Origin of the sequence: Amycolatopsis vancoresmycina, assembly GCF_000716785.1 — a bacterium.
Taxonomy (GTDB): Bacteria; Actinomycetota; Actinomycetes; order Mycobacteriales; family Pseudonocardiaceae; genus Amycolatopsis; species Amycolatopsis vancoresmycina.
In genome coordinates this window covers 115,343-173,013 of sequence record NZ_JNYY01000003.1, presented here as the reverse complement: position 1 = coordinate 173,013, position 57,671 = coordinate 115,343, and the positions used below count along the sequence as shown (strand labels likewise).

The window sequence follows — 57,671 nt, the reverse complement described above, 5'->3', positions numbered from 1 at the left end:
ACCCGGCGCCCGCGACCAGAGCCGCGTCGAACAGCGCCAGCGCTTCCGCGGTGCCGAGGGCCCCGATGCCGGACCGCGCGATCCGGGACAGGTCTTCGTCGCCGAGCGAGCCGGTCATGCCGCTCGCCTCCGCCCACTGGCCCCAGGCGAGGGAGACGCCGGGCAAGCCCTCGGCGCGGCGGCGGGTGGCGAGCGCGTCGAGGGCGGCGTTGGCGGCGGCGTAGTTGGCCTGCCCGGCGGCCCCGGCCACGCCGGCGAGCGAGGAGTACAGCGCGAACCAGGCGAGGTCCCGGTCGCGGGTCAGCTCGTGCAGGTTCAGCGCGGCGTCGACCTTGGGGCCAATGACGGCGTCGAGCCGGTCCGGGGTGAGCGAGTCGAGGACGCCGTCGTCGAGCACGCCCGCGGTGTGGACGACCCCGGTGAGGTGCACCGGACCGAGCAGCGCCGCGAGGGCGGCGCGGTCGGTGACGTCGCAGCTCTCGACGCGCACGTTCGCGCCGCCGTCGGTCAGTTCGGCGACCAGCTCGGCCGCGCCCGGGGCGTCGAGGCCGCGCCGGCTGGTCAGCAGGAGGTTCTTGACGCCGTGGGTGGTCACGAGGTGGCGGGCCAGCAGGCCGCCGAGGGTGCCGGTACCGCCGGTGACGAGGACGGTGCCGTCGGGGTCCGGGGTCGCCGGGATGGTCAGGACGTTCTTGCCGACGTGCTTGGCCTGGCTGATGAACCGGAACGCGTCGGGCGCGCGGACGATGTCCCAGGCCCGGGCCGGGAGGACCTCGATGGCGCGTTCGGCGAACAGGGTGAGCAGGTCACGCAGGATTTCCTGGATCCGGTCCGGGCCCGGGTCGCCGAGGTCGAACGGGCGGTAGGTGACGCCTGCGGGGTCGCGGAGGTCGGTCTTGCCCATCTCGAGGAACCGGCCGCCGGGCTTGAGGAGGCCGAGCGAGGCGTCGGTGAAGGGGCCGGTCAGCGAGTTCAGGACGACGTCGACGGGCTCGAACTGCGTCGCGAATTCGAGGTCCCGTGAAGAGGCGATGTGGTCGACGCCGAGCGCGCGGACGGCGTCCTGCTTCGCCGGGCTCGCGGTGGCGAACACCTCGGCGTTCTTCCAGCGGGCGAGCTGCACGGCGGCCATGCCGACACCGCCGGCGGCCGCGTGGACGAGCACGGACTGGCCGGCTTCGAGGCCGCCGAGGTCGAAGAGGGCGTAGTAGGCGGTGACGAAGGCGACGGGGACGGAGGCGGCCTGGGCGAAGGTCCAGCCGTCCGGGACCGGGGCGAGGAGGCGGGCGTCGGTCGTCGCCGTCGGGCCGAACGCGCCGGTGAAGAGGCCGAAGACGCGGTCTCCGGCCTTGAGTTCGGTGACGTCCGGCGCGACTTCGGTGACGACCCCGGCCGCCTCGGACCCGAGCACGGCGGCCGGATCGGGGTACATGCCGAGGGCGATGAGGACGTCCCGGAAGTTGACCCCGGCCGCGCGCACGGCGACCCGGACCTGGCCGGGTTCCAGGGGTTGCGGGGGCGCGGGCCGGAGGGCGAGGCCGTCGAGGGTGCCGCCGGTGGCGGTCAGCCGCCAGGGCTCTCCCGGGACGGTGAGGGCGCCGGTGTGGGCGCGGACGAGCCGCGGGGCGGTGAAGGCGCCGTCGCGGACGGCGACCTGCGGTTCGGCGGGCAGGGTGGCGAGTTCGGGCGGCGGGGTGTGGTCGAGATCGAGGAGCTGGAACCGCCCGGGGTGCTCGGACTGGGCGGACCGCACGAGCCCCCGGACGGCGGCCGCGGCGGGATCGGTGTCGGCATCCCGGGTGACGACGACGAGCCGGCCGGGCCGATCGGCGGCGAGCCAGGACTGGACGAGGACGAGGGCTTGGTGGGTGCTCGCCCGGACATCGCGGCCGTCGATGGCGGCGAAGACGGCTGTCTGAGTGTCCAAATCGGACACTTCGGGGAGGTCGAGGGCGAAGGGGTTCGGGGCGAGGACGACGGCTTCGGTTCGCGGCCCGGCGGGGATGGGGGTGTGGTCGAGGCGGAAGAGGGAGCTGTCCGGGGCGGAGGGGGTGGTGGCGGTCGAGATGGGGCGCAGGACGAGGGAATCGACCGAGGCGACGGGGCCGCCGGACTGGTCGTGGACGGTGACGGAGACGGCGCTGTCGCCGGCTGGGGAGAGGCGGACGCGGAGGGCGGTGGCGCCGGTGGCGTGGAGGGAGACGCCGCTCCAGGAGAACGGCATTCCGCCGGTGGTTGGGGTGGTGGAGGCGGCGGGGTTTGTGCCGGTCGGGTCGGCGGGGTTGGCGCCATCGGCTGCCGGAGCGGCAAAGCCCACGCCGGTCGGGTTGGCCGCAGAGGCGGTGGCCGGCGCCGAGCCGACGATGCTCGCGCTGGCTGGTTCAGCGCCATCGGCGGCCGGAGCAGCAAAGCCCGGCTCTGCCGCGCCGCCGCCGGAGCCGACCGCCGTCGCCGCGGGCGGGGCCGCCAGGCCCAGTGGGTGCAGGGCCGCGTCCAGGAGGGCCGGGTGCAGGCCGAACTTCTCCGCCTCAGCGCGGAACTCCTCCGGCAACGCCACCTCGGCGAACGTCTCCTCGCCGCGGCGCCAGACCGACTGCAACCCCTTGAACGCCGGGCCGTACGTGAAACCCAGGCCGGCCAGCTGGTCGTACAACCCGTCGAACGGCAGCCGCCGGGCGCCGGGTGGGGGCCACTGCGCCGGCTCCGGTGCCTGCGGTACGCCCGTGGCCAGCAGCCCGCTTGCGTGGCGGGTCCACGTGTCCTGGCCGGGCGCCGCGCCGTCGTCCGGGCGGGCGTGCAACGTCAGCTCCCGGCGGCCCGCTCCGTCCGCCGGGCCGACGAACACCTGGACCGCCACCCCACCCCGCTCGGGCAGGACGAGCGGCGCTTCGAGCGTCAGCTCGTCGACCACGTCGCAGCCGACCTGGTCGGCCGCCCGGATCGCCAGCTCCAGCAACGCCGTGCCCGGCACCAGGACCGCCCCGCCGAGCGCGTGCCCGGCGAGCCACGGCTGCGTTTCGAGCGACAGGCGACCGGTGAACACCACGCCGTCGTGACCCGCCAGGCTGACCGCGGCCCCGAGCAGCGGGTGATCCAGCGCGCCCAGCCCGAGCGAACCCGCGTCACCCTGGACCGCGCCGCCGCGCGGCCAGAAGCGTTCGCGCTGGAACGCATAGGGCGGCAGGTCGACGCGGCGGCCGCCGGGGAAGAAGGCCGCCCAGTCGACGTCCACGCCGTGGGCGTGAACAGTGCTCAACGCTGAGAGCAGTGCTCTCTCTTCGGAGCGGTCGCGGCGCAACGCCGGGACCGCCGTGCCGCCCGCCAGCGCGCTGAGGACGCCGTCGGGGCCCAGCTCCAGGAAAATGCGGGCTCCCTCGGCTTCGAGGGTGGCCATCCCGTCGGCGAACCGGACCGCCTCGCGCACGTGCCGCACCCAGTAGTCCGCGGTGAACGGCGCGGCGAGAGCACCGCTCACATTTGAGATCACCGGTATCGTCGCCGGGTGGTAGGTCAGTGATTCCGCCACAGCGCGGAAGCCGGCGAGCATCGGGTCCATCAGCGGCGAGTGGAACGCGTGGCTCACCGCGAGCCGCTTGGTCTTGACGCCACGCTCCGCGAACTCCGCGGCGACGGCCAGCACCGCGGCCTCGACGCCCGAGATCACCACGGACTCCGGGCCGTTCACGGCCGCGATCGAGACCCCCTCCGGCAAGTCCACACTGGACTCGGGAGCCGCGATCGACACCATCGCCCCACCGGCGGGCAGCGCCTGCATCAACGACGCCCGCGCCGACACCAGACGGCAAGCGTCCTCAAGGGACAGAACACCGGCCACATGCGCAGCCGAAATCTCCCCGATCGAATGCCCAGCCACGAAATCCGGACGAACACCGAACGACTCGACCAACCGGAACAACGCCACCTCGACCGCGAACAACGCGGGCTGGGTGAACTCGGTCCGGTCCAAAAGCTCAGCGTCGTCGAAAGCCTCGCGCAGCGAAGGCGAGAAGTGCGCGAGCACCGCATCGAAAGCCGACGCATACACCGGGAACCGCGCGTAGAGACCAGCACCCATCCCGGCCCGCTGCGCGCCCTGCCCGGTGAACAGCACCGCCAGCAACGCATCCGGATCGGCGGCGCCGGTGACGTCCTCCCCCTCGGCGAGACGCGTCAGGCCGTCCCGCAGCGAGTCGCGATCGGTGCCGAGCACCACCGCCCGGTGGCCCAGCGCCGCACGGGTGATCGCCAGGGAATACCCACCGTCGACCGGGTCCGGGTCGGCGGCCAGCAGCCGCCGGGCCTGCGCACGCACCGCCGCGGCACTAGCCCCGGAGATCACCCACGGCAGCAGCCCGGCCGCGGGCGCCGCCGGCGGCGGTGTCACGGCCGCCGGTGCCTCCTCGACGATCACGTGCACGTTCGTCCCGCTCACGCCGAACGCCGACACCCCGGCCCGGCGCGGCACGTCCCCGGCCGGCCACGGCCGCGCCGCGGTCAGCAGCTCCACCGCACCCGCCGACCAGTCCACTTCGGACGACGGCGCGTCCACGTGCAGCGTCCGGGGCAGCAGCTCGTGCCGCAGCGCCAGCACCATCTTGATGACACCCGCGATGCCGGACGCCGACTGCGTGTGCCCGATGTTCGACTTCAGCGCACCGAGCCACAACGGCCGGTCCGCGGGCCGGTCCTGGCCGTACGTGGCCAGCAGCGCCTGCGCCTCGATCGGGTCGCCCAAGGCCGTGCCGGTGCCGTGCGCCTCGACCGCGTCGACGTCCGAAGTGGACAGTCCCGCGTTGGCCAAAGCGGCGCGGATCACCCGTTGCTGCGAAGGGCCGTTCGGCGCGGTCAGGCCGTTGGACGCGCCGTCGGAGTTCACCGCGGAACCGCGGATCACGCCGAGGATCTCGTGCCCGTTGCGCCGGGCGTCCGACAACCGTTCCAGCAGGACCAGGCCGACGCCTTCGCCCCAGCCGGTGCCGTCGGCGGCGTCGGCGAAGGACTTGCAGCGGCCGTCCGCCGCCAGCCCGCGCTGACGGCTGAACTCGGCGAACGCCAGCGGGCTCACCATCACCGTCACGCCGCCGGCCAGCGCGAGGCCGCATTCGTCCTGCCGCAGCGCCTGGCACGCCCAGTGCAGCGCGACCAGCGACGACGAACAGGCCGTGTCCACCGTGATCGAAGGGCCTTCCAGCCCGAAGGTGTAGGACAGCCGCCCCGACATGACGCTGGGGGCTTCGCCGGTGAGCAGGTAGCCCTCGGAGCCCGCCGCCGCCTGCAGGGTGCTGCTGTAGCCGGACGCGTTGGCGCCGATGAACACGCCGGTCCGGCTGCCGCGCAACGAAAACGGGTCGAGCCGGCCGCGTTCCAGCAGCTCCCACGACGTCTCCAGCAGCAGCCGCTGCTGCGGATCCATCGCGAGGGCCTCCCGCGGCGAGATGCCGAACAGCCCGGGGTCGAAGCTCGCCGCGTCGTCGACGAACCCGCCCTCGACCGCCCGGGCCCCCTCCGCGCCGTACATGCGCTCGACGTCCCAGCCGCGGTCCTCCGGGAAGCCCGCCATCGCGTCGGTTCCGCCCGCGACGAGGTCCCACAGGTCCTCGGGCGAGGCCACCCCGCCCGGGTACCGGCAGGCCAGGGAGATGATGGCGATCGGCTCCTGCTCCGCCGCCTCCGCCGCCTGCAGCCGCTGCCGGGTCTGGTGCAGGTCGGCCGTCACGCGCTTGAGGTACTCGAGGAGCTTGTCCTGCTCTGACATCGCCAACCTCATCCGTTCGTCCAGTCAGGGCGTCACTGCGCCGGCGGCGGGGAAATCCCGAGCTCGTTGTCGATGAACGCGAACACCTCGGCCGCCGAAGCGCCGGCCAGTTCCGCCTGCGGAGCCGGTGCCGGTGCCGCGTCCACGCTCCAGTGGTTCAGCAGGGACTTCAGCCGCATTTCGACGCGCATCCGGACGTTCTCGTCCGGCTGCGCCAGGTCCGTGAGCGACGCCTCCAGCCGGTCGAGCGCGCCGAACGCCGACTCGGCGGGGGTGCCGCCGGGCGCGATCTCCGCCGCGAGGAACCGGGCCAGCGCGACCGGCGTCGGGTGGTCGAAGACGGCGGTGGCCGCCAGCCGCAGGCCGGTGACCGCGCGCAGCCGGTTGCGCACCTCGACCGCGGTCACCGAGTCGAACCCGAGGTCGCGGAACGGCCGGGTGCTGCCGATCGCCTCGGCCCCGCGGTGGCCGAGCACGGCCGCGGCCTCGGTGCGGACCAGGTCGAGCACGGCCCGGTCGCGCTCGGCCTCGGGCAGCCCGGCCAGCCGCTCGCGCCACCCGGCCGCGGCGCCTTCGTCGTGCCGGTCCTGCTCGGCGGCCAGCTCGTCCAGCACCTGCCGGACGGCCGGCAGGTCCTCGATCAGCGGGCGGCGCCGCGACGCGGTGAAGGCGGGCACGAACCGGGCCCAGTCGACGTCGGCGACGGCGAGGAAGGTCTCGTCGCGGTCGAGCGCGCCCTGCAGCGCGGCCACGGCCCGCTCGGGCGCCATCGGCCGCAGGCCACGGCGGCGCAGCTGCTGCTCGCCGTCGTCGGAAGCCATCCCGCCACCGGCCCACAGCCCCCACGCCACCGACGTCGCCTTCGCACCGCGGGCGCGGCGCTGTTCGGCGAGCGCGTCGAGGTAGGCGTTCGCGGCGGCGTAGGCGCCCTGGCCCGCGCTGCCCCAGACGCCGGAGTTGGAGGAGAACAGCACGAACGCTTCGAGGTCGTCGCCGAGCAGCGCGTCCAGGTGCGCGGCGCCCGCGACCTTGGCCGCGAGGACGTCTTCGAACTCGTCCAGGCCGGTCTCGGCGAGGGTGCTCGACTGCGGCAGCCCGGCCGCGTGCACGACGGCGACCGGCGGGTGGCCGAGGCCGTCCAGCAGGGCTTCGACGGCCTTGCGCTCGGCGACGTCGCAGGCGGCGATGGTCACCGCGCAGCCGTACCCCCGCAGCTCTTCGGCGAGTTCGGCGGCACCGGGCACGGCTTCGCCGCGGCGGCTGGTGAGCACGAGGTGTTCGGCGCCGGAGCGGCCGAGCCAGCGGGCGACGTGCGCGCCGAGCGCGCCGGTGCCACCGGTGACCAGCACGGTTCCCCGCGGCCGCCACGGCTCGCCCGCCGGGGCGGGACGCGCCGGGCGCAGCCGCCGGGCCACGATCCCGTGCTCCCGGATCGCGAGCTGGTCCTCGCCGGAAGGCTCGGCCAGGAGCCCGGCCAGCCGGTCCGCGGTCCGCTCGTCGAGCGTGGCGGGCAGGTCGATCAGGCCGCCCCAGAGCCCGGGGTACTCCAGGCCGATCACCCGGCCGAGGCCCCACAGCTGGGCGGGCACGCTCGACGCCGGGGCGTCCTCGGGCCCGGTCGCGACAGCGCCGCGGGTGAGCAGCCACAGTGGAGCGTCGATCCCCGCGGCGGCCAGCGCCGGGGCCAGCGCGGCCGTCGCGGCCACCCCGGCCGCGATCAGCGGGTGTCCCGGCAGCGGCGTTTCGTCTTGTCCCAGCAGGGAAACGACACCGGCGTACGCCCCGGGCAGTGGGTCTTCCGACACGACGACGTCGGCACCACGCGAAGCGAGCGCGTCCGCGATCGATCCACTGTGGCCGTTCGGGAGCAGGACCAGCCAGCGGCCGGACAGCAACGGCAGCGCGGGCTCGGCAACCGGCACCCAGCCGACCTTCAGGCACCAAGGGTCCACTGTGGACCGCTGGGTGCGCCACCGGGTCAGCGCGGGCAGCACCTCGTCGAGCGCGTTCCGGTCGACCCCGAGGACACCGGCGAGGTCTTCGGTCTCTTCGAGCGCCGTCCACAGCCCGTCGTCGGCCGGGGCGGCAGGCGCCGGGTCCAGCCAATACCGCTGGTGGTCGAAAGCGTACGTCGGAAGCGGGATCAGCCGGGCACCTTCGCCGAACGCGGGCGTCCAGTCGAGGTCGACGCCGTGCACCCAGGCCTCGGCGAACGACGTGTACAGCCGGTCGAGGCCACCTTCGCCGCGGCGCAGCGTGCCCGTGACGACGGCTTCGTCCACAGTGTCCTCGACGCTCATCGTGAGCACCGGGTGCGCGCTGCATTCGACGAAGGTGCCGTAGCCGTCCGCGGCCAGCTGCCGGGTGGCCGCGTCGAACAGCACCGGCTGGCGCAGGTTGGTGTACCAGTAGGGGCCGTCGAGCCCGGCGGTGTCGATCGGCCCGGCAGTCACCGTGGAATAGAAGGCGATTTCCGACGACCGCGGCGACACGGCGGCGAGCAGCTCACGCAGCTCGGCCTCGATCGCTTCGACCTGGGCGGAGTGCGACGCGTAGTCCACCGGGACCCGCTTCGCGCGGATGCCGTCGGCCTCGCAGGACTCGATCAGCGCGTCGAGCGCGGACGGCGAACCGGACACCACCACCGCGGCCGGGCCGTTGACCGCCGCGATCGACAGGTCTTCGGTGAGCCGTGGCTCGACGGTCGCGCGGGCGGCGGCCACCGACACCATGCCACCGCGTCCGGCCAGGGCCCGGATCGCCTTGCTGCGCAACGCGACCACACGGGCCGCGTCCTCGAGGGACAGTGCGCCGGCGACCGCGGCCGCGGCGATCTCGCCCTGGGAGTGGCCGATCACGGCGTCCGGGGAAACCCCGTGGGCGCGCCAGACTTCGGCCAGCGACACCATCACGGCGAACAGCGCGGGCTGCACGACGTCGACGCGCTGCAGCAGCTCTTCGTCGCCCAGGACTTCGGGCAGCGACCACTCGACGAACGGCGCCAGCGCGCGTCCGCAGTCCCGCATGCGGGCCGCGAACGCCGGCGACGTGTTCATCAGGTCCAAAGCCATCCCCACCCACTGCGAGCCCTGCCCGGGAAAGACGAAGGCGACCTTGCCCCCGTGGCGGGCGCTGCCCCGCACCAGGCCGGGAACGGCCCGGCCGTGGGCGAGCGCGCCCAGCGGGTCGTGGCCGCCGTCCTCGCCGGTGGTCACGAGCACCGCCCGTTGCTCGAACGTAGACCGGGAATTCGCCAGGGAGTACCCCACATCTGCGGCCCGGACCCCCTGTGCGGCCCCTACGCGCGCCTGCAGCCGCCGTGCCTGCGCGGCCAGCGAAGCGGGCGTCTTCGCGGACAGGACCCAGGGCACCGGGCCGGTCGCGACGGGCCCGGACGGCTCCGCCGCGACCGGCTCCGGTGCGGCTTCGAGGACCGCGTGCGCGTTGGTGCCGCTCATGCCGAACGACGACACCGCGGCCCGGCGCGGGCGGCCGGTTTCGGGCCACGGCCGGTTTTCCGTCAGCAGTTCGACGTTCCCGGCCGACCAGTCCACATGGGACGACGGCGTGCCCGCGTGCAGCGTGGCCGGGAGGACGCCGTGGCGCAGGGACTGGACCAGCTTGATCACGCCGGCGACGCCGGAGGCGGCCTGGCTGTGCCCGATGTTGGACTTCACCGAGCCGAGCCACAACGGGGTGGCGCGGTCGCGGCCGTAGGTGGCCAGCAGGGCCTGCGCCTCGATCGGGTCGCCGAGGGTGGTGCCGGTGCCGTGGGCCTCGACGGCGTCGACGTCGGCGAAGGTCAGCCGGGCGTTGGCCACGGCCTGGCGGATGACCTGCTGCTGCGCGGGGCCGTTGGGGGCGGTCAGGCCGTTGGACGCGCCGTCCTGGTTGACCGCCGAGCCGCGGATCACGGCGAGCACCTCGTGGCCGTTCCGCCGGGCGTCGGCGAGCCGTTCGACCAGCAGGACGCCGACGCCCTCGGCCATGCCCATGCCGTCGGCGCCGTCGGAGAACGCCTTGCAGCGGCCGTCGGCGGCGAGCGCGCGCTGGCGGCTGAAGGCGACGAACGACGCCGGCGTCGACATCAGCGCCACCCCGCCGGCCAGCGCCATCGTGCACTCGCCGGTGCGCAGCGACTGGCAGGCCAGGTGCAGCGCGACCAGGGACGACGAGCACGCCGTGTCGACCGTGACGGCCGGGCCGGTGAGTCCGAAGGTGTAGGAGATCCGGCCGGAGACGACGCTGGCCGCACCGCCGGTGAGCAGGTGCCCGGCCGAGCTGTCCGGCTGGGCCAGCCCGATGCCGTAGTCGGCGTAGTTGGTGCCGACGAACACGCCGGTGGCGCTGCCCCGCAGGCTTTCCGGGTCGACGCCGGCGCGTTCCATCGCTTCCCACGACGTCTCCAGCAGCAGGCGCTGCTGCGGGTCCATGGTCAGGGCTTCGCGCGGCGAGATGCCGAAGAAGCCCGGGTCGAAGTCGCCCGCGTCGTGCAGGAAGCCGCCGTGGCGGGTGTAGCTGGTGCCGTCGTGGTCGGGGTCGGGGTCGAACAGCGCCTCGACGTCCCAGCCGCGGTCGGCCGGGAACCCGGTGATCGCGTCGCCGCCGCTGGTGATGAGCTCCCAAAGGTCCTCGGGGCTCTTGATGCCACCCGGGTAGCGGCAGCTCATCGCCACGATGGCGATCGGCTCGTCGTCGGCGACCGCGACGACGGTCTCGGTGACCTTCGCCGGGGCGTCCAGCAGGAACTCCGTGATGCGCTCGGCCGTCGGGTGGTCGAAGGCGAGGGTCGCGGGCAGGCTCCGGCCGGTTTCGGCGGCGAGGCGGTTGCGCAGCTCGACCGCGGTGAGCGAGTCGAAGCCCAGTTCGCGCAGCGCGACGTCGGGGGCGACGGCGTCCGGGCCGTCGTGGCCGAGCACCGCCGCCGCGGTGGCGCGGACCAGCTCGAGCACGGCCCGGGGACGGTCGGCCGGGGCGACTTCGGCCAGCCAGCCCGGCTTGCCCTGCGGCTTTTCCACCGTCAGCGCGCGGCGGACCTCGGGCAGCTCGTCGAGCAGCGGCCGGGCTCGCAGGGCGGTGAACACCGGCGCGAACCGGGCCCAGTCGACGTCGGCCACGGCGAGGAACGTGTCGTCGTCGGCGAGCACCTGGCGCAGCCCGGCGAACGCGAGGTCGGGGTCGAGGAACGGCAGGCCCTGGCGCAGCAGGCGGCTCGCGTCGAAGTCCTGGTTCGCCTTGGCGGGGTTGGCGGCGTTCCAGACGCCCCAGGCCAGCGAGGTGGCCCGCAGGCCGCGGGCGCGCCGGCGCTGGGCGAGGGCGTCGAGGTGGGCGTTGGCGGCGGCGTAGGCCGCGTGGTCGCCGCTGCCCCAGACCCCGGCGATGGAGGAGAACAGGACGAACGCGTCGAGGTCGTGGGCGAAGACGGCGTCCAGGTTTTCGGCGCCGAGCACCTTGGCGCGGGCGACGGCGGCGAACTCGGCGACGTCGGTGGCGTCGACCGAGGCCAGTTCGATGAGCGCGGCGGCGTGGACGACGGCCCGGATGTCGTGCGCTTCGGCCAGGGCTTCGACGTCGGCGCGGTTGGCGACGTCGCAGGCGGCGAAGGTGATACCCGGGTCGGCCGGGACCTGGCCGCCACGGCGGCTGGCCAGGATGACGTGGTCGGCGCCGGCTTCGCGGAGCCAGGCGGCGATCCGCGGGCCGAGGGCGCCGGTGCCGCCGGTGACCAGGACGGTGCCGGTGACCGACCACGAGCCGGGCGCGGTCCGGGGCGGCGCCGCGTGGACCAGGCGGCGGACGAGGACGCCGGACGGGCGGATGGCGAACTGGTCCTCGTCGCCGGGAGCGGCCAGGATGGCGGCGAGCCGTTCCAGCGCCCGGGTGTCGGGTTCGGCGGGCAGGTCGACCAGGCCGCCCCAGCGGTCCGGGTGTTCCAGGCCGACGACCCGGCCGAGCCCCCAGATCTGGGCTTGGGCGGGCGAGGGCGAGTCCGTGTGGACGGCACCGGACGTCAGCAGCCACAGGGGTGCGTCGATCCCCGCGTCGCCGAGGGCTTGGGCGAGCAGCAGCGTTCCCGCGACGCCGGACGGCAGTTCGGGGAACTCCGGGTGCGGCCGTTCGTCGAACGCCAGCAGTGACACCACGCCCGCCACGGGCCCCACCTCGCGCAGCCGGGCGGCCAGGCTTTCGCGGTCTCCGGTCACCGTCAGGACTTCGGCGCCGAGTACGTCCACAAGAGACGGTTCCTGGCCGGGGGCGACCACGGCGAGCCAGCGTCCGGCCGGCGCACCCACCGGTTCCGGCGCCGGCCGCCAGCGGATGTCGTACCGCCAGGAGTTCGCCGGATCGGCGACCGCGGGGACGACGGGCTTCAGCCAGTAGTGCCGCTGCTGGAAGGCGTAGGTGGGCAGATCGACGCGGGAAGCGCCGGCGAAGTACGACGTCCAGTCCACCTTGACGCCGTGGACGTGCGCTTCGGCCACCGACAGCGCGAAGCGATCGAGGCCGCCTTCGTCGCGACGCAACGAGCCCAGCGCGACGACGTCGTCGCCGATCGCCATGGTCAGCACCGGGTGCGGCGACGCCTCCACGAACGTCCCGAACCCCTCGGCCTTCAGCCGCTCGACCGCGATGTCCAGCCGGACCGTGCTCCGCAAGTTCGTGTACCAGTACTCCGCGTCCAGCTCGGTGCCGTCGATCCAGTCGCCGATGACGGTCGAGAAGAACCCGGTCCCGGCCGCGCGCGGGGTGATCGGGCCCAGGACGTCCAGGAGTTCGTCACGCAGCTGCTCCACCTGCACGGAGTGGGAGGCGTAGTCCACCGGGATCCGGCGGGTGCGGACGGCACAGGCGGCCATGAACTCGTCGAGCGCGCCCGGCTCGCCGGAGACGACGGTCGCCTCGGGGCCGTTCACCGCGGCGATGCCGATCCGGTCGCCCCAGGGCGCGGCGAGCTCTTCGGTCCGGGCCCGGGACGCGGCGACGGAGACCATGCCACCGGCGCCCGCCAGCGCGAGGATCGCCTTGCTGCGCAGCGCGACCACGCGAGCACCGTCCTCCAGGGACAGTGCGCCCGACACGACCGCGGCCGCGATTTCGCCCTGGGAGTGGCCGATCACCGCGTCCGGCCGCACGCCGTGCGCAGCCCACAGCTCGGCCAGTGACACCATCATCGCGAACAGGGCGGGCTGCACGACGTCGACGCGGTCGAGTTCGGGTTCGTCGAGCAGCGAGAAGCCGGTGTACGGCTCGAGCGCCCGCGCGCACTCGGTGAACCGGGCCGCGAACACCTCCGAGGTGGCCAGGAGTTCGGTCGCCATTCCGGTCCACTGGGCACCCTGGCCGGGGAAGACCAAGGCGACCTTGCTGTTGCGGGCGACCCCCGAGACGACGTGCGGCGCGGGCGTGCCGTCCGCCAAGGCGCGGACCCCGGCCAGGAGCCGTTCCCGGTCCGCACCGACCACGACGGCACGGTGGGCGAACGCGGACCGGGTCGTCGCCAGCGAAAAGGCGACGTCGGCCGGTTCGCCGTCCACAAGAGACAGCCGGGCGGCCTGCTCGCGCAGCGCCTCGGCCGACTTGGCCGAGAGCACCCACGGGACCAGCCCGGAGGAATTCACCGGGGAAGCAGGTGGCGCCGGAGCCTCTTCCAGGATGAGGTGCGCGTTGGTGCCCGAGATGCCGAACGACGACACCGCGCCTCGCCGCGGGCGGTCGGCGGTCCAGTCCCGGCCTTCCTGGAGCAGCTCGACGGCCCCGGCGGTCCAGTCGATCTTCGCCGACGGCGTCCCGGCGTGCAGGGTCGGCGGCATCCGGCGGTTCCGAAGCGCCATGACGAGCTTGATGACGCCGCTGACGCCCGCCGCGGCCTGGGTGTGCCCGATGTTCGACTTCACCGACCCCAGCCACAGCGGCGTCGGCCGGTCCTGGCCGTAGGTCGCCAGGAGGGCCTGCGCCTCGATCGGGTCACCCAGCGCCGTGCCGGTGCCGTGCGCTTCGACCAGGTCGACGTCCACAGTGGACAAGCGGGCGTCGGTGAGTGCGTCCCGGATGACCCGCTGCTGGGACGGGCCGTTCGGCGCCGACAGGCCGCTGCTCGCACCGTCCTGGTTGACGGCCGAGCCGCGGACGACGGCCAGCACCGGGTGGCCGAGGCGCTCGGCGTCGGCCAGCCGCTCGACCAGCAGCATGCCGGCGCCCTCGCCCCAGCCGGTGCCGTCGGCGCCGTCGGCGAACGCCTTGCACCGGCCGTTGCCGGAGAGCCCGCCCTGGCGGCTCATCTCGGTGAACATGTCCGGGTTGACCATCACCGCCGCGCCGCCGGCCAGCGCGAGGTCGGATTCGCCGCGGCGCAGCGACTGGACCGCCAAGTGCAGCGCGACCAGCGACGACGAACAGGCCGTGTCCACGGTGACCGACGGCCCTTCCAAGCCGAGGGTGTAGGAGATCCGGCCGGACAGGACGCTGGTGGCGGTGCCGGTCATCAGGTGCCCGGCGACCGACTCGGCCTCCTCCCCCGCGCCGGTGCCGTAGCCCTGGGAGGCCGCGCCGACGAACACCGCCGACCGGCTGCCGCGCAACGTCTCCGGCACGATCCCGGCGCGTTCGAGGGCCTCCCACGACGTTTCCAGGAGCAGCCGCTGCTGCGGGTCCATGGCCAGGGCTTCGCGCGGTGAGATGCCGAAGAAGCCCGCGTCGAACCGGCCTGCGTCGTGGACGAAGCCGCCCTCGGCGACGAAGCCCGCGTCGTGGGCGTCCGGCCAGCCGCGGTCGGCGGGGAACCCGGACATCCCGTCACCGCCGGAGTCGACGAGCCGCCACAGGTCCTCGGGCGAGCGGACGCCGCCGGGGAACCGGCAGGCCATCCCGACGATCGCCACCGGGGCGGACGCGGCGTCCTCGACCTCCTGGACGCGTTTGCGGGCGCGCCGGAGGTCCGCGGTCACCTTCTTCAGGTACTCCCGGAGCTTCGCGTCGTTGTCCATCAGGCCCCATCCCGTCGCGTGCCGTCCATTCAGGACAGTCCGAGTTCGTTGTCGATCAGGTCGAAGATTTCGTCGTCGGTGGCGGAGTCGAGTTCGGCTTCGCCGTCTTCGTCGCCGTGGGCGGCCCGGCGCCGGGCGAGCAGCGTCTCCAGCCGCGCGGTGATCCGGCGGCTGTCCCCGGCCCGGTCCAGCAGCCGGTCCAGTTCCGCCAGCACCGCGTCGGCCTCGTCGACGGCGGCGGGGGCGAGCCCGGCCAGCAGGTGCGCGGCCAGGTCGGCGGGCGACGGGTGGTCGAAGATCAGCGTGGCCGGCAGCCGCAGCCCGCTCTCGGCGGTGAGCCGGTTGCGCAGCTCGACCGCGGTGAGCGAGTCGAAGCCCAGGTCGAGGAACCCGCGGCCGCCCTCGACGTCGGCGGCCGAGCCGTGGCCCAGCACGGTGGCGACGTGCCCGCGCACGACGTCGAGGAGGAACTCGCCGCGCTCGGTCTCGGGCACGGCCGCGAGCCGCTCGGCCAGCGGCGGACCGGCCGGGTCGCCCGGCGCCGCCGTCTCCGCGGTCCGGCGGCCCGGCGCCCGCACCAGCGACGCGAACAGCGGCGGCAGCCCGGCTTGCGCGCCCAGCGCGGCCGGGTCGAGCTGCAGCGGCAGCAGCGCCGGTTCCGGCCGGGCCGCCGCGACGTCGAACAGGTCGAGCCCGCGGTCGGCGGTGAACGGGACGAACGCCGACCGCGTCAGCTTCGCGAGGTCGGCTTCGCGGAGCATCCCGTCGGTGGCCCACGGGCCCCAGCCGAGGGACCCGGCCGGCAGCCCGCGGGCCGCACGGTACTGCGCGAGGGCGTCGAGGAACGCGTTGGCCGCGGCGTAGTTGCCCTGGCCGGGGCTGCCGAGGGTGGCCGCCGCCGAGGAGAACAGGACGAACGCCGAAAGCCCCCGGTCGCGGGTGAGCTCGTGCAGGTTCAGTGCCGCGTCGACCTTCGGCCGCAGCACCGCGTTCAGCCGTTCGGGGGTCAGGGACGCGACGACGCCGTCGTCGAGGACACCGGCCGCGTGCACCACGCCGGTGAGCGCGGGGATCGCGGCGAGCACCGCGGCGAGTTCGCGGCGGTCGGCGGCGTCACCGGCCACGATCCGGACGGTCGCGCCCAGCTCCCGCAGCCCTTCGGCCAGCTCGGCCGCGCCGGGGGCGTCCGGCCCGCGGCGGCTCAGCAGCACGAGGTCGCGGACGCCGTGCCCGGTGACCAGCCGCCGGGCGACCAGCCCGCCCAGCGCGCCGGTGCCGCCGGTGATCAGCACCGAGCCGTCGCCGAAGGACGGCGGCATGGTGAGCACGACCTTGCCGACGTGCTTGGCCTGGCTGACGAACCGGAACGCCTCCGGGGCGCGCCGGACGTCCCAGGTCCGCACCGGCAGCGGCGTCAGCGCGCCCGCTTCGAACAGCGCGAGGACCTCGGTGAACAGCTCCCGGATGCGGTCCGGGCCCGCTTCGACCAGGTCGAACGCCTGGTACCGGACGCCCGGGTGGGCGGCGGCGACGGCGGCCGCGTCCCGCACGTCGGCCTTGCCCATCTCGAGGAACCGCCCGCCGCGCGGCATCAGCGCGAAGGAGGCGTCGACGAACTCGTTGGTCAGCGCGTTGAGCACGACGTCGACCCCACGGCCCCCACTGGCCTCGCGGAACAGCTCCGCGAACCCGGTCGTGCGCGAGGACGCCAGGTGCGCGTCGTCGAGTCCGGACGCACGCAGGACGTCCCACTTGCCGGGGCCGGCGGTGGCGTAGACCTCGGCCCCGAGGTGGCGGGCCAGCTGGATGGCGGCCATCCCGACGCCGCCCGCGCCCGCGTGCACCAGCACGGACTCCCCGGCCCGCAGCCCGGCCAGGTCGACCAGGCCGTAGTAGGCGGTGAGGAAGACGATGGGCACCGACGCGGCTTCGCTGAACGACCAGCCGTCGGGGATCTTGGCCAGCATCCGCTGGTCGGCGACCGAGCGCGGGCCGAAGGCGCCGGGGAAGAAGCCCATCACCTTGTCGCCGGGGGCGAGCCCGGTGACGCCTTCGCCGCATTCCAGGACGACACCGGCACCTTCGATGCCCATGATCGGCTCGCCCGGGTACATGCCGAGTCCGATGAGGACGTCGCGGAAGTTCATCCCGGCGGCGCGGATGGCCACCCGGACCGTGCCCGGTTCCAGGGTTTCCGGCAGGGGGTTCGGGACCAGCGCGAGGTTCTGGAGGGTGCCGCGGCCGGTGCTGTCGAGCCGCCAGTTGCCCTCGGGCGGTTCGAGGAGCGTGCCGGAGCCGGCCCGCACGAGCCGCGCGGCCAGCGCCCGGCCGTCCCGGAGGGCGAGCTGCGGTTCGCCGGAGGCGACCGCGCCGAGCAGGGCCGCCGAGCGCGGGTCTTCGTCGTCGAGGTCGACCAGGACGAGCCGGCCGGGGTTCTCGAACTGCGCCGACCGCAGCAGGCCCCACACCGGGGCGGCGGTGAGGTCGGGGACGCGGTCGCCGTCGGCCGCGCCGACCGCGCCGCGGGTCACCAGCACCAGCCGGGCGGTGGCGAACCGGTCGTCGGCCAGCCACTCCCGCACCAGTTCGAGCGCGAAGGCGGCGCGCTCCCGCGGCTGCGCGGAGTGCCGGATCGCGGAGAACACGTACTGCGGTTCCTCGCCGCTTTCCCCGATGCGGCGGCCCAGTTCCGCCAGGTCCACACAGGACTCGACGGTGCCGGACGAGCCGAGCCCGGCCACCAGGCCGAGCGGGTCCGGGCCGATGACCGCGTACCGGGCACTCGCCGGTTCCGGCACGGGCACCGGCGTCCACTCGACCTGGAACAGCGCGTCACCGCCGTCCGGGCCGCGCAGCTGGCCGGCCGAAACCGGGCGCAGCACCAGTGCGCCGACCGACGCGACCGGTGCACCGCTGGTGTCCGCGACCTCGACGGCGACCGCGTCCCCGGTGCCCGGCCGCAGCCGGACCCGCAGCGCGGTGGCGCCGGTCGCGTGCAGGGTGACGCCGGTCCAGGCGAACGGCAGCCGCGGGCCGGTCTCGCCGTCCCGGAGGCCGAGTGCGTGCAGCGCGGCGTCCAGCAGGGCCGGGTGCAGGCCGAACGCGCCCGCCTGCTGGTCGGGCAGGGCGACTTCGGCGTAGACGTCCTCGCCGAGGCGCCAAGCCGCGCGCAGGCCGCGGAAGGCTGGGCCGTAGCCGAACCCGGACGCCGCCAGGCGGTCGTAGAAGCCGCTCACGTCAACGGCTTCCGCACCGGCAGGTGGCCATTCGGCCAGAGTGGACGGTTGCGTCGCGGCCGCCGGCGCGAGGACGCCCGCGGCGTGCGCGGTCCAGTCGTCGCGGCCTTCGGGTCGCGAGTGGACGGTCAGCTCACGGCGGCCGTCGTCGTCCGGGCCGCCGACCGACACCTGGATCGCGACGGCGTCCTGCTCGCGCAGCACCAGCGGGGCCGACAGGGTCAGTTCCTCGACCACCGGGCACCCGGCCTGGTCACCCGCCCGGATCGCCAGCTCGACGAAGGCGGTGCCGGGCAGCAGGACCGTGCCGAGGACCGCGTGGTCGGCGAGCCACGGCTGCGCGGACAGCGACAACCGTCCGGTGAGGACGACGCCGTTGCCGCCGGCGAGCGGCAGGGTCGCGGCCAGCAGCGGGTGCGCCGCGTCGGTGAGCCCGGCCGCGCCGACGTCCCCGGCGTGCGCCGCGACCTCGGGCCAGAACCGCCGGTGCTGGAAGGCGTACGTCGGCAGCGGAACCCGGCGACCGCCGGTGAACGCGGCCGAGAGGTCGACCGGGACACCGCGGACCCACAGCCCGGCGACCGCGGCGGCGAACGCGCGTTCCTCCGGCCGGTCCCGGCGCAGCAGCGGGACGGCCACGACGTCTTCCCCGAGGCAGTCGGCGGCCATCGCGCTGAGCACCGCGTCCGGCCCGGCTTCGAGGAACGTCCGGACACCCAGGCCGGCCAGGGTCGCGACGGCGTCGGCGAACCGCACCGATGCCCGCACCTGCCGCACCCAGTAGTCCGGTGTGGACAGTTCGGGACCGGCGAGCGCACCGGTCACCGTGGACACCACGGCCCGCTCGGCCGGGTGGTAGGTGAGCCGCCGGGCGACCGCGGCGAAGTCGTCGAGCATCGCGTCCATCCGCGGCGAGTGGAACGCGTGGCTCACCTTGAGCCGCTTGGTCCGCACGCCCGCCGCGGCGAACCCGGCGGCCAGCTCCAGCACGACGTCCTCGTCGCCGGAGACGACGACCGAGCCGGGCCCGTTGACGGCCGCGATGCCCGCCCGGCCGCCGGTCTTGGCCACCTCGGCGGCCACGGCTTCTTCGCCCGCCCGCAGGGAAACCATCGCCCCGCCTTCGGGCAGGGCGTCCATCAGGCGGCCGCGGGCGGCGACCAGCTCGGCGGCGTCGGGCAGCGACAGCACGCCGGCCACGTGCGCGGCGACCAGCTCGCCGATCGAATGGCCGGCCAGGTGGTCCGGCCGCACGCCCCAGCTCTCGGCCAGCCGGAACAGGGCCAGCTCGACGGCGAACAACGCCGTCTGCGTGTAGGCGGTCCGGTCCAGCAGCGCGGCTTCGGGCGTGCCGGGCTCGGCGAACACCAGGTCGCGCAGCGAGTGCTCCAGGTGCGGATCGAGATGGGCGCAGGCTTCGTCGAACGCGTCGGCGTACGCCGGGAACCGCGCGTAGAGCTCGCGGCCCATGCCGGCGCGCTGGGCACCCTGCCCGGTGAACAGCACGGCCAGTGGGCCGGCGGCCGTCTCGCCCGAGATGACGCCGGGGGCGGGCGTGCCTTCGGCGAGCGCGGTCAGGCCGGTCCGGAAGTCCTCGGCGGTGGTTCCGAGCACGACGGCCCGGTGGTCCAGCGCGGCCCGGCCGGTGGCCAGCGAGAACCCGACGTCGACCGGGTTTTCGTCCACTTCGGACAGCCGGGCGGCCTGGGCCCGCAGCGCGGCCACCGTCCGGCCGGACACCGGCCACGGCACCGGCCCGGCTGCTTCCGGCGTGCCCGGCACCGGCGCGGGCCCGGCCTGCTCGATGATGGTGTGGGCGTTGGTGCCGGAGATGCCGAAGGAGGAGATCCCGGCCCGGCGCGGCCGGTCGGCCGGCCACTCGCGGGCCTCGGTCAGCAGCCGGACCGCGCCCGCCGACCAGTCCACGTGGGACGTCGGCGCGTCGACGTGCAGGGACTGCGGCAGCAGCTCGTGCCGCATGGCCATGACCATCTTGATGATCCCGGCGACGCCGGCGGCGGCCTGCGTGTGGCCGATGTTCGACTTCACCGAACCCAGCCACAACGGCGTCTCGCGGTCCTGGCCGTAGGTGGCCAGCACGGCCTGTGCCTCGATCGGGTCGCCCAGGGTGGTCCCGGTGCCGTGCGCCTCGACGACGTCCACATCGGACGGCTGCAGGCCCGCGTTCGCCAGCGCCGCCCGGATGACCCGCTGCTGCGAGGGGCCGTTCGGGGCGGTCAGGCCGTTCGACGCGCCGTCGGAGTTGACCGCCGAACCGCGGACGATCGCCAGGACCTCGTGGCCGTTGCGCCGGGCGTCCGAAAGCCGCTCCAGCAGGAGCAGCCCGGCGCCTTCGGCCCAGCCGGTGCCGTCGGCGGCCTCGGCGAACGGCTTGCAGCGGCCGTCGGGGGCGAGCCCGCGCTGCCGGCTGAACTCGACGAACGCGCCCGGGGTCGACATCACGGTGACACCGCCGGCGACGGCCATCGCGGACTCGCCCTGCCGCAGCGACTGGCAGGCCAGGTGCAGCGCGACCAGCGACGACGAACAGGCCGTGTCGACCGCGACCGACGGCCCTTCGAGGCCGAAGGTGTAGGAGACGCGCCCGGCGATGACGCTCGTGGTGTTGCCGGTCAGGAGGTGCCCCTCGACGCCGGAAGACGCGCCGAGCATGGTGACGTAGTCCTGGCCGTTGGTCCCGGCGAACACGCCGGTTTTCGTGCCGCGCAGCGAGTGCGGGTCGATGCCGGCCCGCTCGAACAGCTCCCACGACGTCTCCAGCAGCAGCCGCTGCTGCGGGTCCATGGCCAGCGCCTCGCGCGGCGAGATCCCGAAGAACCCGGCGTCGAACTCGCCGACGCCCTCGAGGAAGCCGCCCTCGCGGGCGTAGCTGCGGCCGCTCTTGCCCGGGTCCGGGTCGTAGAGCGCGCCGACGTCCCAGCCGCGGTCGGCGGGGAACGCGGAGATGCCGTCGCCGCCCGCGCCGACCAGGCGCCAGAGGTCCTCCGGGGACCGGACCCCGCCCGGGTAGCGGCAGCTCATCGCGACGATGGCGATCGGCTCGTCGCCGGTGACGGCCACGGTGGACGATTCCGGTGCCGGGGTGTCGTCGCCGAAGACCTCGCCGAGCAGGCGGTCGGTCAGGTCGGCCGGGGTCGGGTGGTCGAACACGAGCGTCGAAGGCAGGGCGAGGCCGGTTTCGGCGGCCAGCGCGTTGCGCAGTTCGACCGCGGTGAGCGAGTCGAAGCCGAGGTCCTTGAAGGGCCGCGCCGGTTCGATCGCTTCGCCGCCGTCGTGCCCGAGGACCGCCGCGGCGCGGGCGCGCACGACGTCCAGGAGCACGCGACGGCGTTCGGGCGCGGGCAGCGCGGCGAGCCGGGTGGTCAGCTCGGCCGCACCGCGCTCACCGGTGTCCTCGCCGGCGTTGAACTCGGGCAGTTCGGCCATGAGCGGCCGGGACCGGGCGGCCGCGTACGACGGCGCGAACCGGGCCCAGTCGACGTCGGCGACGACGACCGTGGTCTCCCCCAGCTCGACGGCCTGCAGGAGCGCGCGCATGCCCAAGCCGGGGTCGAGTGGGAGGAGGCCGCGGCGGCGGAGCAGTTCTTCGCCCGCTTCGGAGGCTCCCATCCCGGCGCCCGCCCACGGGCCCCAGGCGATCGACGTCGCCTTCGCGCCGCGGACGCGGCGCTGTTCGGCGAGCGCGTCGAGGTGCGCGTTGGCCGCGGCGTAGGCGCCCTGGTGCCCGCTGCCCCAGACCCCGGCGATCGAGGAGAAGAGCACGAACGCTTCGAGGCCGTCGCCGAGCAGCTCGTCGAGGTGGGTGGCGCCGTCGACCTTGGCGCCGACCACATCGGCGAAGTCCGCTGTGGACGATTCGGTGATCGGGGTGAACCGGCCGTGCCCCGCCGCGTGGAAGACGGCACCGACGGAACGTCCATTGAGGACTTCGGCCAGTGCGGCGCGGTCGGCGACGTCGCAGGCCACGATCTCGGGTTCGGCGCCGAGGACACGCAGCTGCGTCGCGAGGTCCGCCGCGCCCGGCGCGTCCGGGCCGCGGCGGCTGAGCAGCAGCAGGTCCCGGACGCCGCGGGCGGCCAGGGTCCGGGCCAGCGCGCTGCCCAGGGCCCCGGTGCCGCCGGTGATCAGGACGGGCCCCTCGGGCCGCCAGGTGCCGGGTTCGGTGCCCGCCGGGGCACGGACCAGCCGGGGCACGAAGGCGCCGGACGTCCGCAGGGCCACCTGATCTTCGGCGGTGCCCGCGGCCAGCAGGGCGGCGAGCCGGTCGTGGCCGCGGTCGTCGAGGGCGGCCGGGAGGTCCAGCAGCCCGATTCCGCGGCCGGTGAGTTCGAGGGCGGCGACCCGGCCGAGGCCCCAGACCTGGGCCTTCGCCGGGTCGGGTGCCGTGTCGGACCGGCCGGTGCGCACGGCTCCGGTGGTGGCGAGCCAGAGCGGGCCGGGCAGGCCGGCCTGCAGCACGGTGAGGGCTTCGGCCAGGTTCGCCGGGAAGGCGAGCGCCCCGGCGATGTCCGACACCTCGCCGATGCCTTCGACGGGGACGGTGTGGATCTCCGCACCGCGGCCGGCCAGGCTTTCCGCGAGCCCCGCGGGTGCGGTGCCGATGAGCAGCCAGGTGCCGGACAGCCGTCCGGCGGGGATCGGGTGCGGCCGCCAGGCGACGCGGTAGCGCCAGGATTCGAGGGTGTTCGCCTCGCGGTGGCGGGTGCGCCAGGCCTGCAGCGCGGGCTGGATGGCGTCGGCGAGGTTTTCGTCGACGGCCAGGTCCCTGGCCAGGTCGCCGTGCTCGACGGCGGCCCAGAACGCCGTGTCGGCGGTGTCGGCGGCCGGCTGCGGGCGGGCGGGTTCGAGCCAGTACCGCTGGTGCTCGAAGGGGTACGTCGGCAGGGGGACGGCCCGTCCCGCCGATCCGGCGTACAGGCTCTCCCAATCCAGGTCGACGCCGTGGACGTGCAGGCGGGCCAGCGCGGTGAACAGGGTGCGTGCTTCGTCGCGGTCGCGGCGGAGGGCGGGGATCGCGGTGCCCGGGACCATCGAGCTGAGGACGCCGTCCGGGCCCAGCTCCAGGAAGACCTTGGCCCCCGCGGCTTCGAGGGTCGTGATGCCGTCGGCGAACCGGACGGCCTCCCGCACGTGGCGGACCCAGTAGTCGGCGGTGAACGGCTCGGCGAGAGCACCGCTCACATTCGAGAGCACCGGTATCTGCGCCGGGTGGTACGTGAGAGTCTCGGCCACCGCGCGGAACTCGGCCAGCATCGGGTCCATCAGCGGCGAATGGAACGCGTGACTGACCTTGAGGCGCTTGGTCTTCGGGAACTGCGCCGCGATGGCGAGAACCTCAGCCTCGTCGCCGGAAATGACCACCGACTCGGGGCCGTTCACCGCCGCGATCGAAACCCCCTCGGTCAACGTGATAGCCGACTCGGGAGCCGCGATGGACACCATCGCACCACCAGACGGCAACGCCTGCATCAACGACGCCCGCGCCGACACCAACCGGCACGCGTCCTCAAGGGACAACACCCCGGCCACATGCGCAGCCGAAATCTCCCCGATCGAATGTCCGGCCACGAAATCCGGACGGACACCGAACGACTCGACCAACCGGAACAACGCCACCTCGACCGCGAACAACGCGGGCTGGGTGAACTCGGTCCGGTCGAGCAGCGCGGCATCCTCGAAGGCGTCGCGTAGTTCCGGTGCGAAGTGCGCGAGAACCGCGTCGAAAGCCTCGGCATACACGGGGAACCGGCCGTAGAGGCCACGGCCCATCCCGGCCCGCTGGGCGCCCTGGCCGGTGAACAGCACCGCCAGCAGCGCATCCCGATCGGCGGTTCCGGTCACCACGGCGGCGTCGGTCCCGCCGTCGGCGAGGACGCCCAGGGCCCGGTCGAGCTCGTCGCCGTCCGCGACGAGGACCGCGCGGTGGTCGTGCGTGGCGCGCGTGAACGCCAGGGAGTACGCGAGGTCCTGCGGTGCCGCGTCCGCGGCCCGGAGCCCGGCGGCCTGGGCCCGCAACGCCGTGGCACTCCGGGCCGACAGGGGCACGAGGGGCGGTGTCGCATCCGGACCGGCGGGCGGCACGACGGCGGGCTCGGCCTCCTCCAGGACGACGTGGGCGTTGGTGCCGCTGACCCCGAACGCCGAGACCGCGGCGCGGCGCGGACCCTCGGAGACCCAGGCGCGTTCCTCGGTGAGCAGTTCGACGGCACCGGCCGACCAGTCCACTTGGGACGACGGCGTGTCGACGTGCAGCGTCCGCGGCAGAACGCCGTGCCGCATGGCGAGGACCATCTTGATCACGCCGGCCACACCGGACGCCGACTGGGTGTGCCCGATGTTGGACTTCAGCGAACCGAGCCACAGTGGCCGATCGCGGCCCCGGCCGTAGGTGGCCAGCAGCGCCTGCGCCTCGATCGGGTCGCCCAGCCGGGTTCCGGTGCCGTGGGCTTCCACCGCGTCGACGTCCGAAGTGGACAGACCGGCACCGGCCAGCGCGGCGCGGATCACGCGTTGCTGGGACGGGCCGTTGGGGGCGCTCAGTCCGTTCGAGGCGCCGTCCTGGTTGACCGCGGAGCCCTTCACGACGGCCAGCACTTCGTGGCCGTTGCGCCGGGCGTCCGACAGCCGCTCCAGCAGCACCAGGCCGACGCCCTCGCCCCAGCCGGTGCCGTCGGCGGCGTCGGCGAAGGACTTGCAGCGGCCGTCCTCGGCGAGCCCGCGCTGGCGGCTGAACTCGACGAACGCCGCCGGGTGCGCCATCACGGTGACCCCGCCGGCCAGCGCCATCGAGCACTCGCCCTGCCGCAGCGACTGGCACGCCAGGTGCAGCGCCACCAGCGACGACGAACACGCCGTGTCCACGGTGACGGCCGGGCCCTCCAGCCCGAACGTGTAAGACAGGCGCCCGGAGACGACGGCCGGGGCACTGCCGGTCAGCAGGTAGCCTTCGGAACCGCCGGACTCGTCGCGCGCACCGACGCCGTAGCCGGAGGAGGTCGCGCCGACGAACACGCCGGTTCCGCTGCCGCGCAGCGAATCCGGGTCGATGCCCGCGCGCTCGAACACCTCCCACGACGTCTCCAGCAGCACGCGCTGCTGCGGGTCCATGGCGAGCGCCTCGCGCGGCGAGATGCCGAAGAAGGCCGCGTCGAACTCCGCGGCCGTGGTCATGAACCCGCCCTCGCGGGTGTAGCTGGTGCCGAGGTTCGCCGGGTCCGGGTCGTACAGCGCGGCCAGGTCCCAGCCGCGGTCGGCGGGGAACGGGCCGACGCCGTCGCCGCCGTCGATCAGCAGGCGCCACAGGTCTTCGGGCGTCCGCACGTCACCCGGGTAGCGGCAGCCCATGGCCACGATGGCGATCGGTTCGCCGGACGCGGCGGCGGTGACCGGGCCGGCGGTGGTGGCGGCCGCGGCGCCGGAGACCTCGTCCAGCAGGAGCCCGGCCAGCGCCCGCGGGTGCGGGTGGTCGAAGACGACGGTCGACGGGAGCCGGACGCCGGTCGCGGCGGTCAGCCGGTTGCGCAGCTCCACGGCGGTCAGCGAGTCGAAGCCGAGGTCGCGGAAGGCCCGGTCGGCGGGGACGGCCGCGCCGGAGTCGTGCCCCAGCACGGCGGCGGCCTGCGCGCGCACGAGCTCGAGCACGTGGTGGGCGGCCTCGCGCGGGCCGAGCCCGCGGACGGCTTCGGCGAGACCGGTGCCGACCTCGGTGACGACCTCCTCCCCGGCGCGCACCTCCGGCAGGTCTTCGATCAGCGGGCGCCGCCGGGCGGCGGTGAACCCGGCGGCGAACCGCGCCCAGTCCATGTCGGCGACGGCCACGAAGGTCTCGTCGGCGTCGAGCGCCTGCTGCAGGGCGGCGATCGCGCGTTCGGGGGCCATCTCGCGCAGGCCACGGCGGCGCAGGTGCTCCTTCGCTTCGGCGCTGCCCGCCATGCCGTCGCCCGCCCACGAGCCCCAGGCAACGGCCGTCGCCGGCCGGCCGGCGGCGCGGCGGCGCGCGGCGAGGGCGTCGAGGTGGGCGTTCGCGGCGGCGTAGGCACCCTGCCCGGCGCTGCCCCAGACACCGGCGTTGGAGGAGAAGAGGACGAAGGCGTCGAGGTCGTCGCCGAGCAGTTCGTCGAGGTGATCGGCGCCGGCGGCCTTGGCGGCGAGGATTTCGGCGAAGTCGGCCACGCTGGTGCCGTCGATGGTCTGCGCCTGCGGCAGGCCGGCGGTGTGCACGACGGCCCGCACGTCGCCGAGTCGTTCGACGAGCGCAGCGACGGCGTCGCGATCGGCGAGGTCGCAGGCGGCGAAGGTGACGCGGGTGCCGAGTTCCGCTTCGAGTTCGGCGGCACCGGGAGCGTCGGCCCCGCGGCGGCTGACGAGGACGAGGTGTTCGGCACCGGCCCGCGCGAGCCACCGGGCGACGTGCCGCCCGAGCGCGCCGGTGCCGCCGGTGACGAGCACGGTGCCCCGCGGACGCCAGTTCCGGCGAGGTTCGGCACCGGGTGCGTGCGCGAGCCGGCGCGCGAAGAGGCCGGAGGCGCGGAGGGCAACCTGGTCTTCGTGGTCGAGCCCGGCGAGAACGGCGGCCAGCCGCCGGGTGGCACGCCGGTCGAGGGTGGCGGGGAGATCGACGAGACCGCCCCACCGTTCGGGGTGTTCGAGGCCGACGACCCGCCCGAGCGCCCAGACCTGAGCGGGATCGGCGGCGGGCGGGGTGTCCCCGGGAAGGGCGGCGACGGCGTTGCGGGTGAGCAGCCAGAGGGGGGCGGTGCTGCCGTCGAGGGCTTGGGTGAGGAGGAGGGTGCCGGGGGCATCGGGGAGCAGGGAGATGACCCCGGCGACGGCGGGCAGATGGGGATCGGCAGCCTCGGTGGGAGCTTCGGCGGCTGCCGCAGACCCGGCACCCGCGCCGGCTTGCAGCGCAGGTCCGGCACCCTCGGCCGCAAGCCCGGCACCACCACCCGCGAGGCTGTCCGCCAGCTCGGCGGCCGCAGACCCGGCACCCGCGCCCGCTTGCACCGCAAGCCCGGCACCCCCGCCGGCGAGGCCGTTCGCCAGCTCGGCGGCCGTCAGACCGCCGCCCGGCCACTCGAGCACCACCGGCTCGGCACCCGCCGCCGTGAGGCAGCTCGTCAGCTCGGTCGTGTCCGTTCCGGCCGGGGCGACCACCGCCCACCGGCCGGACAGCGTTACCGCTTCCGGCTCGGCCAGCGGCTTCCACTCCACGCGGTACCGCCACGCGTCCACAGTGGACTTTTCCTGCCGGAGCCGCCGCCAGTCGGCGAGGGCGGGCAGCAGTTCCGCGAACGACGTCTCCGCGGGCACGCCGATCAGCTCCGCCAGCGCCCCGACGTCGCCGCCGTCGACCGCGGTCCAGAACCGGGCGTCCGCGGGGTCTCCGGTGGCCGGCCGGTCCGGTGCGTCCAGCCAGTACCGCTTGCGCTGGAAGGCGTAGGTTGGCAGGTCGACGATCCGGCCGTCCGGGAAGGCGGGCGTCCAGTCCACCGCGACCCCGTGCACGTGCGCCTCGGCGAGCGCCGTGTGGAACCGGGTCACGCCGCCGTCGTCGCGGCGCAGCGAGCCCAGCGCGAGCACGTCCTCGCCGAGCGCCATGGTCAGCACCGGGTGCGGCGACGCCTCGATGAACGTGCCGAAGCCCTCGCCCTTCAACCGCTCGACCGCCTGATCCAGCCGGACGGTGTGGCGCAGGTTCGCATACCAGTACCCGGCATCCGGCGCGCCGGCCCAGTCGCCGGTCACCGTGGACATGAAGGCGATCTCCGGTGCCCGCGGCGTGATCGGGGCCAGCACTTCGAGGATTTCCTCGCGCAGCTGCTCCACCTGCGCCGAGTGCGACGCATAATCCACCGGCACCCGCTTCGCGCGGACACCGTCGGCCGCACAGCGGGCAACGAGCTCGTCGAGCGCCTCCGGCGCACCGGACACCACCACCGCGGACGGGCCGTTCACCGCCGCGATCGCCAGCCCGTCCGAAAGCAGCGCTTCAACCGCAGTCAGGGGCGCGGCCACCGACACCATGCAGCCCCGCCCGGCCAGCGCCAGGAGCGCGCGGCTGCGCAGGGCGACCACCCGTGCACCGTCCGAAAGGGACAGTGCGCCCGACACCACGGCGGCCGCGATCTCCCCCTGCGAATGGCCGACCACCGCGTCCGGCACCACACCGTACGACCGCCACAACTCGGCCAGGGAGACCATCACCGCGAACAACGCAGGCTGGACGACGTCGACCCGGGCCAGCGGGCCGCGGAGCTCGTCCCGCAGCGACCAGTCCACAAAGGACGACAAGGCGGCCGCGCACTCGTCGAGCCGGGCCGCGAAGACCGGCGACGACGCAGCCAGCTCCAACGCCATCCCCGGCCACTGCGAACCCTGCCCCGGGAACACCAGGGCCACCTTGCCGCGGCTCGCCGCCTCCCCGGTCACCACCGCCGGGCTCGGCGCGCCGGCCGCCAGCGCGGCGAGCCCGTCCGGCCCGGTGACCACGGCCCGGTGGCTGAGCAAGGCCCGCGACTTGGCCAGCGAGAACCCGACGTCGACCGGGTCTCCCCCGTGCGGGAGCAACCCGGCCGCCTGGGCCCGCAACGCTTCCGGCGAACCGGCCGACAGCACCCACGGCACCGGCCCCGAAGCCGCCCGCGGCGGCAGCGGCGACTCCGCCGGTGCCTGCTCCAGGATCACGTGCGCGTTCGTCCCGCTGACCCCGAACGACGAGACGCCGATCCGCCGCGGCTGCCCGGTTTCCGGCCACGGCGTCGCCTCGGTGAGCAGCCGGACCGCCCCCGCGGCCCAGTCCACTCGGGACGATGGCGCGTCGATGTGCAGCGACTGCGGCAGCACACCCGCGCGCATGGCCTGGACGGACTTGATGATCCCGGCCACGCCCGCGGCGGCCTGCGTGTGGCCGAGGTTGGACTTGACCGACCCGAGCCACAACGGCGTCGAACGCCCCTGACCGTAGGCCGACAGCAGCGCCTGGGCCTCGATCGGGTCGCCGAGCCGGGTGCCCGTGCCGTGCGCCTCCACCGCGTCGACGTCCGAAGCGGACAGTGCGGCGTTGGCCAGCGCGGCCCGGATCACCCGCTGCTGCGACGGGCCGTTCGGTGCGGTCAGGCCGCTGCTCGCGCCGTCCTGGTTGACCGCCGAGCCGCGGACGACCGCGAGCACCGGGTGCCCGTGGCGGCGCGCGTCGGAAAGGCGTTCGACGAGCAGCATGCCCGCGCCCTCGCCCCAGCCGGTGCCGTCGGCGGCGTCGGCGAAGGGCTTGCAGCGGCCGTCGGCGGCGAGGCCGCGCTGGCGGCTGAACGCGGTGAACGTGCCCGGCGTGGCCATCACCGTGACGCCGCCGGCCAGCGCCAGCGAGCAGTCGCCGAGCCGGACGGCCTGGCAGGCCAGGTGCAACGCCACGAGCGACGACGAACAGGCCGTGTCGATGGTGACCGCGGGGCCTTCCAGGCCGAGTGTGTAGGCGATCCGGCCGGAGGCGACGCTGCCCGCGCTGCCGTTGCCGAGAAACGCCTCGAACTCCGCATACACGTCCGGGGCGAGCAGCAGCCGCGCCGCGTAGTCGGAGTACATCACCCCGGCGTAGACGCCGACCTTTTCGCCGCGCACCGACGTCGGGTCGATGCCCGCCCGCTCCAGCACCTCCCACGACGTCTCCAGCAGCAGCCGCTGCTGCGGGTCCATGGCCAGTGCCTCGCGCGGCGAGATGCCGAAGAACCCGGCGTCGAAATCGGCCGCGTCGTGCAGGAACGCGCCTTCCCGGGTGTAGCTGGTGCCCGCGCTGCCGGGGTCTTCGTCGTAGAGGCGGGCGAGGTCCCAGCCCCGGTCGGCGGGGAACGCCCCGACCGCGTCTTCCCCGGCGGCCAGCAGGTCCCACAGCTGTTCCGGGGTGCGGACACCGCCGGGGAACCGGCAGCTCATGCCGACGATGGCGACCGGCTCCTGCGCGCGGTCCTCGTTCTCCTTCAGCCGCCGCCGGGCTTCGCGCAGATCGGCCGTGGCCCGCTTGAGGTAGTCCAGGAGCTTCTGTTCGTTCGACATTCAGGACATCCCCAGTTCGTCGTCGAGGAGGTCGAAGATCTCCTCGGCGGTGGCGTCGGCCAGTTCCGTGCCGGGCTCGTCCCGGCGGTCGTCGGTCGCGGTCCACCGGGCCAGCAGCCCGCGCAGGCGTTCGGTGACGCGGTCGCGCTCGCCCTCGGCGGGTTCGGCCGCGGCGAGCACCGCGGCCAGGCGGTCCAGTTCCGCGTGGACGGGCCGGTCGGCCGGCACGCCGTGGGCGGGCAGTTCGGCGCACAGGTGCTTGGTGAGCGCGTCCGGGTTCGGGTAGTCGAAGATCAGCGTGGCGGGCAGCCGCAGCCCGGTCGCCGCGGTGAGCCGGTTGCGCAGCTCCAGCGCGGTCAGCGAGTCGAAGCCGAGGTCGAGGAAGCCGCGTCCGGCTTCGACGGCGTGGCCCGAGGCGTAGCCGAGCACGGCCGCCACCTGGGCGCGCACGACTTCGTCGACGATGCGGAGCTGCTCGGCCTCCGGCCGGCCGGCGAGCCGTTCGGCCAGCCCGGGGCCGGCCGGGACGCCGTCGCGCACGGCCCGCCGCACCGGGGTCCGGACGAGGCCGCGCAGCAGCGCCGGGACCTCGGCCCGGGCCCGCCAGGCGGCGAGGTCGAGGGCGACCGGCATCAGCAGCGGCTCGCCGGTGCCGAGGGCGAGGTCGAACAGCCGCAGCGCGCGGCCGGTGGGCAGGGCGCGGACACCCGAGCGGCCGAGCCGCGACACGTCGTCGTCGCCGAGGTGCGCGGTCAGGCCGCTGCGCGTCTCCCACAGGCCCCAGGCGAGCGAGGTCGCGGCCAGTCCCCGGCCGCGGCGGTGCTGGGCGAGGGCGTCGAGGTAGGCGTTGGCCGCGGAGTAGCCCGCCTGGCCCGCGCCGCCCATCGTCGTCGCGAAGGAGGAGAACAGGACGAACGCGTCCAGGTCCAGGTGCGCGGTGAGCTCGTGCAGGTGCCGGGCGGCGACGGCCTTGGGGCGCAGGACGGTGTCGAGCCGTTCGGGGGTCAGGGCTTCGACGACGCCGTCGTCGAGGGCGCCCGCGGCGTGGACCACCGCGGTCAGCGGGTGCTCGGCGGGGATCTGCGCCAGTGCGTTCTCGAGCGCGGCCCGGTCGGCGACGTCGCAGGCGACGACGGTGACGGACGCGCCGGTCAGCTCGGTGGTGTCGGGGGCGCTGCGGCTGAGCAGCAGCAGGTGCCGGACACCGTGGACGGTCACCAGGTGCCGGGCGAGCAGGCCGCCGAGCACGCCGCTCGCGCCGGTGATCAGCACGGTCCCGTCCTGGTTCCAGGTGTGTTCCTGCTGCGGCGCGGCGGCCCGCGCCAGCCGGGGCACGTGGAATTCGCCACCGCGCACCGCCAGCTGCGGCTCGCCGGACGCGGCCGCCACGCCGGCCCAGGTGGCGAGGTCGTCGGTCGTGTCGACGTCGAGGAGGACGAACCGGTCCGGGTGCTCCGACTGCGCCGAGCGCACGAGCCCCCAGACCGCCGCCGCGGCGGGGTCGGCGGGCGCCTCCCCCACGGCCGACTCGGTGACCAGGACCAGCCGCCCGTCGCCGGGCAGGAAGTCCTGCAGGGTCTTGAGCACTTCGGCCGTCACGTCGCCGCGGCACACCGTGTAGGCCACGGGGCCGGGCTCGCCGAGCGGAACGGCCGGGGCGGCGGGTTCGGCGTCGAGACGCTGCCAGGTGAGGGTGAACAGCGCGTCGGCGCCGTGGTCGGCGGCCGCCGCCAGCTGCCCGGCCGAAATCGGCCGCATGACAAGGGATTCGGCTTCGGCGACCGGGGCGCCGGTTTCGTCGGCGACGGCGACCGAGACGCCGTCCGCACCGAGCGCCCCGAGCCGGACGCGCAGGGTGGTGGCGCCGGTCGCGTACAGCCGGACGCCGGTCCACGCGAACGGCAGCCGGGCACCGGCCTGCGCGCTGGTCAGGCCGATCGGGTGCAGGGCCGCGTCGAGCAGGGCCGGGTGCAGCCCGTAGCGGGCGGCGTCCTGCCCGGCGGGCAGCGCGACCTCGGCGTAGAGGTCGTCGCCGTGCCGCCAGGCCGCGCGCAGGCCCTGGAACGCCGGGCCGTAGCGGTAGCCGTGTCCGGCAAGGGTGTCGTAGTGGCCGTCGACCGGCAGCGGTTCCGCGCCCGGCGGTGGCCACGCGGTGAGGGCCGTGCCCGGCTCGGCACCGGTGGTCAGGAACCCTTCGGCGTGCTGGGTCCAGTCGACGTCGTCGGAGAATCGCGAGTGGACGGTCAGCGCGCGGCGGCCGTGTTCGTCGGCGGCTTCGACGCGGACCTGAAGGGCGACGCCACCGCGTTCCGGCAGCACCAGCGGTGCTTGCAGGGTGAGCTCTTCCACGGTCGCGCAGCCGACCTGGTCACCGGCCTGCACGGCGAGTTCGACGAACGCGGTGCCCGGCAGCAGCACGGTGTCGCCGACCGCGTGATCGGCCAGCCACGGGTGCGTGCGCCGGGAAAGGCGTCCGGTGAGCAGGGTGACGCCGGTGCCCGCGACGGTCACCGCGGCACCGAGCAACGGGTGCCCGGCGTCGGTGAGACCGAGTCCCCCGGCGTCGCCCGCGGTGGTGGCGGTCCACTGTGGCCAGTACCGCTCCTGCTGGAACGGGTAGGTGGGGACGTCGGTGAGCCGGGCGCCGGGGAAGGCCGGGGTCCAGTCGACGGGCACGCCGCTGACGTGCGCCTCGGCCAAGGACGTGTAAAACCGCGTGAGGCCGCCGTCGTCGCGGCGGAGGGAGCCCAGTGCGACGACGTCGTCGCCGAGTGCCATGGTCAGCACCGGGTGCGGGGACGCCTCGATGAACGTGCCGAAGCCCTCGCTCTTGAGCCGGTCGATCGCCGTGTCGAGGCGGACCGTGGTGCGGAGGTTCGTGTACCAGTACTCGGCGTCGACCCGTTCGTTCCATTCGCCCGTCACGGTCGAGATGAAGGCGATCTCACCTTCCCCCGGGGTGATCGGAGCCAGCACGTCGAGGAGTTCTTCCCGCAGCTGCTCCACCTGCGCCGAGTGCGACGCGTAGTCCACCGGGACCCGCTTCGCGCGGATCCCGTCCGCCTCGCACGACGCGATCAGGTCGTCCAAAGCCTGCGGTGTCCCGGAAACGACCACCGCGGCCGGGCCGTTGACCGCCGCGATCGACAGCCCGTCGGTCAGCCGCGCTGCCACGGCGGCGAGGGGTGCGGCCACCGAGACCATGCCGCCTCGACCGGCCAGGGCGAGGATCGCCTTGCTGCGCAACGCCACCACCCGGGCACCGTCTTCGAGCGACAGCGCGCCGGACACCACCGCGGCCGCGATCTCCCCCTGCGAATGCCCGACGACCGCGTCCGGCACCATGCCGAAGGAGCGCCACAGTTCCGCCAGCGACACCATCACCGCGAACAGGGCGGGCTGGACCACGTCGACCCGGGCGAGCGCCTCCGCGTCGGCGAGGACATCCCGGAGTTTCCAGTCCACAAAGGACTCGATGGCCACCGCACACTCGTCGAGCCGAGCCGCGAACACCGGCGAGGACTCCGCCAGGTCGAGGGCCATGCCCGCCCACTGCGAACCCTGGCCCGGGAAGACCAATGCCACCTTGCCGGGAGTACCGGCGATTCCGGTGACGACGTCGGCCGCGGGCCGCCCTTCGGCGACGGCGGACAGCGCGTCGGCGCCGAGGACCACCGCGCGGTACGGGAACCGGGACCGAGCCGTCGCCAGCGAGAACCCGATGTCCGCCGGATGGCCGTCGACCTCGGCGAGGGCAGCGGCCTGGTCGCGCAGGGCGGCCTCGGTCCGGCCGGCCAGCACCCAGGGCACGGGCCCGGAGACCGGCTCGCGCGGCTCGGCGACCGGCTCAGGCACCTCCTCGATGATCGTGTGCGCGTTGGTACCCGAGATCCCGAACGACGACACCCCGGCCCGCCGGGGCCGGTCGGCGATCCACGCGCGGGACTCGGTGAGCAGCTCGACCGCACCGGCCGTCCAGTCCACATGGGACGAAGGCGCGTCGACGTGCAGGGTCTGCGGCAGGACGCCGTGCCGCATCGCCATGACCATCTTGATCACACCCGCCACACCCGCCGCGGCTTGCGTGTGCCCGAGGTTCGACTTGACCGACCCCAGCCACAGCGGCGTTTCCCGCGACTGGCCGTAGGTCGCCAGCACCGCCTGCGCCTCGATGGGGTCACCGAGGGTCGTTCCGGTACCGTGCGCCTCCACGGCGTCCACTTCGGACGCGGAAAGACCGGCGTCGGCGAGGGCCGCCCGGATCACGCGTTGCTGTGACGGGCCGTTCGGGGCGGTCAGGCCGTTCGACGCGCCGTCCGAGTTCACCGCCGAACCACGGACGACGGCGAGGACGCGGCGGCCTTCGCGCAGCGCGTCGGATAGCGGCTGGACCAGCAGCATGCCCGCGCCTTCGGAGAACCCGGCACCGTCGGCCGCCTCGGCGAACGGCTTGCAGCGGCCGTCCGCGGCGAGGCCGCGCTGGAGGCTGAAGTCGACGAACATGCCGGGGGTCGCCATCACGGTCGCGCCCCCGGCCAGCGCCATCGAACATTCGCCGCGCCGCAGCGCCTGCACCGCCAGGTGCAGCGCCACCAGCGACGACGAACACGCCGTGTCCACCGTCAGCGACGGTCCTTCGAGGCCGAACACGTACGACAGCCGTCCGGAGACGACGCTGGCCGCGTTGCCCACTCCGGCGTGGCCTTCCAGGGATTCGGCCGAGCGTTCGAGCAGGGCCGGGTAGTCCTGGCCGTTGGTGCCCGCGAACACGCCGATCCGCTTGCCCCGCACCGAAAGCGGGTCGAGGCCGGCGCGTTCGAAGGCTTCCCACGACGTCTGGAGCAGGAGCCGCTGCTGCGGGTCCATGGCCAGCGCCTCCCGCGGCGAGATGCCGAAGAAGCCGGGGTCGAAGCGGGTGGTGTCGGCGAGGAAACCGCCCTCGCGGGCGTAGCTCTTGCCGGTGACCCCGGGTTCGGGGTCGTAGACCTCGTCGAGGTCCCAGCCGCGGTCGCCGGGGAACGGCGCGATGCCGTCGCCCCCCGCGGCGACCAGCCGCCAGAGGTCCTCGGGCGAGCGGACCCCGCCGGGGAACCGGCAGCCGATGCCGACGATGGCGATCGGCTCGTCCGCGTTCGCGGCGGCCGGGGCCTGCTCGGCGGTCTCGCCGCCGGTGCCGAAGAGCTCGCCCAGGAACCCGGCGAGGACGGTGACCGTCGGGTGGTCGAACACCAGCGTCGCGGGCAGCCGCAGGCCGGTCGCGGTGGCCAGCCGGGTGCGCAGCTCGACCGCGGTCAGCGAGTCGAAGCCGAGTTCGGAGAAGGCGCGGCCGACGTCGACCGCGGCCGGGGAGGCGTGGCCGAGCACGGCCGCGGCCTGCGCGCGGACCAGGTCGGTCAGCACGCGGTGGGCGTCCGGCGCGCTCAGCCCGGCGAGCCGGGCGGCGAAACCGGACGGCGCCGGGGACGACTCCTCGGCGGCCTCGGGGATCTCGGCGAGCAGCGGCCGGGGCCGGGCGGCGGTGAACGCCGGCGCGAACCGCGTCCAGTCGACGTCGGCGACGAGCACGGTGGTGTCGTCGTGGTCGAGCGCCCGGCCGAGCGCGGTCAGCGCCAGTTCGGGGTCGAGCGGCGGGACACCCTCGGCCGTCAGCCGGGCGCGGTCGACACCCTCGTCGGCGTCCCAGACGCCCCAGGCGATCGAGGTGGCGGCCTCGCCGCGGGCCCGGCGGCGCTCGGCGAGTGCGTCGAGGTGGGCGTTGGCCGCCGCGTAGGCGCCGTGCGCGCCGCTGCCGACGACCGCGGCGATCGAGGAGAACAGCACGAAGGCGTCGAGGCCGTCCGGAAGCAGCGCGTCGAGGTGGTCGGCGGCGTCCGCCTTCACGCGGCACGCCCGGTCCAGGAGGTCCGGGCCGGTCTCGGCGAGGGGCGCCAGGTCCGTGCCGGCGGCCGGGTGGAACACCGACCGCACCGGCCCGTGGGCGTCGAGGACCGCGGCCAGCTGGTCGCGGTCGGCGACGTCGCAGGGTGCCTCGATCACGCCGTGTTCGCGCAGGGCTTCGGCACCGGGGAAGGCCGCCGCGGCGAGCACGATCCGGGTGGCGCCCCGGGTGATCAGCCAACGCGCGAGCCGGACGGCCGCGTGGCCGTCGGTATCGGTGACGAGCACCGTGCCTTCGGGCCGCCAGTGGCGGGCCGGCTCCCCCTGGCCGGCGCGCACCAGCCGCCGGGCGAAGACACCGGAAGCACGCAGCGCCACCTGGTCTTCGCCGGTCGTCCCGGCCAGCACGGCGGCCAGCCGGGCACCGGCTGGCTCGTCGAGGTTTCCGGGCAGGTCGACCAGGCCGCCCCAGCGGGCGGGGTGTTCGAGCCCGGCGATCCGGCCGAGTCCCCACACCCGGGCCTGCCGTGGGTCGGGGGCCCGGTCGTCGGCGCCGGTGGCCACGGCCCCTTCGGTGAGGAGCCACAGCGGGGCGTCGAGGCGGGCCAGTTCGAGGGCCGTCGCGGCGTCCGGGCGGACGGCCACGACACCGGCCAAGTCGCTGTCGTCTTCGGCGATCTCGGCGCCGTGGGCGGCCAGGAGGTCCCGGACGTCGTCGCCGTCTCCGACGACTCGCCAGCGGCCGGACAGCCGGGCGGCCGGGGTGGTGACGGGCCGCCAGGCGATCCGGTAGCGCCAGGAGTCCGTTGTGGACTCGTCGCGGCGGCGGCCGCGCCACTTCTCCAGTGCCGGCAGGACGGCGTCGAGCGGGGCGTCTTCGGCGAGGTCGAGTGCGCCCGCGAACGCCGGAACGTCCTGGTCGGCGACGACGTCCCAGAAGCGCTGGTCGGCCTGGACGGGCTCGGTTTCCGGGACGTCGAGCCAGTACCGCTCGCGCTGGAAGGCGTAGGTGGGGAGGTCGGCGGGCCGGGCGCCGCCGAAGGCCGGGGTCCAGTCGACCCGGACCCCGTTGACGTGCGCCTCGGCCAGCGCGGTGTGGAAGCGGGTGAGGCCGCCGTCGTCCCGGCGCAGGCTCCCCAGTGCGACGACGTCGTCGCCGAGCGCCATGGTCAGCACCGGGTGCGGGGACGCTTCGACGAACGTGCCGAAACCTTCGCTCTTCAGCCGCTCGATCGCGGTGTCCAGGCGAACGGTGCTGCGCAGGTTGGTGTACCAGTACTCGGCGTCCAGAACTTCGTCCCATTCGCCGGTCACCGTCGAGAGGAAGGCCGTGTGCGGCTGCTGTGGCTGCACCGGTGCCAGTACGTCGAGGAGTTCGCCGCGCAGCTGCTCGACCTGCGGCGAGTGCGACGCGTAGTCGACCGGGACGCGTTTGACCCGGATGCCGTCCGCGCGGCAGGCCGTGACGAATTCGTCCAGGGCCTCCGGCGTACCCGACACCACCACGGCGGCGGGACCGTTGACGGCAGCGAGCGAGATGCCGTCGGTCAGCCGCTCCTCGACGGTTTCGCGGGACGCCGCGACGGAGACCATGCCGCCGCCCCCGGCCAGCGCCAGGATGGCTTTGCTGCGGAGGGCCACGACTCGAGCGCCGTCTTCCAGGGAGAGGGCGCCCGAGACGACGGCGGCGGCGATTTCGCCCTGGGAGTGCCCGACGACCGCGTCCGGGACCACGCCGAACGACCGCCACAGCTCGGCGAGGGAGACCATCACGGCGAACAACGCGGGCTGGACGACATCGACCCGGGCCAGCGCCGCCGCGTCGGCGAGGACGTCACGCAGCTCCCAGTCCACAAAGGATCCGAGCGCTGTACCGCATTCGTCGAGCCGGGTCGCGAACACCGGCGACGACTCCGCGAGTTCGAGGGCCATCCCCGCCCACTGGGCTCCCTGGCCGGGGAAGACGAGCGCCACTTTGCCCGGCGCGTTCGCTTCTCCGGTGACGACGTTCGCCGCGGGCGCGCCTTCCGCGAGTGCGGTGAGGCCGCCGCGGAGGTCCTCGCCGACCACGACCGCCCGGTGCCGGAACAGGGAGCGCGTGGACGCGAGGGCCGCGCCGACCGACGCGGCCGGAAGCTCCGACCGGCCGAGCAAGGCGGCAGCCTGGGCCCGCAGGGCATCGGCGGTGCGGCCGGACAGCACCCACGGCGCAGGACTATCGGCCGGCGGCTCGGCCACGGTGTCGGGGACGTGTTCCAGGACCGCGTGCGCGTTGGTGCCGCTGACCCCGAACGACGACACCCCGGCCCGGCGCGGCCGGTCCGGCGACCATTCGCGGGCCTCGGTCAGCAGTTCCACCGCACCCGCCGACCAGTCCACATGCGACGATGGCGCGTCGACGTGCAGGGTCCGCGGCAGCACGCCGTGCCGCATCGCCATGACCATCTTGATCACGCCGCCGACCCCGGCCGCGGCTTGGGTGTGGCCGATGTTGGACTTCAGCGAGCCCAGCCACAGCGGCGTTTTCCGCTCCTGGCCGTACGTCTCGAGCAGCGCTTGTGCCTCGATCGGGTCGCCGAGGGTGGTGCCGGTGCCGTGCGCCTCCACGGCGTCCACTTCGGACGCGGCCAGGCCCGCGTTGGCCAGCGCCTGGCGGATCACCTGCTGCTGGGCCGGGCCGTTGGGCGCGGTGAGGCCGTTGGACGCGCCGTCTTGGTTGACCGCCGTCCCGCGGACCACCGCCAGGACCGGGTGGCCGTTGCGGCGGGCGTCGGCCAGCCGTTCCACCAGCAGGAGCCCGGCACCCTCGCCCCAGCCGGTGCCGTCGGCCGCGTCCGCGAACGACTTGCACCGGCCGTCGGCCGCGAGCCCGCGCTGGCGGCTGAACTCGACGAACAGCGCCGGTGTCGACAGGACCGTGACCCCGCCGGCCAGCGCCAGGTCGCACTCCCCCTGCCGCAGCGACCGGCACGCCAGGTGCAGCGCCACCAGCGACGACGAGCACGCGGTGTCCACCGTGATCGCCGGTCCTTCGAGGCCGAACGCGTAGGCGATCCGGCCGGAGGCGACACTGCCGGCGCTGCCGTTGCCGAGGTAACCCTCGTAGTCCTCCAGTCCACTTCGGACGTTCTGCAGGCGGGTGGCGTAGTCCTGGTACATCACACCGGCGAACACACCGGTCCGGCTGCCGCGCACGGAATCCGGCACGATCCCGGCGCGCTCGAACGCCTCCCACGCCACTTCCAGCAGCAGCCGCTGCTGCGGGTCGGTCGCGGTCGCCTCGCGCGGCGACATGCCGAAGAACTCGGCGTCGAAGTCGGCAGCGTCGTGGAGGAATCCGCCCTCGCGGACGTAGGACGTCCCGCTACGGGCAGGATCGTCGTCGAAGAGGCCGGTGGGCCAGCCGCGGTCGGCGGGGAACGCCGAAACGGCGTCGCGACCCTCGGCGACCAGCTGCCAGAGGTCGTCCGGTGACGCGATCCCGCCCGGGTAGCGGCAGCTCATCGCGACGATCGCGATGGCGTCGCCGTCGTCGGCCGTGCGCGTGACAGCGGTCTGCCCGGTCCGCCCGGTCCGTCCGGCGAGGTGGGCGGCGAGCACCGCCGGGGTCGGGTGGTCGAACACCAGCGTCGCGGGCAGCCGCAGGCCGGTGGCCGCGGCCAGCCGGTTGCGCAGGTCGACCGCGGTGAGGGAGTCGAACCCGAGGTCCTTGAAGGCGCGGCCGGGGTCGATCGCCCGCGCCGACGCGTGCCCGAGCACGGCGGCGACGTGCGTCCGGACCAGGTCGAGCAGCGCCTCTTCGGAGAGCTCGCCGACGTGGCCACCGGTCGCGGCGGCGCGCCGCGCGGACGGCGGGAAGAGCCCGCGGAACAGCGGCGAAACGGTGCCTTCGGCGGCCTGGCGGCGCAACGCGGCGGCGTCGAGCGCGATCGGGACGAGCGCGGCCGGACCCGCGGTGACGGCCCGGTCGAACAGGGCGAGGCCCTGCGCGGACTCCAGGGGACGCACGCCGGAGCGGCCCAGCCGGTCCCGCGCGCGGTCGTCGAGGTGCCCGGTCATCCCGCTGGCCTCGGCCCACAGGCCCCAGGCGAGCGACACGGCGGGCTGTCCGGCCGCGCGCCGCCGCTGGGCGAGGGCGTCGAGGTAGGCGTTGGCGGCGGCGTAGTTGCCCTGCCCGCTGCCGCCGGTCGTGCCGGCGGCGGCGGAGAACAGCACGAACGCGGCGAGGCCGGTGGTCAGTTCGTCGAGGTGGCGGGCGGCTTCGGCCTTCGGGCGCAGGACCGCGTCCAGCCGCTCCGGGGTGAGCGTCTCGACGACGCCGTCGTCGAGCACCCCGGCGGCGTGCACGACGGCCGTGATCCGGTGCGCGGCCAGCACTTCGGCGAGCCGGTCGCGGTCGGCGGCGTCACCGGCGACGAAGACGGCGTCCGGCAGGTCCGCGGCGAGTTCGGCGGCGCCGGGGGCGTCCGCGCCGCGGCGGCTGAGCAGGACCAGGTTCCGGACACCGTGCTGCCGCGCGAGGTGCCGGGCGACGAGCCCGCCGAGCACCCCCGAGGCGCCGGTCACCAAGACGGCGCCGTCACCCCAGTCCGGCGTCTGCTCAGCGGCGGTGACGCGGGCGAGCCGGGGCACAAAGGACTGTCCATTGCGGATGGCCACTTGCGACTCGGCCGGGATCACCGGGTGGTCCGGGTCGTCGGTGTCCAGCAGCGCGAACCGCCCCGGGTGTTCCGACTGGGCCGACCGCACCAGGCCCCACGCGGCGGCGAGGTCCGGGTCCGGCGCCTCGCCGTCGTGCACGGCGACAGCGCCGGTGGTGACGAAGACGAGCACCTCGGGCCGCTCGGCGGCGAGCCACTCCTGGACGAGCCCGAGCACACGGTGGACCGGCTTGCCGGTGAGCGGTTCGAAGACGACGTCGGTCTCGTCGGCCTCGGCCTGGCTCTCGGTCCAGTCCACTCGGTACAGATCGTCCACGCCGTCCAGGCCACCGGCGGGCAGCGGGCGGAGGACGAGGGATGCCACCGTGGCGACCGGGGCGCCCGACGGGTCCGCGACCTCGACCGTCACCTCGTCCGCGCCACGGCGGGTCAGCCGGACGCGCAGCGCGGACGCGCCGGTGGCGTGCAGCGTCACGCCCGTCCAGGCGAACGGCAGGCGAGGCTGTCCGTCCTCGGTGGACGCAGCCAGGGCGAGGGGGTGCAGGGCCGTGTCGAGCAGGGCCGGGTGCAGGCCGAACCGAGCCGCGTCCGCGGTGTCCGGCAGCTCGACCTCGGCGAAGACCTCCTCGCCGCGGCGCCACGCCGAACGCAGACCCTGGAAGGCGGGGCCGTAGCCGTAGCCGGCCGCCGCGCGGAGGCCGTCGTAGAAGCCGTCGAGGTCGATCCTGGCCGCGCCCTCGGGCGGCCAGGAGTCCAGAGTGAACCCGGGCGCGGGACTGCCGGGGGCGAGCACCCCGGTGGCGTGCCGGGTCCAGGGTTCGTCCTCGTCCCGCCGCGAGTGGATTTCGACGGCACGCCGACCGCTTTCGTCGGCGGCGCCCACCCAGACCTGCAGCGTGCGGGCGCTCGGCAGAGTGAGCGGGGTTTCGAGAGTGAGTTCTTCGACCGTGCCGCAGCCCGTGCGGTCGCCCGCTTGGATCGCCAGTTCGACGAACGCGGTGCCGGGCACGAGAACCGTGTCGTGCACGGCGTGGTCGGCAAGCCACGGCTGGGCTTGCGGCGAGACCCGGCCGGTGAGGACCAGGCCGTCGCCCGCGGCCAGTGTCACGGCCGCGCCGAGCAGGGGGTGTCCGGTGGCGCTCAGGCCGAGCGCGCCCGCGTCGCCCGGGTCCGCGACGACCGCGGGCCAGAACCGTTCCCGCTGGAAGGCGTAGGTGGGCAGGTCGGTCGTGCGGGCGCCGGGGAAGGCCGGGGTCCAGTCGACGGCGACCCCGCGGACGTGCGCTTCGGCCAGCGCGGTGTGGAAGCGGGTGAGGCCGCCGTCGTCGCGTCGCAAGGAGCCCAGCGAGATGACGTCGTCGCCGAGCGCCATGGTCAGCACGGGGTGCGGCGACGCCTCGATGAACGTGCCGAAGCCCTCGTTCTTCAGCCGCTCGATCGCGGTGTCGAGGCGGACGGTGCTGCGCAGGTTCGTGTACCAGTATTCGGCGTCGACCCGTTCGTTCCATTCGCCGGTCACCGTCGAGAGGAAGGCCGTGTGTGACTGCTGCGGCTGCACCGGTGCCAGTACGTCGAGGAGTTCGCCGCGCAGTTGCTCGACCTGCGCCGAGTGGGAGGCGTAGTCCACCGGCACCCGCTTCGCGCGGATCCCGTCGGCTTCACAGGATTCGATCAGCTCATCGAGGGCGTCGGGCGTGCCGGACACCACGACCGCGGACGGGCCGTTGACCGCCGCGATCGACAGGCCCTCGGCCAGCCGTGCTTCGACGGTGTCGAGGGACGCGGCGACCGAGACCATCCCGCCGCGTCCGGCCAGCGCCAGGATCGCCTTGCTGCGCAACACGACCACCCGGGCACCGTCCTCAAGCGACAGTGCACCCGAGACGACCGCCGCGGCGATCTCCCCCTGGGAGTGCCCGACCACCGCGTCCGGCACCACGCCGAAGGAGCGCCACAGCTCCGCCAGCGACACCATCACCGCGAACAACGCGGGCTGCACCACGTCGACCCGGTTCAGCGCGTCCGCGTCGGCCAGGACGTCTCGCAGTTGCCAGTCCACAAAGGACTCCAGGGCGGTGCCGCATTCGTCCAGGCGGGCCGCGAACAGCGGCGAGGACCCCGCGAGTTCGAGCGCCATCCCGGCCCATTGCGAACCCTGCCCCGGGAAGACCAGCGCCACCTTGCCCGGCGTGCCGGCTTCCCCGGTGACGACGTTCGCCGCCGGAGCGCCCGCGGCGAGCGCCGTGAGGCCGCCGGGGAGATCGCCGACCACGACCGCGCGGTGCGGAAACGCCGTCCGGGTGGTGACCAGCGAAAACCCGATGTCCGCGGCGGATGCGTCCAGTCCGGACAGTGCGGCGGCCTGCGCCTTGAGCGCATCCGCGGTCCGCGCGGACAGCACCCACGGCACCGGGCTGATCTCCGCCGAAGGAGTTGGTTCCTCGGCGTCCGGCGCGGCTTCGAGGATGGCGTGGGCGTTGGTGCCGCTCATGCCGAAGGCGGACACGCCCGCGCGGCGCGGCTCGCCGGTCTCCGGCCACGGCCGGGCCTCGGTGAGCAGCCGGACCCCGCCGGACGCCCAGTCGACGTGCGACGTCGGGGCGTCGACGTGCAGCGTCCGCGGCAGGACGCCGTGGCGCATCGCCATCACCATCTTGATCACCCCGGCGACCCCGGCGGCGCCCTGGGTGTGCCCGACGTTCGACTTGAGCGAGCCGAGGAACAGCGGGTCGTCGCCGCTGCGGGCGCGGCCGTAGGTGGCCAGCAGCGCCTGGGCTTCGATGGGATCGCCGAGGGTGGTGCCGGTGCCGTGCGCCTCGACCGCATCGACCTGCTTCGCCGACAGCCGCGCGTTGGCCAGCGCCTCGGTGATCACGCGCTCCTGCGCGGGGCCGTTGGGCGCGGTCAGGCCGTTGGAGGCGCCGTCGGAGTTGATCGCCGAGCCGCGGACCACGGCGAGCACGGGGTGGCCGTGGCGCCGGGCGTCCGAGAGGCGTTCGAGCACCAGCATGCCGGCGCCCTCGCCCCAGCCGGTGCCGTCGGCGGCGTCGGCGAAGGACTTGCACCGGCCGTCGGGGGCGAGGCCGCGCTGGCGGCTGAAGGCGACGAAGGCCGCCGGAGTGGACAGCACGGTCACGCCGCCGGCGAGGGCGAGCGAGCACTCGCGGCGCCGCAGCGCGTGACACGCCCAGTGCAGCGCGACCAGCGAGGAGGAGCAGGCCGTGTCGACCGTGACGGCGGAGCCGCCCAGGCCGAGGAAGTACGCCAGCCGTCCCGAGACGACGGCGGTCGCGGTGCCGGTGAGCAGGTGTCCTTCGAGCTGGTCCCCGGCGCCGCGCATCAGGTTGGCGTAGTCCTGGCCGGTGTTGCCGACGAAGACGCCGGTCCGCGAGCCGGCCAGCGAAGCCGGGTCGATGCGCGCGCGTTCGATGGCCTCCCAGGTCGTCTCCAGCAGCAGCCGCTGCTGGGTGTCCATGGCGAGGGCTTCGCGCGGGGAGATGCCGAAGAACCCGGCGTCGAAGTCGGCGGCGTCGTGCAGGAAACCGCCGGACGCGGTGTGGGAGGTGCCGGGCCGGTCGGGATCGGGGTCGCGGAGCGCGCCGAGGTCCCAGCCGCGGTTTTCGGGGAACCCGGTGATGGCGTCGGTGCCGCTCTCGACCAGGTCCCACAGCTGTTCGGGGCTGCGGACACCGCCGGGCAGCCGGCACCCCATGCCGACGATCGCGATCGGCTCCTGCTCGGCTTCCTCGGCGGCCTGCAGCCGTTGGCGCGTCTGGTGCAGATTGGTCGTGACCCACCTGAGGTGCTCGCGCAGCGTCTCCTCGTCGGCCATGTCAGTGCCACCAGCCTTTTCTCCAGCGAAGTGCGGACACCCGGCACATCCGCGCGCCGAAGTGGCATCAAAGTGAGGCTATGGGACCGGTTTTGGGCCTACAACCCCTAAGAATTCCCCTAACAGGGGCCCCTACGCAGGAAAATCCCGCTCCTTGCCGGAGCGGGATTTTCCATTCTTTTTGCTGGTTTCACATTTTACCGAGATCGTTGTTGATGAAGGCGAGAAGGGCGTCGTCGTCGGCGAATTCGAGTGCTCCGGCATTCTTTTCCGGTTCGGCGTACCGGCTCAGCAGGGCCTGGAGCCGCACGGTGAGCTCGGTCCGCGTCAGCGGGTCGGGCGCCCCGCCGTCCAGGGCGGCTTCGAGCCGGTCGAGTTCGGCGAGGACGCTCGGGGTGCTGTCCCCCAGCTGCGCCTGCAGGTGCCCGGCGAGCGCGGCCGGGGTGGGGTGGTTGAAGACGAGGGTGGGCGGCAGGGTGAGCCCGGTGGCCGCGGCGAGCCGGGTCCGCAGTTCGACGGCGGTGAGCGAGTCGAAGCCGAGGTCGGTGAACGCGCGTTTCGCCTCGACCGCGGCGGCGGAGGCGTGCCCCAGCACGTGCGCGGCTTCGGTCCGGACGAGGGCGACGAGTTCGGCCAGCTGTTCGGCGGGCGCGAGGCCGTCGAACCGGCTGGTTCCGGCCGGCGCTTCGCTCTCGGGGAGCCGGGCCTCGGGCAGCTCGTCGAGCAGCCGGCTCGGCCGCGTGGCGGTGAAGGCGGGCGCGAACTTTTCCCAGTCGACGTCGGCAACGACGACGTCGGCGTTCCCCGCTGTCTTGAGGGCGGCCAGGGCGCGGGCGGGTGCCATCGGCGTGAGCCCGCGACGGCGAAGGTGGTCCTGCTCGGCCCGGCCGGCGGCCATGCCGGCCCCGTCCCAGGGTCCCCAGGCGATCGACGTGGCGACGCGCCCACGGGCCCGCCGTTGCGCGGCGAGGGCGTCGAGCTGGGCGTTCGCGGCGGCGTAGGCGGTCTGGCCGCCGCTGCCCCAGACGCCGGCGATGGAGGAGAAGAGGACGAAGGCGTCGAGGTCGTCGCCGAGGAGTTCGTCGAGGTGCCGGGCGCCGGCGACCTTGGCCTCGAGGACGCGCCGGAAGTCCTGGTCGGTGAGGTCGGCGAAGGCACGGGCCTGGCTGGCCCCGGCGGCGTGCACGACGGCGGTGACCTTCGGGAGGGTTTCGAGGGTCCGGGCGAGCTCGTCTCGATCGGTGACGTCGCAGGCGACGACGGTGACGTTCGGGAGTTCCTCGACGAGCGCGGCGGCACCGGGGGCCTCGGGGCCGCGGCGACTGAGGAGGACGAGGTGCGCGGCACCGGCTGCGGCGGCCCAGCGAGCCACGGCGGTGCCGAGGGCGCCGGTGCCGCCGGTGATGAGAACGGTTCCGGCGGGGGTCCAGGAGGGGGCCGGGACGGGGAGGGGCGCGCGGACCAGGCGCCGCGCGAAGACGCCGGACGGGCGGAGGGCGAGCTGGTCCTCGTCGGTGGTGGACCAGGAGGTCAGGGCGGGTTGCGGCTGGTCGCCGCCTGCGGCAGCTTCCCGGCCGCCGGCCTCGCCGCCCGCAATGCCTGCAGCCCCGGCGATCTGCCTCTCACCGCCGCTGCCTGTCACGATTGCCCACACTCGGGCCGCCTGCCGGTCGTCCGGGGTCTCCGGTACGTCGAGCAGGCCGCCCCAGCGGTCCGGGGCCTCCAGCGCCCATGCGCGCCCGAAGCCCCACAGCCCCGCCAACTCCGCGTCGCCCGGGCCGTCGTCGCCCGGTGCCGTGACCGCTCCGAGCGTCACGCACCACAGCCTTGCCCGCACCTCCGCCCTCGCCAGCGCGACCGCGTTCGCCAAGGCGTCGTCGCCCGGTGCCGACACCAGCAGGACCCCGTCCAACGGTCCCGACGGCAGGTCGCCGGGCCCGACCACGGGCACCCCCGGCCGCGCCAACGCCTCCGCCCACCGGTGGGCCGCGCCGGGCGCCGCGACGATCACGTACCGGCCGTCCGGGGTCCCCTGGCCGGGCTCTGGCGCCGAGACCCAGGTGACCCGGTAGCGCCACGACTCCGTCACCGCGCTCTCCGCACGGTCCCGCCGCCACGACGCCAGCGCCGGCAGCACCTTCGCCACGTCCGCCTCGGGCACGCCCGTCCCCGCCGCCAAGCCGGCCGCGTCCGCGCGGTCGACCGCCGACCAGAACTGGGCGTCCACCTCGCTGCCGACCTCGCGCGAGGACGGCGCCGGCCAGAAGCGTTCCCGCTGGAACGCGTAGGTCGGCAGCGGAATCCGGTGACCGGGCAACGCCGTCCAGTCCACCGGCACCCCGTTCGCGTGCAACGCGGCCAGGGCGGTCACGAACGACCGTGCTTCGTCCCGGTCGCGGCGCAACGTCGGAATCGCCGTCCCCGGCACCATCGCGCTGAGCACCCCGTCCGGGCCCAGCTCAAGGAACACCCCGGCACCCTCGGCCACCAACGTCGAGACACCGTCGGCGAACCGGACCGTCTCCCGCACGTGCCGCACCCAGTACTCCGCCGTGAACGACGAGGCGAGAGCACCGCTCACATTCGAGAGCACCGGTATCTCCGGCCGGTGATATGTCAGCGTCTCCGCGACCGCGCGAAAGTCGGCGAGCATCGGGTCCATCAGCGGCGAGTGGAACGCGTGGCTCACCGAAAGCCGCTTGGTCTTCGGGAACTGGGCGGCCACCGCCAGTACGGCCGCCTCGTCGCCGGAGATCACCACCGACTCCGGGCCGTTCACCGCCGCAACCGAGACACCCTCGGGCAAGTCCAAAGCAGACTCAGGTGCAGCAATCGACACCATCGCCCCACCAGCGGGCAACGCCTGCATCAAAGAAGCCCGCGCCGCAACAAGCCGACAAGCGTCCACAAGAGACAGCACACCGGCGACGTGAGCGGCCGAAATCTCGCCGATCGAATGCCCGGCCACGAAATCCGGGCGCACACCCCAGGACGAAACAAGCCGGAAAAGCGCCACTTCGACCGCGAACAACGCAGGCTGCGTGTACCCGGTGAAGTCCAACGAGGACCCTTCGAAGACGACATCCCGCAGCGGCCGGTCCAGGAGCCGATCGAACTCGGCGCACACCGCGTCGAACGCCGTCGCGTACACCGGGAACCGGTCGTACAGCCCCCGGCCCATCCCGGCCCGCTGCGCCCCCTGGCCAGTGAAGAGCACGGCGAGCGAGCCGGCCACCACTTCCCCGCGCACCACCGAAGGATCCGACGCCCCGGCAGCCAGCGCGGTCAGGCCTCGGACCAGGTCGTTGTCGTCCTCGGCGAGCACCACCGCACGCCGCGGCAGGGCGGCACGCGCGTTCGCCGATGAGAAGGCGACGTCCGGCAACGTCCCGCGTTCGGCGGCGAGCAGGCGCCGGGCCTGCTCGCGCAGCCCGGTCTCCGTCTGCGCCGAGAGCGGCACCGGGAGCAGGCCCGCCGGTGCGGTGTCGTGGACCACGACGGCGTCGGGGGCCTGCTCCAGGATCGTGTGCGCGTTCGTGCCGGAAATCCCGAACGACGACACGCCCGCACGCCGCGGCCGGTCGGACGGCCACTTCCGGGTCTCCGTGAGCAGCTCCACCGCACCCGCGTTCCAGTCCACATGGGACGATGGCGCGTCGACGTGCAGCGTCTGCGGCAGCACGCCGTTCCGGATGGCCATGACCATCTTGATGATCCCGGCGACGCCCGCGGCGGCCTGCGTGTGACCCAGGTTCGACTTCACCGACCCCAGCCACAGCGGCTCGTCGCGCTCCTGGCCGTAGGTGGCCAGCAACGCCTGGGCTTCGATCGGGTCACCCAGTTCGGTGCCGGTGCCGTGCGCCTCGACCGCGTCCACATCGGACGGAGTCAGCCCGGCGTCGGCCAGTGCCGCGCGGATCACGCGTTGCTGGGAGGGGCCGTTCGGCGCGGTCAAGCCGTTCGACGCGCCGTCGGAATTGACCGCGGAACCGCGCACCACGGCCAGGACCTCGTGCCCGAGCCGGCGCGCGTCCGACAGCCGTTCCACCAGGAGCAGGCCCGCGCCTTCGCCCCAGCCGGTGCCGTCCGCGGCTTCGGCGAACGCCTTGCAGCGGCCGTCCGGGGCGAGGCCGCCCTGCCGGTCGAACTCCACGAACGCGCCGGGCGTGGCCATCACGGTGACCCCGCCGGCGATGGCGAGGTCGCACTCGCCCGCCCGCAGCGCCTGCCGCGCCCAGTGCAGCGCGACCAGCGACGACGAGCACGCCGTGTCCACTGTGACCGCCGGGCCCTCCAGCCCGAACGCGTACGCGATCCGGCCGGACACCACGGCGGCCGCGTTGCCCGTGCCGACGTACCCGGCGACGTCGTCGCCCGCGTCGGCGAGCAGCGCCGGGTAGTCCTGACCGTTGGTGCCGGCGAAGACGCCGATCCGGTCGCCGCGGACCGAGCGCGGGTCCAGGCCCGCGCGTTCGAACAGCTCCCACGCCGTCTCGAGGAGGATCCGCTGCTGCGGGTCCATGGCCAGGGCTTCGCGCGGCGAGATACCGAAGAGGGCGGCGTCGAAGTCCGCCGCGTTTTCCAGGAAGCCGCCGGGCCGGACGGCGGCGTGGTGCGGCCAGCCGCGGTCGGCGGGCGGCGCGGACAGCGCGTCGGCACCGCGCGCGACGAGCTCCCACAGGTCCTCCGGCGACCCGACCCCGCCGGGGAACCGGCAGGCCATCGCGACGATCGCGATCGGCTCGTCGTCGCCGTTGGTGACAGCCGCGGGCGCAGCGAGAGCAGTGCTCTCGTTTGAGAGCAGGGCGTAGAGATGCCTGGCCAGGGTGGCCGGGTCGGGGTGGTCGTAGGTCAAAGTGGCAGAGAGGTCCAGACCGGTAGCGGACCGCAGGCGGTTGCGCAGCTCGACCGCCGAGAGCGACGTGAACCCGAGGTCGCTGAACGCGCGGCCGCGGTCGACCGAGGCGGCCGACGGGTGTCCCAGCACCGCGGCGACGTGCTCGCGGACGAGGGTCAGCACGCCGGTTTCGGTGACTTCGACGGCGGCGGCGCGTTCGGCGGGCGGTGCGAGCTCGGCGAGCAGTGGGCTGGGCCGGGTCGCGGTGAAGGCCGGGCCGAAGGTCGTCCAGTCGACGTCGGCGATCGCGACGGTGGTGTCGCCCGCGGCCAGCGCTTCCGCCAGGGCGGCAAGCGCGCGGTCGGGGTCGAGCGAACGGAGGCCCGCGGCACCGAGCCGGGCGGTGACGGCCGAGCCGGCCATCCCGCCGCCGGCCCACGGCCCCCAGGCGACGGAGCAGGCAGGCAGCCCGGCGGCGCGACGGGTCTCGGCGAGGGCGTCGAGCCGCGCGTTGGCGGCGGCGTACGCGGCCTGGCCGGCCGCGCCGAGGGTGCCTGCGAGGCCGGAGAACAGGATGAAGGCGTCGAGGTCGCGGGTCAGCTCGCCGAGGTGGCGCGCGCCGGTGACCTTGGCCGCTTCGACCTGGGCGAGCCGCTCGGGGGTGAGGGTGGCGAGGACGCCGTCGTCGAGCACGCCGGCGGCGTGGACGACGACCCGCAGGTCGGAGCCGAGGCGCTCGATGAGCTCGGCGACGGCGGCGCGATCGGTGACATCGCAGGCTTCGACGGCGGTTTCGGTACCGGCGGCGGTGAGCTCGGCGGCCAGTGCGGCGGCGCCGGGGGCATCGAGGCCGCGGCGCGAGGTGAGGACGAGGCGCCCGGCACCATTGGCGGCGGCCCACCGCGCGACGCGGGTGCCGAGGGCGCCGGTGCCGCCGGTGATCAGGACGGTGCCGCGGAATCGCTGGCCACGCGGGTCCGTTGCTGCGCGGGGGTTGGGGACGCTGGGGGTTGGGGCGGTGCTGGCCGGGCGACTGTCCGCCGGCGGCTCGAGCATGCCGCTGCCCGCCGCCGCGGCGGGGTTGAGCGCGCCGGATCGCGGCCTTCCCGGTGGGGCCGGCTCCAGGCGTCGGCCGAACGCGCCCGAACCGCGGATTGCCACCTGGTCCTCGGCGCCGCTCAACACCGACAGCAACCATTCCGCCACCCGGTCGTCCACTGTGGACGGCAAGTCCACCAAGCCGCCCCAGCGGTCCGGGATCTCCAGGGCCGCGCTGCGGCCGAAGCCCCAGATTGCCGCTTCCTCCGGTGCCCTCAGCGCGTCCGAGGGGCCGATCGTCACCGCGCCGCGGGTCAGGCACCACAGCGGCGCCTTGATTCCCGCGTCGCCGAGGGCTTGGGCCGTTGCCATTGTCGTTGCCACGTCGCCGCCCGCTGACAGCACGCCGGTCCACTGGCCGCCTGCCTCTGCTCGCAGGCGGTCGGCCAACTCCGCCCGGGCGGCCGCGTGCACCGGCACCACGCCGGTGAGCAACTCGCCCAGCCGGGCCGCGGTTTCGTCGCCCTCGGGCGACACCAGCAACCACCGCCCCGGCGAGCCGGCCTCCGCGACGAACGGTTTCCACTCCGTCCGGTACCGCCGGGCGGCGACGTCCCGGCGGTGCGCCCGGCCGCGGAGCCAGTAGTGCTGCCGCTGGAACGGGTACGTCGGCAGGTCCGCCCGCGTCTCGGCGGGCAGGAAAGACGTCCAGTCGACATCGACGCCGTGGACGTGCAGCGCCGCCAACGCAGTCAGCAGCGACTGCTCCTCCTCGCGGTCACGGCGCAACGTCGGGACCGCGACGCCGGGCACCATCGAGCTCAGCACCCCGTCCGGCCCAAGCTCCAGGAAGACACCGGCCCCCGCCGCCGACAACGTCGAGACACCGTCGGCGAACCGGACCGTCTCCCGTACGTGCCGCACCCAGTACTCCGCCGTGAACGAGGAAGTGAGAGCACCGCTCACATTTGAGAGCACCGGTATCTCCGGCCGGTGATATGTCAGAGTCTCCGCGACCGCGCGGAAGTCGGCCAGCATCGGGTCCATCAGCGGCGAGTGGAACGCGTGGCTCACCGAAAGCCGCTTGGTCTTCGGGAACTGGGCCGCAACCGCCAGTACGGCCGCCTCATCACCCGAGATCACCACCGACTCCGGGCCGTTCACCGCCGCGACCGAGACACCCTCGGGCAAGTCCAAAGCAGACTCGGGCGCGGCGATCGCCACCATCGCCCCACCGGCGGGTAACGCCTGCATCAAGGAAGCCCGCGCCGATACGAGCCGACAAGCGTCCACAAGGGACATAACACCGGCAACGTGCGCCGCCGAGATCTCCCCGATCGAATGCCCGGCCACGAAATCCGGGCGCACACCGAAGGACGAAACCAGACGGAAAAGCGCCACCTCGACCGCGAACAACGCAGGCTGCGCCAACCCAGTCGAGTCCAAACCGGACTGATCACCGAACACCGCATCCCGCACCGGAACGTCGAACTGCGCGCACACCTCGTCGAAAGCCGCCGCATAGACGGGGAATCGCGCGTACAACGCACGTCCCATCCCGACCCGCTGCGCCCCCTGCCCGGTGAACAACACCGCGAGCCCGCCCGGCACGACCCGGCCGCGCACCACGTTCGGCGCCTCCCCACCGGCCGCCAGCGCCGACAGCCCGGTCCGCAACGACTCGGCCGTGCCGAACACGACCGCCCGGTCCTCGAACGCGGTGCGGGCCGCCAGCGCAGCCCCCACCTCCGGCAGGTTTCCGCCGGTCAACGGCACGAGAGCAGCGGCTTGAGCCGCCAGCGCATCCGAACCCCTGGCCGACACCAGCCACGGAACCGGCTCAGTCGCCTCGCTCACCGGCGCGGCGGCCAACGGCGGCGCCTCCTCCAGGATGACGTGCGCGTTCGTCCCCGAGATGCCGAACGACGACACCCCCGCCCGGCGCGGGCCGTCCGAAGTCCACTTACGCGCCGATGTCAGCAGCTCCACCGCGCCGGACGCCCAGTCCACTTGGGACGACGGCGTGTCCACGTGCAGCGTCCGCGGCAGGACGCCGTGCCGCATCGCCATTACCATCTTGATCACGCCCGCGACGCCGGATGCCGATTGCGTGTGCCCGATGTTCGACTTCAGCGACCCCAGCCACAGGGGTGCCGGCCGGTTCTGCCCGTAGGTGTCCAGCAGGGCCTGCGCCTCGATCGGATCGCCCAGGGCCGTGCCGGTGCCGTGCGCCTCCACGACGTGCACGTCCGAAGTGGACAGCCCGGCCGCCGACAGCGCCGCCGTGATGACGCGGCGCTGGGACGGGCCGTTCGGGGCGGTGAGGCCGTTCGACGCGCCGTCGGAGTTCACCGCCGATCCGCGCAGCACCGCCAGCACCGGGTGCCCGTGCCGCCGCGCGTCCGACAACCGCTCGACCAGCAGCAGGCCGACGCCTTCGGCCCAGCCCGTGCCGTCCGCCGCGTCCGCGAACGCCTTGCAGCGCCCGTCCGCCGCCAGGCCGCCCTGCCGGTCGAACTCCGCGAACGTGCCCGGGGTGGCCATCACCGTCACCCCGCCGGCGATCGCGAGGGTGCACTCGCCGCGCCGCAGGGCCTGCGCGGCGAGGTGCAGCGCGACCAGCGACGACGAGCACGCGGAGTCGATCGTCACCGACGGGCCCTCCAGCCCGAGGTGGTAGGACAGCCGCCCGGACAGCACGCTGCCTGCGGTCCCGGTGAGCAGGTACCCGGCGACCTCGTCGTCGGAAACCTCGGTCCCGTACCCGGAAGCGGCACCGCCGACGAAGACGCCGGTGTTGGTGCGCCGCAACGACTTCGGCGCGATCCGGGCCCGTTCCAGGAGTTCCCACGACGTCTCCAGCAGCAGCCGCTGCTGCGGGTCCATGGCGAGCGCCTCGCGGGGCGAGATGCCGAAGAAAGCGGCGTCGAACTCGCCGGCGCCGTGGAGGAAACCGCCCTGGAACTCCCCCGCCGGCCAGCCGCGGCCGTCCGGGAAGCCGCCGATCGCGTCGGTGCCGCTCTCGACCAGCCGCCACAGGTCCTCGGGCGAGCCGACGCCTCCGGGGTAGCGGCAGCTCATGGCCACGATCGCAACGGGCTCCCGGTCCCGGGCCTCGACGTCGGCGAGCCGGTCGCGGGTGTCCTTCAGGTCGGCCGTGACGAACTTGAGGTAGTCACGGAGTTTCTGCTCGTTGGCCATGGCCGCCCCACTGTCTTTCACGAGGTCCGGAAAGTGCTGTCGATGAAGTCGAAGAGCTCGTCGTCGCTGGCGCCGCCCAGGTCGGTGCCGCCGGCCAGCTCGGTCCAGCGCGCGAGGACGCCCCGCAGCCGCGCGGTGATCTCCTCGCTCGCCAGGTCCGCCTCGGTGACGGTTTCGAACGCGGCTTCGAGCCGGTCGAGCTCGTCGAGCAGCCGGACACCGGTCGCCGCGCCGCCGCCGAACCGGCGGTCCAGTTCCTCGGCCAGGTCCGCGGCGGTCGGGTGGTCGAAGGCCAGCGACGCGGGCAGGCTGAGCCCGGTACCGGCGGCGAGCCGGTTGCGCAGCTCGACGGCCATCAGGGAGTCGAAACCGAGCTCCTTGAACGCGCGCTCCGGCCCGACCGTCGCGGCGGAGGCGTGCCCGAGCACGCCCGCGACCTGGTCCAGGACCAGGGTGAGCAGCGCCTTCGGCCGCTCGCCCGCCGGCAGCGAGGCGAACCCGGTCGGCGCCGGCTCCGGTTCGGCCAGCGCGGCCCGCACCGCCGGGAGGTCGGCCAGCAGCGGCCGCGGCCGGGCCGCGGTGAAGACCGGCGCGAAGCGGGCCCAGTCGACGTCGGCGACCACGACGGCCGTGTCGTCGGCGGCGAGCGCCCGCCGGAAGGCCGCGATTCCGCGGGCGGGGTCGATCGGCGGGAGGCCGCGGCCGCGCAGCATCCGCACGGCGTCGGCGTCGGCCGCCATCCCGGATTCGGCCCACGGGCCCCAGGCGATCGCGGTCGCGGGCCGCCCGCGGCCGCGGCGGTCTTCGGCCAGCGCGTCGAGGAACGCGTTCGCCGCGCCGTAGACGGCCTGTTCGCCGCTGCCCCAGACCCCGGAGATCGAGGAGAACAGCACGAACGCGTCCAGGTCGAGGTCGCGCGTCAGCTCGTCGAGGTGCCGGGCCCCGGCCACCTTGCCGGCCAGGACCGCCCGCACCTCCTCGGGCGTGACCGCGGTGAGCGGGCCGTGCTGGCCGGTGCCGGCGGCGTGCACGACGGCGGTCAGCGGCAGGTCCGCCGGGATCGCCGCGAGGACTGCCGCCAGCGCGTCCCGGTCGGCCGCGTCGCAGGCCGCGAGGGTGACGCGGACGCCGAGGGCGGACAGTTCGGCCGCCAGCTCGGCCGCGCCGGGTGCCCGGTCGCCGCGACGGCCGGTGAGCACGAGGTGCTCGGCGCCCGCCGTGGCGAGCTCCCGGGCGACGGCCGCGCCGAGCGCGCCGGTGCCGCCGGTGACCAGGACCGTGCCGCGGGGCCGCCAGTCCCGGGCCGTCCCGGCCGGAGCCGGGGCGAGCCGGCGGGCGAAGACGCCGTCCGGGCGGATGGCGACCTCGTCCTCGGTGCCGTCGGCGAGGACCGCGGCGAGCCGGGCGCCGGCCGCCGCGTCGAGCGTCTCGGGCAGGTCGGCGAGGCCGCCCCAGACCGACGGCAGCTCGAGGGCCGCGATCCGGCCGAAGCCCCAGGTGGTCGCCTGGTCCGGCTGGGAAACGCCGTCGACCGCGCCTCGGGTGAGGCACCACAGCCGGGCCGGGACGCCGGAGTCGGCGAGCGCCTGGGTGAGCGTGAGGTTCGCGGCGAGCCCGGCTTCCGCAGCACAACCGACAGCCAGGAGGGAAACGACGCCTTCGACGTCGGCGTGGTCGCGCAGCAGGGCGGTCAGCCCGAGGCGGTCACGGAGACCGGGCTCGACCACCGGCTCGGCGCCGTGGTCGGCCAGCGCCTGCGCCACCTCGTCGGCGACGCCGTCCGCACCGAGGACGAGCCAGCGGCCGGTCAGCCGTCCGGTGGACCCGGCCACGAGCCGCCAGCCGACCCGGTACCGCCAACTGTCCACAGTGGACAGGGAGGGGGTCGCCGGTTCGAGCCAGAACCTCGAGCGCTGGAAGGCGTACGTCGGCAGTTCGGTTCGCCGGGCGCCCGCCAGGAGCACCGAGGCGTCGAGGCGGTGTCCGGCGGTCCGCAACCGGGCGAACGCGGTGACCAGCGCCCGCGGCTCGGCCTCGCCCGCGCGCAGGGCCGGGATCGCCGGGACGTCGGTGCTGTCGGCCACCATCGCCGACAGGACGCTGTCGGGGCCGAGTTCCAGGAAGGTGCCCGCGCCCAGATCGGCGAGGGTGCGCACGGCGTCGGCGAACCGGACCGTACCGCGCACGTGCCGGACCCAGTAGTCCGGTGTGGACGGTTCCGCGAGTGCGCCGGTCAGGGTGGAGACGACCGGGATCACCGGCTCGTGGTAGGTCAGTTTCGCCGCCACCGCCCCGAATTCCGCCAGCATCGGGTCCATCAGCGGTGAGTGGAAGGCGTGGCTGACGCGCAGCCGCTTGGTCTTGACGCCGCGGGCCGCGAACGCCCCGGCGAGGGCGAGCACGGCGGTTTCCTCGCCGGCGATCACCGTGGCGGCGGGCCCGTTGACGGCGGCGATGCCGACGCCGTCCCCGGTCAGCGCGGCCCGGACGTCGGCCTCGGGCGCACCGACGGCGACCATCGCGCCGCCCTCGGGCAGTGCCTGCATCAGGCTCGCCCGCGCGGCGACCAGCGCGCACGCGTCGGGCAGCGACAGCACGCCGGCGACGTGCGCGGCCGCGAGCTCGCCGATCGAGTGCCCGGCCACGAAGTCCGGCCGGACGCCCCACGACTCGACGAGCCGGAACAGCGCGACTTCCAGGGCGAAGATGGCCGGCTGCGCGTGCCCGGTCTGATCGAGGTGCTCGCTCTCGACGTCTCCGAGCAGGGCGCGGACCTCGTCGAAGGCCCCGGCGAACACCGGGAACCGCGCGTACAGCTCGCGGCCCATCCCGGGCCGTTGCGCGCCCTGCCCGGTGAAGAGGACGGCGAGCCGTCCGGGGTTCCCGCTGCCGGTCAGGGCGCCGAGGTCGCCGCCGGCGACGGCGGCCAGCCCGGCCAGCAGCTCGGGTCCGGTCTCGCCGACGACCGCGGCGCGGTGGCCGAGGTCGGCCCGGGTGGTGGCCAGGCTGAGCGCGATGTCGGCGGGAACCACCTCGCGGCCGTCCAGGAACTCGTGCAACCGGGCCGCCTGGGCCCGCAGCGCCGCCGGGCTCTTGGCCGACAGCAGCCACGGCACCGGCCCGGAGACCGGCTCGCGTTCCCCGGCGACGACGTCCGGGGCCTGTTCGAGGATGGTGTGGGCGTTGGTGCCCGAGATCCCGAACGACGAGACACCCGCTCGCCGCGGGCCGTCCGAAGCCCACTCGCGCGGCTCGGTCAGCAGCTCGACCGCGCCGGCCGTCCAGTCCACTTGCGACGACGGCGTGTCGACGTGCAGCGTCCGCGGCAGGACACCGTGCCGCATCGCCATCACCATCTTGATGACGCCCGCCACCCCGGCGGCGGCCTGCGTGTGCCCCAGGTTGGACTTCACCGATCCGAGCCACAACGGCGTTTCCCGCGCCTGGCCGTAGGTGGCCAGCAGGGCCTGTGCTTCGATCGGGTCGCCGAGTTTCGTGCCGGTGCCGTGCGCTTCCACCGCGTCCACATCGGACGGAGACAGTCCGGCGTCGGCGAGGGCGGCGCGGATCACCCGTTGCTGCGACGGGCCGTTCGGGGCCGTGAGCCCGTTCGACGCCCCGTCCGAGTTCACCGCCGAACCCCGCACCACGGCCAGGACCTCGTGCCCGTGGCGGCGTGCGTCCGACAGCCGCTCGACCAGCAGCAGGCCGACGCCTTCGGCCATGCCGGTCCCGTCCGCGGCCTCGGCGAACGCCTTGCACCGGCCGTCCCCGGCCAGGCCGCGCTGCTGGCTGAAGGCGAGCAGGACGCCGGGCGTCGGCATGACCGTGACCCCGCCCGCGAGCGCCAGGTCGCATTCGCCGCGCCGCAGCGCCTGCACCGCCAGGTGCAGCGCCACCAGCGACGACGAACACGCCGTGTCCACCGTCAGCGCCGGGCCTTCCAGGCCGAACACGTACGACAGCCGGCCCGACGCCACCGACGACGTGCCGCCGGTCATCAGGTGCCCTTCGAGCCCGTCGGTGGCCGCGCCGGCGCCGTAGCCGGAGGTGGCGGCGCCGACGAACACGCCGGTCCGGCTGCCGCGGACCGACGCCGGGTCGATGCCGGCGCGTTCGAACGCCTCCCACGTCGCTTCGAGCAGCAGCCGCTGCTGCGGGTCCATGGTCAGCGCCTC

General features: G+C 74.7%; 6 protein-coding genes (2 of these 6 running past the window's edge). All 6 read right to left on the bottom strand.

Annotation, left to right across the window (positions count from 1 at the left end; all coding sequences use genetic code 11):
* Positions 1–5,755: the 5' end (the start) of a type I polyketide synthase gene (locus OO60_RS47715; protein WP_051767656.1), read on the bottom strand. Its footprint begins 9,476 nt before the window's first position; the window shows 5,755 of its 15,231 coding nt (coding positions 1–5,755); the start codon lies at positions 5,753–5,755; the stop codon falls past the left edge of the window.
* Positions 5,756–5,787: 32 nt separating this feature from the next.
* On the bottom strand, positions 5,788–14,742 hold the full coding sequence (locus OO60_RS08365; RefSeq protein ID WP_063749388.1) for a type I polyketide synthase: 8,955 nt from the start codon (positions 14,740–14,742) through the stop codon (positions 5,788–5,790).
* Positions 14,743–14,768: 26 nt separating this feature from the next.
* Positions 14,769–30,047, bottom strand: coding sequence for a type I polyketide synthase (locus OO60_RS47450; RefSeq protein ID WP_051767655.1), 15,279 nt, complete (start codon positions 30,045–30,047; stop codon positions 14,769–14,771).
* Entirely contained in the window at positions 30,048–44,417 is a 14,370-nt protein-coding gene (locus tag OO60_RS47710) for a type I polyketide synthase (protein ID WP_063749387.1), read from the bottom strand.
* A 190-nt stretch (positions 44,418–44,607) separates the two neighbouring features.
* Positions 44,608–53,514: a type I polyketide synthase gene (locus tag OO60_RS08350; protein WP_420835580.1), complete on the bottom strand. Its 8,907-nt coding sequence runs from the start codon at positions 53,512–53,514 to the stop codon at positions 44,608–44,610.
* Positions 53,511–57,671: the 3' end of a type I polyketide synthase gene (locus OO60_RS47705; protein WP_033261138.1), read on the bottom strand. It continues 10,473 nt past the right edge of the window; 4,161 of the gene's 14,634 nt are visible here — the last part of the coding sequence; its start codon lies off the right edge, out of view — the gene reads right to left on this strand; it ends in the stop codon at positions 53,511–53,513. The genes OO60_RS08350 and OO60_RS47705 overlap by 4 nt, the downstream gene beginning before the upstream one ends.

Coding starts and splice junctions, on each gene's coding strand:
- OO60_RS47450 (WP_051767655.1), bottom strand. CDS start 30,047: ATGTCGAACGAACAGAAGCTCCTGGACTACCTCAAGCGGGCCACGGCC.
- OO60_RS47710 (WP_063749387.1), bottom strand. CDS start 44,417: ATGGCCGACGAGGAGACGCTGCGCGAGCACCTCAGGTGGGTCACGACC.